This is a genomic window from Exiguobacterium sp. SH1S21, from assembly GCF_004337175.1.
Classification (GTDB): Bacteria; Bacillota; Bacilli; order Exiguobacteriales; family Exiguobacteriaceae; genus Exiguobacterium; species Exiguobacterium aurantiacum_A.
On sequence record NZ_SJUY01000003.1, the window covers coordinates 227728 to 284336 of the forward strand.

Annotated in this window: 61 protein-coding genes (1 of these 61 running past the window's edge); 14 read left to right on the forward strand and 47 right to left on the reverse strand. The window is 50.9% G+C overall.

Features of this window, described 5'->3' with window-relative positions; genetic code table 11:
* Positions 1–13: 13 nt before the first annotated feature.
* From EVJ24_RS06425 to EVJ24_RS06440, 4 genes are all read right to left on the reverse strand, one after another.
* Positions 14–367, reverse strand: a complete 354-nt coding sequence (locus tag EVJ24_RS06425) for a DUF3397 domain-containing protein (protein ID WP_255569975.1) — start codon at positions 365–367, stop codon at positions 14–16.
* Positions 367–1206 carry a ketopantoate reductase family protein gene (locus EVJ24_RS06430; RefSeq protein ID WP_131440354.1) on the reverse strand — a complete coding sequence of 280 codons (840 nt, stop codon included), beginning with the start codon at positions 1204–1206 and terminating at the stop codon, positions 367–369. The genes EVJ24_RS06425 and EVJ24_RS06430 overlap by 1 nt, the downstream gene beginning before the upstream one ends.
* A gap of 108 nt (positions 1207–1314) precedes the next feature.
* On the reverse strand, positions 1315–1488 hold the full coding sequence (gene rpmF / locus EVJ24_RS06435; protein ID WP_081338944.1) for a 50S ribosomal protein L32: 174 nt from the start codon (positions 1486–1488) through the stop codon (positions 1315–1317).
* A 22-nt stretch (positions 1489–1510) separates the two neighbouring features.
* Positions 1511–2038 carry a YceD family protein gene (locus EVJ24_RS06440; RefSeq protein WP_070327567.1) on the reverse strand — a complete coding sequence of 176 codons (528 nt, stop codon included), beginning with the start codon at positions 2036–2038 and terminating at the stop codon, positions 1511–1513.
* Between the two features lie 157 nt (positions 2039–2195).
* On the opposite strand from EVJ24_RS06440, the gene EVJ24_RS06445 reads away from it, so the two are divergent.
* Positions 2196–3326 (forward strand): tRNA(Met) cytidine acetate ligase, encoded by a 1131-nt coding sequence (locus tag EVJ24_RS06445; protein WP_236637577.1) that lies wholly within the window; start codon positions 2196–2198, stop codon positions 3324–3326.
* On the opposite strand, the gene EVJ24_RS06450 is transcribed toward EVJ24_RS06445, so the two are convergent.
* The 5 genes from EVJ24_RS06450 to EVJ24_RS06470 are packed head-to-tail and all read right to left on the reverse strand — an operon-like array spanning position 3305 to position 6112.
* Positions 3305–4297, reverse strand: a complete 993-nt coding sequence (locus EVJ24_RS06450; protein ID WP_071399545.1) for a SepM family pheromone-processing serine protease — start codon at positions 4295–4297, stop codon at positions 3305–3307. The two genes, EVJ24_RS06445 and EVJ24_RS06450, sit on opposite strands and share 22 nt — an antisense overlap.
* Positions 4294–4788 carry a pantetheine-phosphate adenylyltransferase gene (gene coaD, locus EVJ24_RS06455; protein ID WP_016509015.1) on the reverse strand — a complete coding sequence of 165 codons (495 nt, stop codon included), beginning with the start codon at positions 4786–4788 and terminating at the stop codon, positions 4294–4296. The genes EVJ24_RS06450 and coaD overlap by 4 nt, the downstream gene beginning before the upstream one ends.
* Positions 4789–4792: 4 nt before the next feature.
* Positions 4793–5359, reverse strand: a complete 567-nt coding sequence (rsmD, locus tag EVJ24_RS06460; RefSeq protein ID WP_131440358.1) for a 16S rRNA (guanine(966)-N(2))-methyltransferase RsmD — start codon at positions 5357–5359, stop codon at positions 4793–4795.
* A gap of 53 nt (positions 5360–5412) precedes the next feature.
* On the reverse strand, positions 5413–5676 hold the full coding sequence (locus EVJ24_RS06465; protein ID WP_016508973.1) for a YlbG family protein: 264 nt from the start codon (positions 5674–5676) through the stop codon (positions 5413–5415).
* Positions 5660–6112, reverse strand: a complete 453-nt coding sequence (locus EVJ24_RS06470; protein WP_070327571.1) for a YlbF family regulator — start codon at positions 6110–6112, stop codon at positions 5660–5662. Before EVJ24_RS06470 ends, EVJ24_RS06465 begins: the two co-directional genes overlap by 17 nt.
* A 121-nt stretch (positions 6113–6233) precedes the next feature.
* Here EVJ24_RS06470 and EVJ24_RS06475 point away from each other — a divergent pair, with 121 nt between their 5' ends.
* The gene (locus EVJ24_RS06475) at positions 6234–6989 is read left to right on the forward strand and encodes an ATP-grasp domain-containing protein (protein ID WP_199749309.1); all 756 of its coding nucleotides are present in this window, start codon (positions 6234–6236) and stop codon (positions 6987–6989) included.
* A 102-nt stretch (positions 6990–7091) separates the two neighbouring features.
* Positions 7092–7451: a YugN family protein gene (locus EVJ24_RS06480; RefSeq protein ID WP_070327573.1), complete on the forward strand. Its 360-nt coding sequence runs from the start codon at positions 7092–7094 to the stop codon at positions 7449–7451.
* 73 nt (positions 7452–7524) lie between these two features.
* On the opposite strand, the gene EVJ24_RS06485 is transcribed toward EVJ24_RS06480, so the two are convergent.
* The 9 genes from EVJ24_RS06485 to cyoE all read right to left on the reverse strand — a co-directional run bounded on the left by EVJ24_RS06485 (position 7525) and on the right by cyoE (position 14871).
* Positions 7525–7800, reverse strand: a complete 276-nt coding sequence (locus tag EVJ24_RS06485) for a hypothetical protein (RefSeq protein WP_070327574.1) — start codon at positions 7798–7800, stop codon at positions 7525–7527.
* 5 nt (positions 7801–7805) lie between these two features.
* Positions 7806–8420, reverse strand: coding sequence for an SCO family protein (locus EVJ24_RS06490; RefSeq protein ID WP_131440363.1), 615 nt, complete (start codon positions 8418–8420; stop codon positions 7806–7808).
* Positions 8421–8440: 20 nt separating this feature from the next.
* On the reverse strand, positions 8441–8902 hold the full coding sequence (locus tag EVJ24_RS06495; protein ID WP_016509532.1) for a DUF420 domain-containing protein: 462 nt from the start codon (positions 8900–8902) through the stop codon (positions 8441–8443).
* A 23-nt stretch (positions 8903–8925) separates the two neighbouring features.
* Positions 8926–9849 (reverse strand): cytochrome c oxidase assembly protein, encoded by a 924-nt coding sequence (locus EVJ24_RS06500; RefSeq protein ID WP_131440365.1) that lies wholly within the window; start codon positions 9847–9849, stop codon positions 8926–8928.
* Positions 9850–9985: 136 nt separating this feature from the next.
* Positions 9986–10315, reverse strand: coding sequence for a cytochrome C oxidase subunit IV family protein (locus EVJ24_RS06505; RefSeq protein ID WP_083273975.1), 330 nt, complete (start codon positions 10313–10315; stop codon positions 9986–9988).
* A gap of 1 nt (position 10316) precedes the next feature.
* Positions 10317–10943, reverse strand: a complete 627-nt coding sequence (locus tag EVJ24_RS06510) for a cytochrome (ubi)quinol oxidase subunit III (protein ID WP_131440367.1) — start codon at positions 10941–10943, stop codon at positions 10317–10319.
* Complete coding sequence (gene ctaD, locus EVJ24_RS06515) at positions 10944–12812, reverse strand: cytochrome c oxidase subunit I (protein WP_131440446.1); 1869 nt, start codon at positions 12810–12812, stop codon at positions 10944–10946.
* 38 nt (positions 12813–12850) lie between these two features.
* Positions 12851–13828 (reverse strand): cytochrome c oxidase subunit II, encoded by a 978-nt coding sequence (gene coxB / locus EVJ24_RS06520; protein WP_131440448.1) that lies wholly within the window; start codon positions 13826–13828, stop codon positions 12851–12853.
* 110 nt (positions 13829–13938) lie between these two features.
* The gene (gene cyoE, locus EVJ24_RS06525) at positions 13939–14871 is read right to left on the reverse strand and encodes a heme o synthase (RefSeq protein ID WP_070327579.1); all 933 of its coding nucleotides are present in this window, start codon (positions 14869–14871) and stop codon (positions 13939–13941) included.
* A 333-nt stretch (positions 14872–15204) separates the two neighbouring features.
* Here cyoE and EVJ24_RS06530 point away from each other — a divergent pair, with 333 nt between their 5' ends.
* Positions 15205–16107: a COX15/CtaA family protein gene (locus tag EVJ24_RS06530; RefSeq protein ID WP_131440369.1), complete on the forward strand. Its 903-nt coding sequence runs from the start codon at positions 15205–15207 to the stop codon at positions 16105–16107.
* A gap of 66 nt (positions 16108–16173) precedes the next feature.
* Here EVJ24_RS06530 and EVJ24_RS06535 read toward each other — a convergent pair whose 3' ends face one another.
* From EVJ24_RS06535 to EVJ24_RS06550, 4 genes are all read right to left on the reverse strand, one after another.
* Positions 16174–17529, reverse strand: coding sequence for a cryptochrome/photolyase family protein (locus EVJ24_RS06535; RefSeq protein ID WP_131440371.1), 1356 nt, complete (start codon positions 17527–17529; stop codon positions 16174–16176).
* A gap of 53 nt (positions 17530–17582) precedes the next feature.
* A complete protein-coding gene (locus EVJ24_RS06540) occupies positions 17583–21032 on the reverse strand; it encodes a pyruvate carboxylase (RefSeq protein WP_131440373.1) in 3450 nt (1149 codons plus the stop codon).
* 26 nt (positions 21033–21058) lie between these two features.
* Entirely contained in the window at positions 21059–22294 is a 1236-nt protein-coding gene (locus EVJ24_RS06545; RefSeq protein WP_131440375.1) for an FtsW/RodA/SpoVE family cell cycle protein, read from the reverse strand.
* An 86-nt stretch (positions 22295–22380) separates the two neighbouring features.
* Positions 22381–22659 carry a YlaN family protein gene (locus tag EVJ24_RS06550; protein WP_070327584.1) on the reverse strand — a complete coding sequence of 93 codons (279 nt, stop codon included), beginning with the start codon at positions 22657–22659 and terminating at the stop codon, positions 22381–22383.
* A 172-nt stretch (positions 22660–22831) separates the two neighbouring features.
* Here EVJ24_RS06550 and EVJ24_RS06555 point away from each other — a divergent pair, with 172 nt between their 5' ends.
* The gene (locus tag EVJ24_RS06555; protein WP_070327585.1) at positions 22832–23299 is read left to right on the forward strand and encodes a hypothetical protein; all 468 of its coding nucleotides are present in this window, start codon (positions 22832–22834) and stop codon (positions 23297–23299) included.
* A 147-nt stretch (positions 23300–23446) separates the two neighbouring features.
* The gene (locus EVJ24_RS06560; RefSeq protein WP_070327957.1) at positions 23447–24646 is read left to right on the forward strand and encodes a multidrug efflux MFS transporter; all 1200 of its coding nucleotides are present in this window, start codon (positions 23447–23449) and stop codon (positions 24644–24646) included.
* A 361-nt stretch (positions 24647–25007) separates the two neighbouring features.
* On the opposite strand, the gene EVJ24_RS06565 is transcribed toward EVJ24_RS06560, so the two are convergent.
* The gene (locus EVJ24_RS06565; protein ID WP_016509526.1) at positions 25008–26324 is read right to left on the reverse strand and encodes a PhoH family protein; all 1317 of its coding nucleotides are present in this window, start codon (positions 26322–26324) and stop codon (positions 25008–25010) included.
* Between the two features lie 32 nt (positions 26325–26356).
* Positions 26357–26806 (reverse strand): hypothetical protein, encoded by a 450-nt coding sequence (locus tag EVJ24_RS06570; RefSeq protein ID WP_131440377.1) that lies wholly within the window; start codon positions 26804–26806, stop codon positions 26357–26359.
* 113 nt (positions 26807–26919) lie between these two features.
* Here EVJ24_RS06570 and EVJ24_RS06575 point away from each other — a divergent pair, with 113 nt between their 5' ends.
* Positions 26920–27120 (forward strand): YlaI family protein, encoded by a 201-nt coding sequence (locus EVJ24_RS06575; RefSeq protein WP_083273976.1) that lies wholly within the window; start codon positions 26920–26922, stop codon positions 27118–27120.
* A 36-nt stretch (positions 27121–27156) separates the two neighbouring features.
* Here EVJ24_RS06575 and EVJ24_RS06580 read toward each other — a convergent pair whose 3' ends face one another.
* Together EVJ24_RS06580 and typA are read right to left on the reverse strand one after the other, a co-directional pair.
* Positions 27157–27489: a YlaH-like family protein gene (locus EVJ24_RS06580; protein ID WP_070327587.1), complete on the reverse strand. Its 333-nt coding sequence runs from the start codon at positions 27487–27489 to the stop codon at positions 27157–27159.
* A gap of 102 nt (positions 27490–27591) precedes the next feature.
* Positions 27592–29436, reverse strand: coding sequence for a translational GTPase TypA (gene typA / locus EVJ24_RS06585; protein ID WP_070327588.1), 1845 nt, complete (start codon positions 29434–29436; stop codon positions 27592–27594).
* A gap of 164 nt (positions 29437–29600) precedes the next feature.
* On the opposite strand from typA, the gene EVJ24_RS15440 reads away from it, so the two are divergent.
* Positions 29601–29777 (forward strand): DUF5325 family protein, encoded by a 177-nt coding sequence (locus EVJ24_RS15440; RefSeq protein WP_167615659.1) that lies wholly within the window; start codon positions 29601–29603, stop codon positions 29775–29777.
* Between the two features lie 35 nt (positions 29778–29812).
* Here EVJ24_RS15440 and EVJ24_RS06590 read toward each other — a convergent pair whose 3' ends face one another.
* The 3 genes from EVJ24_RS06590 to EVJ24_RS06600 all read right to left on the reverse strand — a co-directional run bounded on the left by EVJ24_RS06590 (position 29813) and on the right by EVJ24_RS06600 (position 31847).
* A complete protein-coding gene (locus tag EVJ24_RS06590; protein ID WP_131440379.1) occupies positions 29813–31066 on the reverse strand; it encodes an inositol monophosphatase family protein in 1254 nt (417 codons plus the stop codon).
* A 78-nt stretch (positions 31067–31144) separates the two neighbouring features.
* On the reverse strand, positions 31145–31333 hold the full coding sequence (locus EVJ24_RS06595; RefSeq protein WP_015881266.1) for a hypothetical protein: 189 nt from the start codon (positions 31331–31333) through the stop codon (positions 31145–31147).
* 247 nt (positions 31334–31580) lie between these two features.
* Positions 31581–31847 carry a UPF0223 family protein gene (locus tag EVJ24_RS06600; RefSeq protein WP_070327590.1) on the reverse strand — a complete coding sequence of 89 codons (267 nt, stop codon included), beginning with the start codon at positions 31845–31847 and terminating at the stop codon, positions 31581–31583.
* 184 nt (positions 31848–32031) lie between these two features.
* Between EVJ24_RS06600 and EVJ24_RS06605 the strand changes: the two genes are divergently transcribed.
* Entirely contained in the window at positions 32032–33513 is a 1482-nt protein-coding gene (locus EVJ24_RS06605) for an aminotransferase class I/II-fold pyridoxal phosphate-dependent enzyme (RefSeq protein ID WP_131440383.1), read from the forward strand.
* Between the two features lie 105 nt (positions 33514–33618).
* Here the strand turns inward: EVJ24_RS06605 and EVJ24_RS06610 are convergent, their stop codons facing one another.
* Positions 33619–33939, reverse strand: a complete 321-nt coding sequence (locus tag EVJ24_RS06610; RefSeq protein ID WP_442899256.1) for a DUF3055 domain-containing protein — start codon at positions 33937–33939, stop codon at positions 33619–33621.
* A gap of 75 nt (positions 33940–34014) precedes the next feature.
* Between EVJ24_RS06610 and aac(6') the strand changes: the two genes are divergently transcribed.
* Positions 34015–34458: an aminoglycoside 6'-N-acetyltransferase gene (gene aac(6') / locus EVJ24_RS06615; protein WP_131440387.1), complete on the forward strand. Its 444-nt coding sequence runs from the start codon at positions 34015–34017 to the stop codon at positions 34456–34458.
* Positions 34459–34474: 16 nt separating this feature from the next.
* Here aac(6') and lpdA read toward each other — a convergent pair whose 3' ends face one another.
* The 4 genes from lpdA to pdhA form a co-directional block, all read right to left on the reverse strand.
* A complete protein-coding gene (gene lpdA, locus EVJ24_RS06620) occupies positions 34475–35887 on the reverse strand; it encodes a dihydrolipoyl dehydrogenase (protein ID WP_071399522.1) in 1413 nt (470 codons plus the stop codon).
* Positions 35888–35891: 4 nt separating this feature from the next.
* Positions 35892–37184 carry a dihydrolipoamide acetyltransferase family protein gene (locus EVJ24_RS06625; RefSeq protein ID WP_070327595.1) on the reverse strand — a complete coding sequence of 431 codons (1293 nt, stop codon included), beginning with the start codon at positions 37182–37184 and terminating at the stop codon, positions 35892–35894.
* A 76-nt stretch (positions 37185–37260) separates the two neighbouring features.
* A complete protein-coding gene (locus tag EVJ24_RS06630) occupies positions 37261–38238 on the reverse strand; it encodes an alpha-ketoacid dehydrogenase subunit beta (RefSeq protein WP_070327596.1) in 978 nt (325 codons plus the stop codon).
* A 3-nt stretch (positions 38239–38241) separates the two neighbouring features.
* Entirely contained in the window at positions 38242–39327 is a 1086-nt protein-coding gene (gene pdhA, locus EVJ24_RS06635) for a pyruvate dehydrogenase (acetyl-transferring) E1 component subunit alpha (RefSeq protein ID WP_070327597.1), read from the reverse strand.
* Positions 39328–39659: 332 nt separating this feature from the next.
* Between pdhA and def the strand changes: the two genes are divergently transcribed.
* Both def and EVJ24_RS06645 read left to right on the forward strand, forming a co-directional pair.
* Positions 39660–40199 carry a peptide deformylase gene (gene def, locus EVJ24_RS06640; protein ID WP_131440389.1) on the forward strand — a complete coding sequence of 180 codons (540 nt, stop codon included), beginning with the start codon at positions 39660–39662 and terminating at the stop codon, positions 40197–40199.
* Between the two features lies 1 nt (position 40200).
* On the forward strand, positions 40201–41826 hold the full coding sequence (locus tag EVJ24_RS06645) for an alpha/beta hydrolase (RefSeq protein ID WP_131440450.1): 1626 nt from the start codon (positions 40201–40203) through the stop codon (positions 41824–41826).
* A 291-nt stretch (positions 41827–42117) separates the two neighbouring features.
* On the opposite strand, the gene EVJ24_RS06650 is transcribed toward EVJ24_RS06645, so the two are convergent.
* Both EVJ24_RS06650 and rnjA read right to left on the reverse strand, forming a co-directional pair.
* On the reverse strand, positions 42118–43575 hold the full coding sequence (locus EVJ24_RS06650) for a phospholipase D family protein (protein WP_131440391.1): 1458 nt from the start codon (positions 43573–43575) through the stop codon (positions 42118–42120).
* Between the two features lie 61 nt (positions 43576–43636).
* Positions 43637–45304 carry a ribonuclease J1 gene (gene rnjA, locus EVJ24_RS06655; RefSeq protein ID WP_131440393.1) on the reverse strand — a complete coding sequence of 556 codons (1668 nt, stop codon included), beginning with the start codon at positions 45302–45304 and terminating at the stop codon, positions 43637–43639.
* Between the two features lie 220 nt (positions 45305–45524).
* Here rnjA and EVJ24_RS06660 point away from each other — a divergent pair, with 220 nt between their 5' ends.
* Complete coding sequence (locus EVJ24_RS06660; protein ID WP_131440452.1) at positions 45525–46301, forward strand: Cof-type HAD-IIB family hydrolase; 777 nt, start codon at positions 45525–45527, stop codon at positions 46299–46301.
* 26 nt (positions 46302–46327) lie between these two features.
* Here the strand turns inward: EVJ24_RS06660 and EVJ24_RS06665 are convergent, their stop codons facing one another.
* The 5 genes from EVJ24_RS06665 to EVJ24_RS06685 all read right to left on the reverse strand — a co-directional run bounded on the left by EVJ24_RS06665 (position 46328) and on the right by EVJ24_RS06685 (position 51796).
* Positions 46328–46990, reverse strand: a complete 663-nt coding sequence (locus EVJ24_RS06665) for a potassium channel family protein (protein WP_071399517.1) — start codon at positions 46988–46990, stop codon at positions 46328–46330.
* A gap of 107 nt (positions 46991–47097) precedes the next feature.
* Positions 47098–48129 (reverse strand): cytochrome d ubiquinol oxidase subunit II, encoded by a 1032-nt coding sequence (locus EVJ24_RS06670; protein ID WP_131440395.1) that lies wholly within the window; start codon positions 48127–48129, stop codon positions 47098–47100.
* A gap of 14 nt (positions 48130–48143) precedes the next feature.
* Positions 48144–49532: a cytochrome ubiquinol oxidase subunit I gene (locus EVJ24_RS06675; RefSeq protein ID WP_131440397.1), complete on the reverse strand. Its 1389-nt coding sequence runs from the start codon at positions 49530–49532 to the stop codon at positions 48144–48146.
* A 267-nt stretch (positions 49533–49799) separates the two neighbouring features.
* Positions 49800–50921 carry an N-acetyldiaminopimelate deacetylase gene (locus EVJ24_RS06680; protein ID WP_131440399.1) on the reverse strand — a complete coding sequence of 374 codons (1122 nt, stop codon included), beginning with the start codon at positions 50919–50921 and terminating at the stop codon, positions 49800–49802.
* On the reverse strand, positions 50918–51796 hold the full coding sequence (locus tag EVJ24_RS06685; RefSeq protein WP_070327606.1) for a LysR family transcriptional regulator: 879 nt from the start codon (positions 51794–51796) through the stop codon (positions 50918–50920). Before EVJ24_RS06685 ends, EVJ24_RS06680 begins: the two co-directional genes overlap by 4 nt.
* 110 nt (positions 51797–51906) lie before the next feature.
* Here EVJ24_RS06685 and EVJ24_RS06690 point away from each other — a divergent pair, with 110 nt between their 5' ends.
* On the forward strand, positions 51907–52296 hold the full coding sequence (locus EVJ24_RS06690; RefSeq protein ID WP_131440401.1) for a disulfide bond formation protein B: 390 nt from the start codon (positions 51907–51909) through the stop codon (positions 52294–52296).
* 52 nt (positions 52297–52348) lie between these two features.
* Here EVJ24_RS06690 and nadE read toward each other — a convergent pair whose 3' ends face one another.
* The 6 genes from nadE to EVJ24_RS06720 form a co-directional block, all read right to left on the reverse strand.
* A complete protein-coding gene (gene nadE / locus EVJ24_RS06695) occupies positions 52349–53164 on the reverse strand; it encodes an ammonia-dependent NAD(+) synthetase (protein ID WP_131440403.1) in 816 nt (271 codons plus the stop codon).
* 115 nt (positions 53165–53279) lie between these two features.
* Positions 53280–54113, reverse strand: a complete 834-nt coding sequence (locus EVJ24_RS06700; protein ID WP_236637582.1) for a BsuPI-related putative proteinase inhibitor — start codon at positions 54111–54113, stop codon at positions 53280–53282.
* Between the two features lie 102 nt (positions 54114–54215).
* On the reverse strand, positions 54216–54410 hold the full coding sequence (locus EVJ24_RS06705) for a hypothetical protein (protein ID WP_035386520.1): 195 nt from the start codon (positions 54408–54410) through the stop codon (positions 54216–54218).
* Positions 54411–54650: 240 nt separating this feature from the next.
* Positions 54651–55742, reverse strand: a complete 1092-nt coding sequence (locus EVJ24_RS06710; RefSeq protein WP_201740354.1) for a virulence factor — start codon at positions 55740–55742, stop codon at positions 54651–54653.
* A gap of 70 nt (positions 55743–55812) precedes the next feature.
* Positions 55813–56052, reverse strand: a complete 240-nt coding sequence (locus EVJ24_RS06715) for a hypothetical protein (protein ID WP_070327611.1) — start codon at positions 56050–56052, stop codon at positions 55813–55815.
* Positions 56053–56119: 67 nt separating this feature from the next.
* A protein-coding gene (locus EVJ24_RS06720) for an alpha/beta fold hydrolase (protein WP_161568735.1) crosses the window boundary here: on the reverse strand, positions 56120–56609 show its 3' end. The gene runs 782 nt beyond the window's last position; 490 of the gene's 1272 nt are visible here — the last part of the coding sequence; the start codon falls outside the window, past its right edge — the gene reads right to left on this strand; the stop codon is at positions 56120–56122.

Below are 56609 nucleotides of genomic sequence, written 5' to 3' on the forward strand. Positions count from 1 at the left end.
TCCTTTCAAACGGTCAATGAATCATTTCATTTGCGACACCGAGCGTAAACAACACGGCGTGTAACGGGACGAGTAGTAAAAATAACAATCGCCAGCCGTGTACGAACATTTTTGTATATAAGACTTCTTCGTGTCGGACTCGCTGCCAAATCGCATTTGCCGGAAAAATAGCGCAGCAGATGGCTAAGAGCAACCAAAAGACGTCGTCCCCGACGAGTGTCTCTAATAGGACCGTACACGCATAAAACCAGAGGAACACTCCGGCATCGCAGACAAGTTTAAACGTATTGACCGATTTCGGCATAATTTTTCTAAATATCATATACACCATAAACCATATGACAAGCGGAAATGAAACGATATACACTAACAAGATGCGCTCGCTCCTATTATCAATTTTTGCATGAGTGGGATGACCGTCAGTTTTCGACCTCTGTCCTCGGCCCGTTTCAAGAGCGGGGTCAAGATGGCATCGACCTCGGTCATACGTCCGGCCTCGATATCTCGAAGCATCGAAGAGCGGTTTTGAGCTGTCTTCTCGATGATCGTCTCAATATATGTATAAGGTACGAACTGATCGAACAGCGGTGTCAGCTCCTCATAGATCGTTTGCGCGACTTCGCGGCAAGGCGGTTCGGCGACGGCTCCATTCGGGACGCGACAAAGTGCGGTGATCGGATTGATGATCGCGTTCGCAAACAACTTTTCAACGACGACTTGTTCGATATCCGCTTCCCACACGACTTGGAGCGGCGAGGCGATGAACGTGAGCGGCTGTAGAGTATGCAAGCTCCCGATCCGAACTCGGCCGAGGCCGCTATGGTTAATTCGATTCCCGTCTTGCGTCACCCCGTGCTCGATGACGCCTAAGTGGAATCCTCGTTCCCGAGCGTACTCGAGATGGGCAATCCCGTTCGAGCAGATGAACACAGGGACGCCCCCGGTAAGCCGTTCTGTCGCCGCGCGCACTTGGTGCGCTTTCGTCGTCACGAAAAAGACGTCCGCTTCCGTCTCGTTGAGTGTATGTACCGGTTTGAGCGGGACAGCGACGGTCCCCTCCGTCATACCGACTCGTTCGATCATGACGTCTTTCGTTTCTTCGCCTCGACCGTATAAGGTGACGCTATAGTCTTTCGCGAGTAACGACGCCATCAACATCCCGACAGCCCCGTTCCCGATAATCCCAATTCGTTTGATCGGCTTCATTCGCTATCCCTCCACAAACAGTGTGCACAAAGAATTTTACCACAATCTGTTTCCAGGACCACACAATAAAAAAAGAAGCGATCTCCAAGGAGACCGCTTCTTTTCGCATTATTTGCTTGTTACTTCTTTACCGTTGTAATGTCCGCAAGATTTGCAAACACGGTGTGAAAGTTTCATGTCGCCACAGTTCGGGCACTCGTTCATACCAGGTACGTTAAGTTTGAAGTGAGTACGACGAAGACGTTTGCGAGTTTTCGACGTTCTACGGAATGGTACTGCCATCGTTGTCCACCTCCTTGAAAAGTTAGCCGTTCTCGTCCTCTTTTTTAGAGAACAAGTCAGCAAGGCCCGCGAGGCGCGGGTCGATTTTTGGTTGGTCGTCCGGCTGTTCGTCAATGAGAGACCAGCCTTCCCCTTCAACCTGAGTTTTGTCTGTTTCGTTCCCGAAAATTTGAATCGGGACTTCTAACATGATGAGCTCTTTTACGATCGGTCGCAGATCAATCGTATTTCCTTCTGGCAAATTGACATCATCGAATTGCTCCGTATAACGCCCATTCTCCAAAAAGAAAGGCTCGAGCGATTCAATATCAAATTCAAAGACGACATCTTCTAACGTACGCGCATCTGGCAACGTCAGGTCCCCTTGAACCTTCAAATTGAATGTAACTTGATTAGATGTGAACGACGCATCCCCGTGCACATGCACCGGGCGAATCGAACGGATATCCGGATGGAGCTGAGTAAGCTCTTCGAGTTCAACCATCTCATCGATGGAAAAACTGTCATCCTGGTTTCGTAGCTTAAGTAGCTGTGCAATAGACCACTTCATCCGAATCACCTCAATTGCAACAATATGAATTATAGATAGGCCAACTTGTTTTGTCAATGTTTTTTCTTTACACTAAAATCAGTTGGCGACGGCGCTTTGCCAAAGCGTACTTACCTATCTTACACCAATCCAATCGACAATGCAAAGGAGTAAATTTATGAAAAAGACGGCCATCATCGCGGAGTACAATCCGTTCCATAACGGACATCTCTATCAGGCAAAAACAGCTCGAATCGAAACGGATGCCGACGCCATGATCGCCATCATGAGTGCTCAATTCACACAGCGCGGTGAACCGGCTGCTTTTGACAAGTGGAGCCGGGCTGCGGCGGCAGTCAAAACAGGGGCGATCGACCTTGTGATCGAACTGCCGACTTGTTACGGCGTCCAACGCGCCGACCGGTTCGCGAGCGCGGCTGTCTCCATCGCGGAACAAATCGGATGCCAGACGCTCTCGTTCGGCAGTGAGAGCGGCGACGCCGATGCGATCCGGCGCGCGGCACACGCTGGCATCGAAGCGACACCCGCCTATCATGACGCGCTCCAACACGCCTTAAAAGCAGGCAAGTCATCCGCCAAAGCATCGAGCGAGGCGTTTGCGGCACTTTATCCAACTTTTGACTTGACGCTCCCAAACAACATTCTCGCCTATCATTATGCGAAAGCCGCTCGCACCATCTCACTCCATACCGTAAAGCGTCTTGGGGCCGGCTACCACGATACAGGCGTCTCGGACGTCATGTCGGCAACGGGCGTCCGGGCCCACTATCTCGAGACCGGGAGTGTCCGGGCTGTCCCAGAAGCGACACGGGCGTTATTCCAGCAGACGTCGATGGCCCACTGGTCGCTCTATTGGCCTGTCTTGCAATTCAAGTTACGGACGATCCCAAAGTCAGAACTCGAACAACTCGTCGGCATTGACGCTTCGTTGTCCCCTCGCTTGATCGAAGCCGGTCTCGCATCGACGTTCGAACAAGCTATGGGCGGCCTGTTGACGCGACGCTATACACGTACCGCCATCCAGCGCGCTCTCGTCTCGGTCCTCATCCATTGGAAACGTGACGAACTTCCGGAACGATTTGACGAAGTCCCATACGTCCGTCCGCTCGCATTCAATGCGATTGGCCGTAGCGTCTTAAAAGACATAAAAAAAACGGTACCGCTCGTCAGCAAGTACCAACCCGATTTAGCGTTCGAAGCCCGTGTGACCGAGGCGTACCGGTTACCTCTCGGCAACCGGTCACTGCTCGAGCATATGCAAACCCCTCAATTCATCGACTCCAAATAATCGATGGCATCCTCGACCGTTTCGACCGGAACGACTGCAATATCGCTCTCGAGCCGGTCGAGTGATTCCAGCGCTTCATCATAATTCGAACCAGCCGGCACGAAGAACACCGAGGCACCGGCTCGGTCAGCCGCGACGATTTTTTGCCACGCCCCACCGATCGGACCGACGTTTCCTTCTTCATCGACCGTGCCAGTACCGGCAATCGTCTCACCGCCCGCCAAGTCACCCGGCGTCAACTGATCATAAATCTCTAGTGTGAACATGAGACCGGCCGAGGGGCCCCCAACGTTCGTCAGTTCAAACGTGACGTCCGGTTCTGTGCGCACATCTTGCACCGGCAGCGGCTCATAAATTCCGAGACCGACACGGTCCCCGCTCCGGTCGAGCGGTTGAACGAGTGTCTTCACGACACGTTCCCGTCCATCCCGTTCGAGCGTGATCGTCACTTCATCCCCCGCCTCGAACGCCGAGACGCGCTTGATGAAATCAAGACGTGACGCGAACGATTGGCCGTCAAGTGCTGTAATGACGTCACCTGGTTTAAGGACGTTCGCCGCGAGCGACCCGGTGATTGGAGCCGAGACGTACATGCCGTCAAACGTGACGGTCACGTCCTCTTCGGCTAGACCGTACGCGTATTGAATGGCCGCTTGCTGCGACGATGACATGAGCAGCTGCTGTCTTCGCTCGTAATCGTCTTCCCCTTCGCCGTCATACAAATAGCGACTAGACGGACTCGCTTCCGTGAACGGCGTGAACCAGCTCCCGACGAGCCAAAGCGGTGTCGCCCGTCGTTGCGAGATCGTGACCATCATCAGTTCCCCCGCATCTTTCGTCCCGTCTTCAACTGTCATAAAGGTTTCGATGGTCGTCGCTTCGCCCGGATACGTGATGTAATAAGGTAACGGGGCAAATAGAAAGATGAGCACGGCGACGAGGATACCGAAGCCGATCTTCAGTGACTTCATTGCTGTTGACTCACTTCATATTTTTTCCGAAGCGCCTGTTCGACTTGTTCGGGAACGAGTTCAGCGACCGAGGCGCCGTATTTGGCGACTTCTTTAACGATCGACGAGCTGAGGAACGAGTATTTGCTGTTCGTCATCATAAACAGCGTCTCGACGTCCTCGTTTAACTTCTTGTTGATCGAAGCGATCTGAAGTTCGTATTCGAAGTCAGAGACGGCCCGAAGACCGCGGACGATCGTCGCTGCTTCTCGTTTAGCGGCATACTCGACGAGCAGCCCGCCAAATGCGTCCGCTGACACGTTCGGTAAATGCGATGTCACTTCCCGAATGAGCGTGAGCCGCTCTTCGACGTTGAATAACGGTGCCTTGCTCGAGTTTTCGAGCACCGCGACGATCACTTCATCAAAGATGGCTGCCGCCCGCTCAATAATATCTAAATGTCCGTTCGTAATCGGGTCAAAGCTCCCCGGGCAAATCGCGATCCGTTTCATATGTTCACTCCTCGGTCGTTGCATACTCGTAAAGGCTGATCGTAATGACAGACGAGTAGCGTTGAACCTTAATTTTTTCGAGCAGACCGACCCGATCCGGCAACGTCGTCTCGCTGCCATGTTCGCAGACGACGACGCCGTTGTCTGTCAACAGTCGGTTCGATTCAATGAGTTGTAAAAACGATTCATGTTCTTCCTCATGGTACGGCGGGTCCATGAAGATGAGTTTAAACGACCGCCCCGTCTCGGCGAGTTGTTCGAGGACGGCCCGCGCGTCTTGCCTTTGAACCGTCGCTTGTGCCTCGTAACGCGTCGCCCGTAGATTGTCCTGTATCGTTTGAATCGCCTTCCCATGACGATCGACGAAGACGGCACGGTCGCACCCCCGTGATAACGCCTCGATCCCGAGACCGCCACTCCCCGCGTAAAGGTCGAGGGCATCCCCCCCGGCGAAGTAAGGGCCGATGATATTAAACAATGATTCTTTTACTTTATCTGCCGTCGGTCGTGTCGTCGACCCTGGGACCGCCTTTAGGCGCGTCCCTTTTCGTTCTCCTGAAATGACTCGCATCGTTGATCCTCCATTAGAAAAGATGAAGGCGTCACCACCTTCATCTCGCCCGTTTATTTCTGCTTTGGCTCGTACGTCTCGGCAATGAAAGGCCGTTCGCTCCGAACGACCGCGTCGACGAATGGCAAGGCACTGATTTTCTCGATGATCGTCTCATGGTCTTCTAAGTCCGTATATAAAAAGGCGTACTTCTCACGCTTCGAGACGTAATATAAGTTTGCGTAGCGACGTAGCGCTTTCACTTGTTTGAGCGACTGCACGTAAACGACGAGTCCGATTCGACCTTTTAACTCGAATGATTCAGCCAGCACATCCACAACTTCCGCCTCCTCCGCCACAGCTTCCGCCTCCAGAACAGCCACCCTCATCGAAGAACGGGTTGCCGGTAGGCACTTTGATTTTTGGAGATACCGAGAACGCCAACAGCTCACTCACTTCTCCGAGTAACTTATCTAAGTTACGTTCCGCCTTTTTGAAGGCGGCCACTTCCGGTTGCACGTCGAGACGACGCTTCACGAGATGCATCTCTTTTTTAATACGATCGTGATCCGGGTGATGTTTCCCGAACCGTTGCACGTACTCATAATCTTCTTTCATTCGTAAAAATTCCCGTTCGACTTCCTGGGCTTCTTTCGAGCGAGCGCGAGCTTGTTTTGTCGCGATATATGTTTGGAACGATTCGCTCGTCTCGATCAAGGCAGTCAATGCTTCTGTTTGATCGAGCAAATCAATCGTCTGTTCAGTAATAATCATGGCTTTCACCCTTTCTGACATGATTTTACCACAATTGATTCCCTCTGTGAGCAATCGGACTTATAATTGAACGTGACGTAAATGCAGAAAGGAAGTGAACCACCGCTTCGTGCGGTGTACAATGAAAAAAGTCTCGTTTAACATGATTCGCTCGGCCGGTATGAAAACCGACTATGCGAAACCAGAATATTATTATGATCAGCTCGATAAAGTCCGGGCGGCCGATCTCGTCCTCTTCCCGGAGTACTGGATGGTCAACTCGATCATTTACGGATTGAACAAACCGATCTTCCCGTCTCCGGCGACGTACCACCTCGGGCACGATAAAATCGAGATGACACGCGCTTTCACAGCGACGTTCCCGCATCGCATCCCGAAGACGTTAATTTACGGGAAGAACCCGTACACGATCGAACGCGTCCTTGAAGAGTTCGAATACCCGTTCGTCGCCAAGACCGCCAAGTCCTCGATGGGTCAAGGCGTCTGGCTCATTAAAAATGAACAAGAATGGCTCGAATACGTCGACAAACACGAGACGTTTTACGTCCAACAGTTCATCCCGAACGACCGTGACCTGCGCATCATCGTCATCGGCGAAGAAGTCGTCGGTTCTTATTGGCGCGTCAGTGAGGCCTTTTTAAACAACGTCGCCCAAGGTGCCCACTTCTCGTATGACGATATCCCAGGTCACGTCGTGGAAGAAGTGCTCTCGATCGCGAAGACGCTTCACATCAATCACGCCGCGTTCGACGTCATCGTCTCAGGGGATAATTTTTACATCTTGGAATTCAACGTCTTCTTCGGTTCAGAAGGATTGATGCCGCTCGGCGTGAGACTTACCGACAAGATTGCGGGGTATCTCGAAACGATGTCTTGACCGTTCATCTTTTTTTCACAATTTGAACACACGTTATTCCAAGAACGTTTTCGAATATGATATGATGACATATGAGGTTTATTAGGGAAAAGGGGGATTATGATGAAATTTGAGCAGTTCCACATCGAGGGAAAAGAGATCCGCTTCGGTTTGCTCGAGACGATCATGGATCATCATCATTTCATCCGTGAAGGCGCTTGGGACTATGAGCGTGCGACGTATGATATGAAGTACGAGAAGCAATCGACGGGCGAGACGTTTTACCTGCGCTTGCCGGTTTATGCGATTGAAGGCCAAATCGAGGACCGTCATGCGGTCGTTAAAATGGTGACACCGATTCTCGGGAAACATTACTACCCGCACGGCGTCGAGTACGACGAAGAGTTCCCAGAAGAGATCGTTCGCGACTGTGAGCGTCGTCTCGCGGCTCTTGCGGAAACACTGGAAGTCAAACCCCTCTAAACGAAGGGTTTTTCTTATGGCCACTCAACAAAAAATGGAGAACCCGCTGTGGGTTCTCCATTTTTACATACACTTAACGACTTGCAATGACGTTTAGCGTCACGTCGACTTGTCCGAGCAATAGATCGAACTGGTCACGGACGTAACGGTACAACCGCTCTGCCTCGCTAAGCGAGACGGGTGCGATCAGTAGATAATCGTACCGCTCTTTCGAGAGCGACACGACTTTCACTTCACGCAATCCGAATTCGATCGCGCTACACGCAATCAAATCCTCGATCGCCCGCTCTGCAATCGTCACATCTCCGTATGAATAATCGTTTCCGATGACAGCCATCGTATCGTTCATCTTCTTCACTCCTTTTCTGCAACGAGCACTTTCACGTCCTCCATAATGGTTTCGATGTCGACTGGTTTTTCTCCTGTCGTCGCCATTTGCGCGACTGCACGAACATCATGGTGACGGTCGATGATATACATCGTCGTCGCGTGGGTGACAAGTCCACTATTCGCTTTCGAATAATAGAACTGAAGCTGACGGGTGATCCGGTCGATGTCGGCTTTGTCACCGGTCAACATCTTCCATCCAGTTGGCTCAGCTTGGAACGCCGCTCCGTAGTTCTCAAGTACCGGGATCGTATCGACTTCCGGGTCGACCGTGATGGCGACGAGTTCGACGTCAGTACCGTACAAGTCGTTCGCCTTCAAGTCTTGCTCGAGTTTCATGAAGTCGCGTAGCGTGAGCGGACAAATATCGGGACAGTTCGTATAAAAGAACGTGACGATTTTGACTTTTCCGTTATCTGAGTCGTACGGTTGGCCATCGAGCGCGTTCGTCAACGTGAACGGGGTCGGCTCTTGGATGACCGGCAAATCATCTTCTTTGAAGAAGAGGAAATACGAGGCCGCTCCGATAGCGATCAAAATGACGACCGTCAACCCGACCGTCAAGTAACTATTCCGTTTCATGCTCATCCCCCTCTCTTCGGTCATCCTCCGATGATGGCCCGGAAGACGTTCGTCGTCTCACCCGGTTCAAACGCCACATAGAGAAGAACATAGACCATCACACCTGTAATGGCTGTGAAAAACCAGACGACTGATGCTTTCGGTCCGATTTTACGATGTTTCTCGATCTTGTTTTTATAGCCAAGATAGAGTGTGATCAATCCGAGGATACCACCTGTCGTCGCCAGGATGATGTGGAAAATCATGAAAGCGAGATAGTACGGCTTCACCGAGTCCGGACCTCCAAATGCGGTATTCCCAACAAAGATCGTCCGCGAGACGTAAAGGATAAAGAACGTCGTCGCCGCGACGGCAGCTGCTGTCATGACTTTCTTATGCTTTTCAATATTGCGGCGGTCGCGCGCGATAATCGTCCAGCCGATGGCGACCAAAATCGCACTGATTACAATGAATGTCACACTAATTAAGGCAAGATAGTTCATCGATGTTTCCCCTTTGACTTAGTTCATTTTTTCTCTTTCGGTTCGTTCGGTGTGAATGACATGCCTTCGTCAAGCGCGAGCGATTTCGTCCGGCGTACCCAACCGAAGAACGTCCAGCCGAAGAAGAAACCGTACACGACTTCCTGTCCAAGCTTCATCAATACCCCGCCGAAGCGCTGGTCTTCGAGGGCGCTGTTCGTCGCACCCATCAAGGCGTTTAAGTCGAGACCGGATACGTCTCCGTTCGGCATACAATATCCGAGCACCGTCGCGAACGTCTCAACGTCCGTATAGGCGTCATAGAGAATTCCTTGACTGAAGATGATGAACGCACAAGCAGGCGTCAATAGCACACCGTTTGCGATGATGTACACCATCCGTTTCAAATCGGACATCCCCTCTTCTTCATCCGAGAGGAACGGGGCGATGACCGGATACCACATCGTCAAACTGAAGACGACGAGAGCCCCGTGAAAGATGCGATGCACCCCGTAGTTCGTTAACACGTAATCAAAGATGAATGGCATGTGGTAAAACGTAAATAACGCGTTGAACAACACGAGCGCAATCAGCGGTTTCGTCATAAACTTAAGCGTCGGCCCGATTACTTTATAACTAAATAATTTTTCAAATACCCAATACGGCAATCCGTAAATGACGAGCGCCGGCGCTAACACGTAGACGAGCACCATCTGCAACATATGCACCGAGAAGATGATGTGCGCGAGCACGTCGACTGGACTACCAAATCCGATGTAATAGAGCACGATCGCAAACAACATGCTGAACTTTTGTAGCAACGTGGTCGACTCGTACCCTCGTTTCGCCATTCTCTCTGTGACGAACGCATAGAGGACGTACAACCCTACCATCAACAATCCGAACAACGGACTCCAAAGCGTTGTCCAGTCGAACTGTTTGAGTAGCTCTGATGTATTCCAGAGCATCCCTTCACCCCTTTTCTTTCTCTCCCAAACCAATGAAACCGTTCACTTCAAGATTACTATTCCTTTATTTTTGAAGTAAAGCAAAAAGGACTGAATCATCTATGTTTCCACAGATGTTCAATCCTTTGTCACATTTTTACCAAATGAGCAAACGAAGTGCCGCGACAGTGATGATGGCGACGAAAATACCAAGCCACATCATTCCGACGATCCACGTGTTGCCACGGTTGTTCATATGCATGAAGATGTACAACTGCAAGAACACTTGGATGATGGCGAGGATGATCAAGAAGCCACCCGCCGCCCATACCGGCATGAGCTCCGCGTAGACCGCGCCGAACGCGACAAACGTGAGCAAAATCATCATCGCGAAACTGATCAACTGAAGTTGATACTCGCGTCTCGACTCTGCCTTCACTTCAAGCTCTAACTGTTTGTGTGTTTCGTTCATTGGATTTTTTTCCATGTCAGCTCACCATCCCTAAGAGATAGACGATCGAGAAAATGAAGACCCAAACAACGTCGATGAAGTGCCAATATAAACTCGACACGTAGAACTTCGGTGCGTTGTAGACATCGATCGGACGGTTCCAGTTGCGGATCAACAGCGTCGTGATCCAAAGGAGACCGAACGTGACGTGAGCGCCGTGGAATCCGACGAGCGTATAGAACGCAGATCCGAACGCACTCGACGTGAACGTGTGACCGATATGGTAGTAGTGGATGAACTCGTAAATCTCTGCTCCTAAGAATCCTGCCCCTAGAAGAAGTGTCACGATCAACCATAACTTCATTCGACCTGGATTGTTCGCTTTCATGTTCATCATCGCGAGCACGCTCGTGAGCGAACTCGTGAGGAGAAGCATCGTCATCAAGAAGACGAGCCCCATCTCAAAGATGTTGTACGAGCGAAGTTCCTCTGGCGCACCAGAATTTAGAAGCCCGACGTACGTTCCAAACAACGAGGCGAAGAGAACGGTCTCTCCTCCAAGGAAGAACCAGAAGGCCACATATTTATTTTTCCCTTCCAGCGTGGCTTTCTCTGGATTGGCCGGAATACCGGTCACTGGGTGTTTTTCAACTGCATGTGCCATTTATTGTTCTCCTTTCTCACGAATCGCTTTTAAATCCGCTTCGACTTGTGATTTTGGAATGTAGAATCCGTGGTCGTCGATCCATGAACGGAGGAACATCGACACGAACGTGATGAGTAAACCGATGACGATGAGTGACCAACCGACAACCGGGTTGTCCATTTGGAAAATCGCGCCAAGTCCAGCGATGAATAACCCGAGTGACATGAAGAACGGGATCAATGAATTATTCGGCATGTGGATGTCTGACACTGGTTCAGCGACAGAAACCCGTTTGTTACCCGCCATCTTCTCGAGCCAGAACGTGTCCAACCCTTTGACGAGCGGTGTTTGTGCGAAGTTGTACTCAGGAGTCGGCACAGGAAGTGTCCACTCGAGCGTACGTCCGTCTTCCCAATGGTCAGGCTTGACGCGCTCTTTCGACAAGAATGCCTTGACGACGGCGATGAGCAAGATGATCGTCGACACACCCATGAAGAAGGCACCGATCGTCGACAGCAAGTTCATCGTCTCAAACCCTTGATTCGGCAAGTATGTGAAGACGCGGCGTGGCATCCCGAACAATCCGAGGAAATGTTGCGGGAAGAACGTCAAGTGGAACCCGATGAAGAACAACCAGAACTGCCAGTAGCCAAGCTTCTCAGAGAGCGCTTTGCCGAACATGAGCGGGAACCAGTAGAACAGTCCTGCGAAAAGACCGAAGACGACCCCACCGACGATAACGTAGTGGAAGTGGGCGACAACGAAGTAACTATCGTGGTACTGATAGTCAGCCGGTGCGACCGAGAGCATAACCCCTGTCATCCCTCCGACGAGGAACGATGGGATGAACGCCACCGAGTAAAGCATCGGGACGTTGAACTTGATCTGCCCACCCCAAAGTGTGAACAGCCAGTTGAAGATTTTGACCCCTGTCGGAACGGCGATGGCCATTGTCGCGACGGCGAAGATCGAGTTCGCGACCGGTCCGAGACCGACCGTGAACATGTGGTGAACCCAAACCATGAAGCCAAGGAACCCGATGAGCATCGTAGCGAATACCATCGTCGTGTAACCGAACAAGCGTTTACGGGCAAACGTCGGAATGATTTCCGAGAAAATACCGAACGCCGGTAAGATCAAGATGTAAACTTCCGGGTGACCGAAGATCCAGAAGAGGTGTTCCCAAATGACGACGTTACCGCCCATTGCCGGATTGAAGTAAACGGCACCGAACAGACGCTCGAACATCAACATGAACAAGCCGACCGTAAGCGGCGGGAACGCGAAGACGATCAACGCCGAAGCGACGAACGTCGTCCACGTGAAGAGCGGCATCCGCATGAGTTTCATGCCTGGTGCCCGCATGTTCAAAATCGTGACGAGGAAGTTAATCCCGGCCATGAGTGAACCGAACCCTGAAATTTGAAGACCGAGGGCGTAGAAGTCGACCCCTGTCGCTTCCGGTTGCGTCGAGAGCGGCGCGTAAGCCGTCCAACCCGCGTTCGGTGCAGCGCCGAAGAACCAGCTAAGGTTCAACATGAGGCCACCGAAGAAGAACAACCAAAAACCGAGCGAGTTAATGAACGGGAACGCGACGTCGCGCGCCCCGATTTGAAGCGGCACGACGGCGTTCATGAAACCGAATAGCATCGGCATCGCCGCAAGGAAGATCATCGTCGTCCCGTGCATCGTGATCAACTGGTTGAACACTTCGCCGCTGACGAAATCGTTCATCGGACGAACGAGTTGCCAACGAATAAGTAACGCTTCAATTCCACCGAGAAGGAGGAAGAAGATTCCTGAGAACAAATACAAAATACCGATTTTTTTGTGGTCAACCGTCGTAACCCAATCCATGATGCCATTGTATTTACGCGGTTGCTGCATAGCAGTGGTCTGTGCCACGTGAAATCCCCCTTTTCCCGTTAGTCAATCTTCTGATCGTACAAGAAGTCAACGAGTGCATCTAACTCTTCATCACTGATTTGGCCTTCACTGAAGCCAGGCATGAGCGCGCCTTGTTTTAATGCTTGTGGATCACGAATCCATTCTTTCAACTTTTCTTCGTTGTTTTCGAGGTAACCCGCCAACCACTCGCGGTCACCGAAGTTCGTCAAGCTAGGCGCGACTTTACCGCCACCGTGGCAGCTCAAGCAGCTTTCGACGTACACTTGCTCACCTGTCGTCAAGTTTTGATTATCGGCGACAAGTTTTTCTGTGTTCTCGTCTTGCTTCGCTTTCATGTCTTCGAGCCACTGATCGTAATCAGCTTGCTCGAGGGCGATGACTTTGAAGTCCATGAGCGCGTGCGATGGTCCGCAAAGCTCGGCACATTTACCGTAGAACGTACCTGCTTCGTTCGCATGCAACCACATCTCGTTATCTAACCCTGGGTTCGTATCCGTCTTACCAGACAAAGCCGGTACCCAGAACGAGTGAATGACGTCTTTTGATGTCAAGTTGATACCGACCCGTTTACCGACCGGGATGACAAGCTCTTGTCCTGTGACAACACCAGCGTTCGGATATTCGAACTCCCACCAGTAAAGGTTGGCTGTAACGTTAATTTCTTCTTCTTTTTTCGCTTCTTTCGCTTTCGCGAGTTCGACAGTCGTTGTGATTGTCGGAACAGCGAGAATGATGAGCAAGATGATTGGAACGACTGTCCAAATCATCTCGAGCGTGCTGCTACCTTCCACTTGCTTCGGAATCGATTCATCTTTCCGACGGAATTTCATGAGCACGTACACGTAAATGACCGTTACGATGACAAGTACAAAGAGCATGATTGCCAAACTGATGAGAATGATCCGGAGCTGAATTTCAGCGCCTTCTCCCATCGGCTTCAATGCAGACAATCCCTCTACGCCGCACCCTGACAATAGCAGCGCGAACATCATCATCGGGACGATGCCAAACAGAAGCTTCTTAAATGATTTCACAACAATCCCCACTTTCTCCCAAAATGATGTGCAATGGTTTCTATATAGTGAGTGCGATTACCAAAGTGCCGTCATGACGAAGGCAGTGCCGTCAGCATGAGTGCGACAATCCACACGACTAAATAAATTAATGAATAAAAGAACATTTTGTTAGCCCACTTGATCTCATCTTCGGCTTTAAACCCTTTCAAACCGAGATATAACCAGTAGCCCCCAAGACCGGCCGCAATGATCACGTAGACCGTACCGTAATGCATAAACAAGAGCGATGCTGGAATGAGCGTCGCAATCCACCAAATGATTTGCCGCTTGGTGATCGCGAAGCCGTTTACAACGGGCAGCATCGGAATGCCTGCCGCCCGATATTCCTCAACGCGTCGCATCGCGAGCGCGAGGAAATGCGGCGGTTGCCACAAGAACATGACGAGGAACATGAGCCAGGCGTCGATATGAAGCGCCGGGTCAATCGCGGCCCATCCGATCAGCGGTGGAACCGCTCCGGAGATACTGCCGACGACCGTGTTCAACGTATGTGTCCGTTTTAGCCACATCGTATAAATAACGACATAAAAAAATGCCCCGATTAAACCGAAGACTGCTGCTACGTACGACACGATCAATAAAAGCAATGTCCCGACCGCAAGTTGCGTAAGTCCGAGAAGTAAAATGCGCTCCCCTGAAATTTTACCGGTGACACTCGGTCGATTGTCTGTACGTCCCATCAAGTAGTCGATATCACGGTCCACGAAGTTGTTTAGGTAACAACTCCCGGAAATGACGAGCGCGCTTCCTAACATCGTTAATAAGAGCTGTGGCCAAACTTCAAACAAATAAAGCACTGGCGTGTCACTCTGGTATGTTGTTGCCACAAAGAAACCGGCGAACACTAACAAAAGGTTAGCGCGTACGATTCCCATTTTTGCCAAAGCAACATAGTCACGGAACGAGGCGGCGGATTCTGTATAGTCTACTTCTGCCACTGTTCCCGGGTTGACTTTTGTCATGCTGACCCCCCCACATAATCACGAAATCCTCGTATTCTTTTCACAGAAAAAACACAATATGAACAAAGTACACCTAACTCATTACAAAGATACCATATTTCCAAAAAGAATACGTCGTTTATGCTTGTAAAATAGCGAGTTTTTTATGGCGAACGTGTGATAATTGTCACAGTAAAATTCCTGTGCTAATACTAGGATAACGATTTTGATAGCGATTGCAAGCTTTTCCGTTTCGTTTTTCCGGACTAAAGCCGTATAATAAGTATGGCGAAAAAAATAAAAACATACAAGGCACAATTCTAGTGATTTTTCTCAAAAAGCAGGTGGAAACGAATGCATAAAAAACTCGCACTATTCTCAAGCCTCGTCACCCTCGGTATGATGCTCGTCTTGATCATGGGCGGTACTGTTACGAAAACCGACTCAGGTGACGGTTGCGGGACGGACTGGCCGCTCTGTCACGGGAAACTGATCCCGACGAACCCGAGCGTCGAGACGATGATCGAATACAGTCACCGCGTCGTGTCAGGGATTGAGGGACTCCTCATCATCGCCTTGACGATTTGGACGTTCACGGTCGTCAAAAACCGATTCGATGTCAAAGTGTTCGCGTTCCTAGCGTTCATTTTCATGTTGATCCAATCGATCATCGGCGCCGGAGCCGTCATCTGGCAACAGTCGGACGCGATTCTCGCGCTCCATTTCGGGATCTCGCTCGTCTCGTTCGCGTCCCTGCTCATCCTGACGATTCTTTTATTCGAAGGTGAACGGGTACACAAAGCGGTATCCGAAAAACTAAAGATTCACTTGTACGGGTTGACGATTTATACGATGGTCGTCGTCTACACAGGAGCTTACGTCAGACACCTCGGTGCGACATACGCCTGTGTCGGTTGGCCGATCTGTGAGCAAAACGTGTGGACGTTCGAATCATACGTTCAAATGGGGCATCGCATCATGGCGGCACTCCTCGTCTTCTACACGCTCTACGTCCTTTATTTGGCCCGACGCGAAACGAACCGTCTCGTCGAACGGGGCATGTGGGCCTCACTATTCTTTATCATGCTTCAAGTCGGCACGGGTGCATGGATCGTCCTTGGCGGCCACGCCACATACGTACCGCTCTTGCACGCTTTCTTGATCACGTGCTACTTCGGGATCATCTCGTACTTGGCGTACCATGCGTACCGAAGCGCCAATCGAGCGGTAGACGCAGCTCGAAAAGAAACGGTCTGACGAATCAAACTAAATCACGAATCACAAAAAGGAGCGGGCGACCGCTCCTTTTTGTATGCCTATCTGTCACTGTGCGTCCTTGAACCGCTCAAGCGCCCTTGCACGCGCCGCCTTATGATCGACGATCGGTTCGATATAACCGTCCCGATCTGACGGGTCCGGAAAGTGGATCGCTTTCCTGTCAACTTCAGCCAACTCGGTCACATATTTACGGATAAACGTCCCGTCCGCGTCGAACTTCTCCGACTGGATGGTCGGATTAAAGATCCGGAAATACGGCACGGCGTCCGTTCCGACCGAAGCGGCCCATTGCCATCCGCCGATGTTCGAGGCGGCCTCGTAGTCGATCAACTTCCGTTCGAAGTAGCGCTCGCCTTTGCGCCAGTCGATCAACAGATGTTTCGTCAAAAACGAAGCGACGATCATCCGGAGCCGGTTGTGCATCCAGCCGGTCTCGTTCAATTGACGCATCGCCGCGTCGACGATCGGATACCCGGTCTCGCCACGGCACCATTTCTCAAACTGGTCGTCATTGTCTTCCCAGTCAAGGTGTTTATATTTGTCGTTGAACGGCCGGTCTTTCAGTCCCGGGAACTGGACCATGATCATATAGTAGAACTCGCGCCACAATAGCTCATCGTAATACGTGTCACGTCCTGTTGACTGCCGCGCCTCGAGGACGGCTGCAGCAACCGTACGAATCGACAACACACCGGTCCGTAAATACGGTGACAGCCGGCTCGTCCCGGCGATCGCCGGGATGTCACGGTCTTCAGCGTAACTCGTCACCCGGTGTTCCACAAAATCGCGTAACCGTTTCATAGCCGCTTCCTCTCCGAGCGCTTTCCACGAACGTTCACACCGGTCAAACTGCTGTTTCAATTCATCAGGTAGTTCATGTTGCTTCGTCGCGAGCTGTTTCAATCGAGCGACGTCGACGTCGTACGGTTGCGGCGGCGTCTCGGCGTACACCGCTTTTTTGAATGGCGTATACACTTTATACGGAGTACCGTCTTTTTTCGTGAACGCGTTCGGGGCGAATAAATGACGGTCGAGTAAACGGATGACTAACACGTCTCCCCCCAGCGCTTCGATGACCGCATCGTCACGTTGTTTGAACGGCTCGACATACTCAGCGTTAAAATAAAGCGCGTCGAGTTGTCCGAGCTGCTCGACAAACGCTTCCGCTGAGTCAGCAACAATGGTGCGCAGCCCGATCTCTTGATCTGCGAGCTCCTGCATGAACTGCTTCATCGTCGCGAAAAAATAATCGTGTCTCGTCTCGAACGGCTCGCAGTATTTCGGATTGAGCCAAAAGACGAACTCGATGTCATCGTCACCTGAGGCATCTTTCAAGACCCGGTGTAACATATGGTTGTCACTTAATCGAAAATCTGACCGGAACCAACATACTCGTCTCATCTTTCCCACTCCCTATCTAAAAAAGAAGCATAGCTTGGCTATGCTTCTTTTTATTATACAAATTCAATCAACAAGTCGTCACTTTGGATTGTGTCGCCTTCTTTAATATGGATCGCTTTAATCTCACCGTCTTGTGCGGCTTGGATCGTCGTCTCCATCTTCATCGCCTCAGTGACGAGAAGTTGCTCCCCACGATGGACCCGGCTTCCTGGTTCGACAAGTACTTTCAAGACCGAACCTGGCATCGAGGCCCCGACTTGTTTCGGATTCGAGCGTTCCACTTTCGGTCGGCTCGTCGTCGCCGACTTCACGTTGACGTCTTTAATCTCGATTTCACGTGGTACGCCGTTCATCTCATACGAGACGAGGCGGATCCCGTCTTCGTTCGCAGCACTCACTTGAACGAGCTTGATGATGAGCGTCTTCCCTGTCTCGATTTCGACTTGAATCGTCTCACCGACGTTCAATCCATAGAAGAACGTCAACGTGTCGAGCACCGATACGTCACCGTATGTGTTCGTATGCGTGATATAATCCTCGTACACTTTTGGATATAGGGCGTTCGCGAGCAGTTCAAAGTCCGTCACCGGACGTTCGAACTTTTCAAACAGTTCTGTCTGAGCAGCTTTGAAGTCGTACGGCTTGATCAGTTTACCTGGACGGACCTCGAGTGGCGCCTCACCTTTGAGAATCGCTTGTTGGACGTCTTTCGGGAACCCTCCCGGAGGCGACCCGAGCTCACCGCGCATCATCTCGACGACCGAGTCTGGGAAATCGAGTTGATTTCCTCGTTCGATGACGTCCTGTTCGCTCAAGTTATGTTGGACCATGAAGAGTGCCATGTCCCCTACGACTTTAGACGACGGGGTCACTTTGACGATATCCCCGAACAACATGTTGACGCGGGCGTACATCGACTTGACTTCACTCCAGCGGTCACCGAGACCGACCGCTTTCGCTTGTTGCTGCAAGTTCGAATACTGTCCGCCCGGCATCTCATGCTCATACACCGATGGATTCGATGCACGCATGTCACTTTCGAACGGTTCATAGTTATGACGCACGTCTTGCCAGTAGTCACTGATGACTTCGTAGTGCTTCGCATCGATTTTCGGCTGGCGTTCGTGATGGTCGAGTGCGTAAATCAAACTTCCACCTGAAGGCTGCGACGTCATACCCGACATCGAGCTCGCTGCGACGTCGACGATATCGACGCCCGCATCAGTCGCCCGTGCGTAAGTGAAGATCCCATTCCCCGAAGCGTCGTGCGTGTGCAAATGAATCGGCAAGTCGACGGCGTCTTTCAGTGCCGACACGAGCGCATACGCCGATTCAGGTTTTAAGAGGCCAGCCATATCTTTGATCGCAAGAATATGAGCTCCGCTCGCTTCGAGCTGCTTGGCGAGATCGACGTAGTACGGCAAGTGATACTTCGGACGGTTTCCGTCATACAAGTCACCGGTGTAACAGATTGCCGCTTCTGCGACTTTCCCTGTCGGCAGCGTCGCGTCGATCGCGAGTTTAATCGATTCAATGTTGTTCAAGCTGTCGAAGATTCGGAAGATGTCGACACCGGCATAAGCCGCCTCGTGGACGAACTTCTCGATGACGTTGTCGGCATAGTTTTTATACCCGACGGCGTTGGCACCGCGAAGGAGCATTTGAATCAAGACGTTCGGCATTTTCTCACGAAGGCGCATGAGACGTACCCACGGGTCTTCCGAGAGGAAGCGGTAGGCGACGTCAAACGTTGCCCCGCCCCACGCCTCGACCGAGAACAGTTCTGGCATGAGTTTACTCGTCGGCTCGGCGATATTCAAGATGTCTTGCGTCCGCATCCGTGTCGCGAGGAGCGACTGGTGGGCGTCTCGCATCGTCGTATCCGTCAAGAGCAGCTCTGGTTGACGTTTGATCCAGTCAGCCAAACCATCTGGACCGAGTTCTGTCAGGATTTGTTTCGTCCCCGGCTTCGCTTCGGCCGGAAGGTTTTGTGGAATCCGGACCGAGCGGCTGATCGGCTTATCTTTCAAGCCGACGCCCGGGAATCCGTTGACGGTGACGTCCCCGATATAGTTGAGGAGTTTCGTCCCCCGGTCTTTCCGTTTCGGGAAGACGAACAGTTCGGGTGTATCATCGATGAACGATGTACTATAGTCCCCGCTAATAAAGTTTTGGTGCTTCATGACGTTGATCAAAAACGGAATGTTCGTCTTGATGCCGCGAATCCGGAACTCGTTCAAGTTACGGACCATCTTCGCTGCCGCTTGTTCGAACGTCATCCCATGCGTCGACAGCTTGACGAGGAGCGAGTCGTAGTACGGCGAGATTTCAGACCCGACGTAGGCGTTCCCGCCGTCGAGACGAACCCCAAAACCGCCTGGCGAACGATACGCCATGATTTTCCCTGTGTCCGGCATGAAGTTGTTAGCCGGGTCTTCCGACGTGACACGGGATTGGATCGCATAGCCGAGCAGTTTGATATCTTCTTGCTTCGGCATGTGAATCACGTCACCGTGAAGCGACTCGCCTTGGGCGATCATGAGCTGTGTTTGGACGATATCGAACCCGGTAACCATCTCCGTGATCGTATGTTCGACTTGGATCCGTGGGTTGACCTCGATGAAGTAGAACGACTCATCCTCAGTGACGAGGAACTCGACCGTCCCGGCGTTCACATAGCCGACGTGACGCATCACTTGAACCGCCGCGTCACAGATTGCTTGACGAGACGCCTCCGACAACGTCACACACGGTGCGACTTCGACGACTTTCTGGTGACGACGTTGAACCGAGCAGTCACGCTCAAACAAATGGATGATGTTCCCGTGATCATCCCCGAGAATTTGCACCTCGATATGCTTCGGACGTTCAACTAGTTTTTCTATGTACACTTCGTCAGAGCCGAACGCTTGCTTCGCCTCTGACTTGGCACGTTCAATCAAATCTTTCATCTCGGCCTCGGTCCGGATGACGCGCATACCGCGTCCGCCGCCGCCCATTGAGGCTTTGACCATGAGCGGGAAACCATGCACGTTCGCAAAGTCGAGCGCGTCTTCGTACGAAGTCAATGGACCGTTCGAGCCTGGAATGACCGGTAGCCCGGCTGCAATCGCGTTTTGACGAGCCCGAACTTTATCTCCGAACGCGTGCAAGTGAGATTCGTCCGGTCCGACGAAGATGATGCCTTCTTCGCGGCAACGACGAGCTAGTTCAATGTTTTCCGATAAGAAACCGTAACCCGGGTGAATCGCGTCACTCCCCGATTGCTTCGCGATTCGAATGACGTCTTCAATGTCGAGATAGGCGTCGATCGGTTTCTTGTTGAGACCGATCAAATACGCTTCATCGGCTTTAAAACGATGTAACGATCCACTATCTTCTTGCGAATAGATGGCGACAGTACGCATTCCTAATTCTGAGGCTGCCCTAAATACACGAATGGCAATCTCTCCACGGTTGGCTACAAGCAATTTGCTAATTGATTTCAACCTAAATCCCCCCATTTTGGAAATCGTTTACATATACATCTTTACCTTACTACATGTAGTGATGCATTTTGAACGTTTTCTTCTGATTTTTCGCGAATTTCCGCGCGGCGTGTCGCCTCTCGGTGACGGTTACGCATCGAGATACTGCTGAGCACACCGAGAATTCCCATCGTCATGATCAGCGACGTGCCGCCGTAACTGACGAGTGGAAGCGTCACACCCGTACCCGGGAACCAGCCCGACATCGCCCCGATATTGATTCCAGTTTGGACCATGATTTGCGCGGCAATCCCGAACGAGACGAACATCGCAAAATGGTTGTCGGTATGGTTGGCGATATTTACTGCCCGGAACGCGATGAAAAAGAGCAACACCAAGACGACGAGGACGCCGATAAAGCCAAGTTCTTCGGCGATGATCGACATGATATAATCCGTCTCCGGCTCCGGCAAATAGCCATACTTTTGATAACTATTCCCAAGTCCGACGCCGGTCAATCCCCCATGCACGATCGAGATGATCGACATGAGAAGTTGGTGCCCGTAGCCTTCTGGGTCCATGAATGGATTGAAGACGACGTTAATCCGACTAACTTGGTTATCTGTGAAAACAAACGTATACATAGCATAAACAAAACCAATTCCAGCAATAATCACCGGGATGATGATGCGAAGCGGGGCCCCGGCAGCTAACCACATCATGAACATAATTACCCCTAAGACGAACAATCCGCCATGGTCAGGCTGTCCATTTATGACGAAGGCATACGGGAAAAAGTAGAACAAACCCGGGATGATGAAGAAAGCCCCGATTTGGGCGCGTAGCTTTTTCCGTTCGATCGCCGCACGGCCGATTCGGCCCGGCCATCCTGTCAGTTCACGATTCCATAATTGATGGTAGTAGTTAGCGAGCAATAAAATTAACACAAACTTGGCGATTTCGATTGGCTGGATCGTAAGACCGCCGATGATGAGCCAAGCCCGGGCACCGTTCAGCGGAGGCATCGCCCAAGTGACAAACAGTAGAATGACCGAGAGCGCATAGAGGCTTCGCAACACGTTCTTTTTGCGGAAGTTTTCATACCGGAACATCGTCGCGATCAAATAGACGACAATCCCAAACCCTGCATAGAACAGTTGCCGATAAAACAAGCTACTGTTCGCGTAATCCCCACGATTCCAAACACTGGCGCTGTAAATCATGATTGAGCTGATCCCAACGAGCAAAAGCACCGCAATGAACAGTGAGAAATCAAAGTACCGAAACCGAGTTTTCATGTTTTCACTTCCTTATGTACAGCAATCCGCAACCCGTTATAAAAAAATACTCAAACAGCGCCGCCTGCACAGTTTGAGTATAAGGTTCATAATTCTGAAGCTTCCGCGAGCGCGGATAACTTTTGTTCCAATGAATCGATCAGTTGCTTGCCTTCGACATCTGAAATAAGTCCAAGCCGGACCGCAAAATCGATTTGGCGCGACAGACCGAACATATGTGTATCAAGTACCTCTTCATAAAGCGGGCACTTCGGCATTTTCAAGTTTTCTAATTGTACCTCAATCAAGCAACGGATTTTTTCAGCATCTGCTTCAAGCAAGTGAAGCGCCTGTTCCCGTTGGACTGCAGCCAAATTTGTCGCCACTACGACCCCTCCTCCGTACAATGACAGACTGTTTGTCATAACTCAACTGTACATTATATTTCATCATAATTCAATGAACAGTCTAGATTCAAAGCGTGTTTCTCGCAGTTTTCCTTTTTGCACGGAAGAGCTGTATAATATACATTGTATCGCTAGTTAAGGGGGAGTATCAATGATTTTTCCGTTAGATGGAGCGGTCCGTCACGCGCTGACGATTGACCCGACCGTATGGATTTTTGACGAGCGTAAACGTAAAGTCGACGAACTCGACCAAGCCGTCGAGAATGACTCAGACGCCTACTATGCCAAAATGGGGAAGGCATGGGACGACGGATTGACACTAGGGACGCGCGTCGACCACAATAAACCGATGTCACGGGCCGATAAAGACGCTGCGCTTCGTGACTCGTTCGCGATGCCGTTCGCACCATTTCTCCAAAACGCCGAGCCGCTCAATACGGCGACGCACGTCAGCTTTTATGGAGAGACGGTATTGACGATCCCACTCGCCGAAGTCGGTTCGATTTATCTTCAGTTTTCACAAGATGGAAAAGTGTTGGCTGACGGACCAGTCTATGCACTCTACAACAACCAAATCATTCGTCAAGTCGACCATATCGTCGTCCGAACGGATGGCTGATGGGAAGGCGCTCGCCGTCTCAGGCTGTTGACGAACGCGGTCGCTATCAGCGATCTCGTTCGTCTTTTTTTTGGACTTTTTACTTCACAAAGTGTAACATGTGTGATATCGAAATATACTCTATGCAGAAAGGTCGTGACGCTTACGATACCTTTATGGAAAAAGAACTTGATCATCGTTTGGATCGGCAGCTTCTTGACGGCCGCCTCGATGAGCCTCGTCTTGCCGTTCCTGCCCTTATTTATCGAAGAGCTCGGCGTGACCAACCCTGACCACGTCGTCACCTGGTCCGCCGTCGCTTTCGGCGCCACTTTCCTCGTGGCCGCCATTGTCTCCCCGCTTTGGGGCCGACTCGCTGACCAGAAAGGGCGCAAGCTCATGTTGATTCGGGCGAGCCTCGGAATGGCCGTCGTCATGTTCTTGATCGGCTTCGTGCAAGACGTTTATCAACTCGTCGGTTTACGACTCATCATGGGTGCTGTCTCCGGATTCATCTCGGCCGGCATCACTCTCGTCATCTCACAGACACCAAAAGAGAAAAGCGGCTGGGCGCTCGGCACGTTGTCGACCGGTGGTATCACCGGCGGACTCCTCGGTCCATTGATCGGTGGACTGCTCGCAGATTGGATTGGGCTTCGACCCGTTTTTCTCTTTACCGGTAGCGCACTCTTCGTCACGTTTTTAATCACACTCCTGTTCGTGAAAGAAGATTTCGTCCCGGTGGCGCGCGAGCGACTTGATTCGACAAAGTCGATCATCGCCTCGCTCCGTCATCCCCAACTCATCTTCAGCTTGTTTTTAACGACGTTTTTAATTCAGTTTTCAACGCAGTCAATCGGGCCACTGTTGACACTGTACGTCCGCGAACTGAACCCGTACACAACTTCCCTCGCATTCATCGCGGGAATCGTCGCTTCAGCGCCGGGGGTGGCCGCCCTACTGTCCGCACAACATCTCGGACGGCTGTCAGACCGCCACGGGCCGGAACGGATTTTGTTTTGGGCGCTCATCATTTATACCGCATTCTTGATTCCTCAGGCGTTCGTGACGTCGACGACACAGCTCGTCATGTTGCGTTTCGGCCTTGGTTTCGCGACCGCGGCACTCATGCCGTCGGTACAGTCACTGCTAAGGAAACATACACCGAGTCACGCGACCGGACGCATTTTTTCTTACAATCAGTCGGCCCAGTTCATGGGCAACCTGCTCGGACCGTTGTTCGGATCCCAAATCGTCGCCCACTTCGGATTCTCTGCGCTCTTCATCGTGACCGGTTTGATCATGTTGACGAACGCGTTTCTTGAGAAAGCGAACGTGCAAGTTTTGCTCCACCCAAACACAAAATAGACGTCGAACTCATGCTCGGCGTCTCAGGCTGTTAACGAACCAGGTCGCTAATAGCGATCTGGTTCGTCTTTTTTATGTCCGAAGACCTCGAAGTGAACTGCCCGACATAAATCGGGCTTTTTCTTTCGACTGTCGGGGCCTCAGAAAAAGACAAATGGTCGCCAGATGGCGACCGTTTGCGTTGCTCGTCCGATGGCGCCCCGACTCTTGCAGGACAGCAATCCGACGGAGACCCAGCAGCGACGCAAGTCGCGATGCGGCTCCGGGATTGCCTGCAGTAAGCGTGGGCGCCGGAAGACGAGCAATATTGTTCATGTTGGTCAACAAGCTGAGACGTCGAGCTTACGCTCGGCGTCTATTTCTATAGCAAATCGGCCGCCAACCGGGCGAGCGACGAGCGTTCGCCTTTGATAAGTTGGACGTGACCGAATACGTTTTGCCCTTTGAACCGCTCGACGGCGTACGAGAGCCCGTTCGAATATTCATCTAAATACGGATGATCGATCTGATACGGATCGCCGACGAGAACAATCTTCGAATTCTCCCCGACCCGGGTCAAAATCGTCTTGATCTCGTGCTTCGTCAAGTTCTGCGCTTCATCGATGATGATGAACTGGTCCGGCATACTTCGCCCCCGAATATATGTGAGCGCCTCGAGCTGAATCGACTTGATGCCGGCGAGGATATTTCCGAGCTCGTCTTTCGAGTTGGCATTAAACAAGAATTCAAGATTGTCATAGATCGGCTGCATCCACGGACGAAGCTTGTCTTCCATCTCACCCGGCAAGTATCCAATGTCGTTGCCCATCGGCACGACCGGACGCGCCACGACGAGCTTGTTGAAGCGACGTTCGTCCTCGACGAGGGCAAGTCCCGCCGCGAGAGCGAGGAGCGTTTTCCCGGTCCCGGCCTTCCCGAGGAGCGTCACGAACGGAATATCGTCGCGAAGCAGCAAATCGAGCGCCATTCGTTGTTGGACGTTCCGCGGATGAATGCCCCAGACGTGCTCGGCGTCGAGCGATAACGGTCGAACGATCGGTTGTAAGGGGTCGACGACCGCGAGTGCGCTCGCTTTCGAAACGTTACTCTTTAAGATGACAAATGAGTTCGGGTACAGTTGGTTTTTTGAAAAAGCCGACGTCGGTAGCTGGCGAACTTGATAGAATTCATCAATTATCGCCTGATCGACCTCAATCTCGCGATAGCCGGCGTACAGATTCGTCGTGTCGACAATATGGTCTGTCAAATAATCTTCGGCTTCGATGCCGATCGCATCCGCTTTGACACGGACCAGTATATCTTTTGAGACGACCACGACTTTCCGGTTATGATCATGCTCATACTGTTTCATCAAACCAAGTGCGACCGTTAAAATCCGGTTGTCATTCGTCATGACGTCGAACGGGAAGTCGACTGTATGTTCATGACCGATCTCAACGAAGAGATGGCCGCCATTCTCGAGCGGCACCCCATCATGAAGTTTGCCGGTCGATCTGAGCTGGTCAAGCACACGCGCCGTTTCTCGGGCGTTACGGCCAAGCTCGTCCATGTTTCGTTTTTTTCCATCGAGTTCTTCTAGGACGATGGCCGGGATGACGACGTCATGCTCATCGAATTGAAAGAGTGAGAGTGGGTCGTGTAGAAGTACGTTCGTATCGAGCACATACGTTTTTTTCATAAGCTTTGCCGCCCCTCGAAAATTGTTGGTGATCAAGAGTTCAAGCTTTCCTTCACTTCTCGGTCCAATTTTTCCGCTGCTTCGATATCGTACGTCTTGACGATGTCCGGTTGCCCGAACGTCGCCCCGTAAAAGGAGATGTTGCGGACTTCTTCGACCGAACCTTTAAAAAAGCGAAGGTGCAGTCCCGGTTTCACAGCCGGTTCAAATTCATGGACGTGCGAGAGCGTCACATTGTATGCGAGACCGTCCTCTAAAAAGATGAGCCCCGCCGTCTTTTCGCTTGTCAACAGCGTGATGAGATGCGAGTTTTTTGTCAGGGCAAATCGGACTGTCTGTTGATCGGTCGCCTGCACCCAACTGATGGCGTGGGTGATCGGCCAGCGCTTCGCTTCATCGAACGCGACGAGAAACGTCAACGGCATCTCGTTTAACGTTTCTTGTTGCGCCCGGGAAAGTTCGAACGTTGCTTTACTCGCCATGCACTCCCCTCCTTCTTAAACGGGTATATGAAATGGATTCGCCCTTAATGACTTCTTTCCCTGCTTTTCTATCTGGAAATCATGCTATAATCAACGGAGAGGAAGGTGAGACCATGCGCGTAAAGTGCTCTCTTTGTGATAAAGTCGATACGATTGATTCGTGGTCGTTCGAAGCGAAACGACTTCGCAATAAACCTGCTAAAACGTATATGTGCCAAGAATGTCATGCACGCATTACGGAACGAACGGCTGAGCGTGCGGCAACAGGCCAATTCCACCTATATCCATCGTTTCGCCAAAAGCGAAGATGGTAACAAAAATGGACGTCCCGTCAACGGGGCGTCCATTTTTTAGGTTGGTTCATTGACTTGGTCTTGACGGCGGTTCCACCAGAGGCGGCCCCGATAAATGGCTAGGACGACCGCCATGACGAGCAATACTTCCGGGATTGGCCACGTAAAGAAGACGAGCGCCATCGTCCCCGCTCCGAGCGCGAGAATGATGTAGACGATGAGCGCCTTCCACCACGCGAGTTGTTTGGCAAAACCTAATTTAAAGACGAGCAACGTCAATAAGATGACCGTGATGATCAAGGCGTTAAAGCCGACCGAAAAGTCGTTCGCGTCACTGCCGACACCTAATAGCGAGGCGATCCACGGAACGTCGATTTGGGTAATGTCCATCGTTTGAGAAGCTTTCAAGGCAAATAATCCCCCTTTGTTTCCTACACGTCTATTCTACACGAATCAAAATAAAAGGGAACGCCTCGGCGCTCCCTTTTCTACTTATTCTTTACCAAGTTTACGACGCTTGTCAGCTTTTTCACGTTCGTTCTTGTTCAAGACCTTTTTACGGAGTCGAATCGAGAGCGGTGTGATTTCGCAGTACTCGTCATCGTTCAAGAACGTAAGCGACTCTTCAAGCGAGAAGACGCGCGGACGTTTCAAGACTTGTGTCGAGTCTTTCGATGATGCACGCATGTTCGTCAACTGTTTCCCTTTGACGGCGTTGATCGCGAGATCGACGTCACGGTTACATTCACCGATGATCATACCTTCGTATACATCTGTACCTGGTTCGATGAAGATCGTCCCACGGTCTTCGAGTGCACCGATTGAGTAAGCAGTTGACTTACCAGCTTCGATACAAACCATGACACCGCTACGGCGACCGCCGATATCAGCAGGAATGAACGGACGATACTCTTCGAACGTATGGTTCAAGATTCCGTATCCGCGTGTCGCCGACAAGAACTCGTTACGATATCCGATGAGACCACGTGAAGGAACGATAAATTCCATACGAGTTTGACCGTTATCGTTCGTGTTCATGTTCGCGAGCTCACCTTTACGGAGACCGATCGATTCCATGACTGAACCTGTGTACTCTTCCGGTACGTCGATGATGACGCGCTCGAAAGGCTCAATTTTCGTACCGTCTTCAGCTGTACGGATGATAACTTGTGGTTTCGAAACTTGGATCTCGTACCCTTCGCGACGCATGTTCTCGATCAAGATACCGAGGTGAAGTTCACCGCGTCCTGATACGACCCATTGGTCAGGCGAGTCTGTGTTTTCGACACGGAGCGAAACGTCCGTCTCAAGTTGTTTCATCAAACGCTCTTCGATTTTACGTGCTGTCACGAAATCGCCTTCGCGTCCTGCAAATGGAGAGTTGTTCGTCATGAAACGCATTTGAAGCGTTGGCTCATCGATGCGAAGAAGCGTAAGCGGCTCTTCTTTACCGACCGGTGTGACCGTTTCACCGACGTTGATGTCTTCCATCCCGGCGATGGCGATCAAGTCACCAGCTTTAGCTTCTTCGATTTCAACACGTTTGAGTCCGAAGTAACCGAATAGCTTCGTGACGCGAAGTTGTTTGATCGATCCATCCGTTTTACAAAGTGAGACTTGGTCTCCGACTTTGATTTTCCCACGGAAGACACGACCGACTCCGATACGACCGAGGTAGTTATCATAGTCGAGCATCGTGACTTGGAACTGAAGCGGCTCATCCGAGTTGTCGATTGGTGCCGGTGTGTTCTCAAGAATCGTATCGAGTACGTGCGTGATTGTATCTTCTTGCTTCTCAGGATCAGGATCGAACGAACTTGAACCGCTGACTGCAGACGTATAGACGACAGGGAATTCAAGTTGATCTTCATCTGCTCCGAGATCGATCAATAAGTCTACGACTTCATCGACGACGTCGAGCGGACGGACCATCGCTTTGTCGATTTTGTTGACGACAACGATCGGGCGAAGTCCTTGGTCAAGTGCTTTCTTCAATACGAAGCGTGTTTGTGGCATACAGCCTTCACGTGCATCGACAACAAGAATAACGCCATCAACCATACGCATGATCCGCTCAACTTCACCACCGAAGTCGGCGTGTCCTGGTGTATCTACGATGTTGATGCGAGTATCTTTATAATCGATTGCCGTGTTTTTAGCGAGGATTGTGATCCCGCGCTCACGTTCGATATCGTTCGAGTCCATGGCGCGCTCTGCTACCATTTCGTTTGTCCGGAAAGTACCAGACTGTTTCAATAGTTCATCGACTAACGTTGTTTTACCATGGTCAACGTGGGCGATGATGGCTACGTTACGGAGGTTAGTTCTTAAATTCATGTAGTTATTCCTCTCTTATTTGAAAAGTTTCAACTTTGTATTCAACTTAAAGAGTATAGCACAGGTGCTACCACCTTTGTCACGTTATATAGTCTGTTACCGTTTCCAATTGCGCTGATTTTGCTTACAATGAGATAGAGCCAAGAAAAAAAGGGGGAATTTCGATGCAACTCATGTTCGTCTTGATCGCAATCGCCGTCGTCGCCGGTTTTGTCGGTATCGGCATCGGCGTCGCCGAAGCGAGTACCGCCATCATCGTTGGCAGTCTCGCGTTGAGCGCGGTCGCTACATTCTTCGGCATCAACTTGCGCCGCCGTGTCCTAGCAGACCGACGTCCATAACGAACAGGCCCGAGGCGAGCGCCTTGGGCCTTGTTTTATAATTCTCGCGTCAAGCAGATGCGGTCTCGCAGCACGAGTCCGTCTTCTTCGATCGCCTCGTAGCCATGGTTCGGAAAATAATCGCGTTCGACCGAAGCAAAACGAAATCCGGCTTGTTGATAGAAGCGCAACTGGACGATGCTTGAGTTGCCCGTGCAGACGAGCAGTTCGCTCGCACTTCCGCTAGCCGCCCGACGGATGGCGTCTTGGAGCATCCGTTGCCCGATCGTCTGGTTTTGACGGTCCGGTTTGACAGCGATGTTGACGAGTTCGACCGATTCCGCACTGCGACGGACAAGCATATACGCCCCGACGAGTTCACCGCCGAGTAAAGCCTCAAATGTCGTGCCCTGTGCGTATTGCTCTTGCACCATCGCCTCGTTCGGATTCGCCAAGACGAGCAAATCACGCACACGGTCGTACGTTTTGTTCGGTTCGATCGCAAGGTCTGGTCTCACTTCAGGCGTCACGTTTTTAGCGATGACGTAATGTTTGATGACGTCCTTGACGAACGTCTCGCTCCCGCCGAGGACCGATGTCTTCCCTTTATAGCTGACGGGTTCACCGTATAAGGAGACGACGCGGCCCCCGACTTCTTCGACGAGTAGTTTTCCGGCCGCGTAATCCCACGGCATATTGCGCATCGTGATATATCCGTCGACCCGTCCGGCCGCAACCCAAGCCAGTTCGAGTGAGGCGGCCCCGTGCGCTCGTGTCCCGACAGAGTCGCGGACGATCGGTGCCAACACTTCTGGTGCAATCTGTTGGTTCGGAGTCACCCACGTCGCATTCATACTCAAAAATGCGTCACGGACGTGATGTTCATGAAGCGGCGGCAACTTCCGTCCGTTGAGCGTCGCCCCATAACCACGTCGTGCCACGAACAGCTCGTCAGCCATCACATCATAGACGAATCCATACTCGACGACCTCATCGACCATAATCGCGATCGAGATGGCGAACATCCGCTTTTGATGAATAAAATTGAGCGTCCCGTCAATCGGATCGACAAACCAAACCGTCCCTGTCAAATTGTCAGGCTGTGTCGAGATGCCTTCTTCTCCGACGATCTGATGCTCCGGATATGCCGCTCGGATGCGGTCGACGATCAGTTGTTCGACCGCTCGATCGATTTCAGTGACCAAGTCCCCTTTGCCCGTCTTCCGCTCGATCCGATAACTTTCATCAATTTGAAGGCGGATATATTCCCCTGCTTGTTTGATTAGATCAATCGCAAACCATTCCAACATATTTATCACCTCTCTATGTATTATAGCAAACAAAAACCAGTATTCGCGTGGAATACTGGTTGAATGAGCGGTTGTGGGTCAGGCTTCGAGACGCAAAAGTTCTTGGCGATACTTCTCTAACCGATGCTTGCTAGCCTGGACAGTGGCATCGTCTTGTGACGCCATTGCATCGAAGAGTGTTGCCAATTCATAATCAATCTCTAGGCGCAGCACCGGAATCCGTTTTTCTGCGTCTTTTCTTTTGAATGCCTCAATCACTTGTTTCATGAGATGCCACACTCCTTTTTTTGGGCTACAAGTTACGGTTTAGTAAGTTGAATTGAGTATATCAGATGAGATTCAAAAAAGAAAGAAAATTGTCTGACTATTTTGAATTTTTTATCTTAGTGGATATATTCCCACTTCAACCGGTCCTAAACCTTAAATAACTGTTAGTGATATGTACCCTATTTCCTAAGGTATTAACTAAAAAAAGCAGCAACCGACAGATTCGTCGGTTCCTGCAATTCATTTGTTACAACCTGATAATCTTAGTATTTGATTTCAAGGCCGCTTGGACCGTACGATAGGTAGAGTATCCGGTCTGCTCATCGTGGACAGCGCTCAGTTGCTTCTCTTCTGATTTTGATGTCACGATTTGTTTGAACGACCGATACGTTGCTAAAAATTCTTCCCGATCGACGCCGCCTTCGTTGGCGAGTGCGACTTGATTATAGAACTCGACGACTTCGATCAGTTCTTCCGTCGTCCAGTCCGGATTGATTGGATAGTTGATTTGCATATTCTTCACCTCGACAACCATTGTATCAACAAAAAAAACTATTGCAAGTTGACTTGGAAATCTCTATAGTTTTTTTGTTGCATTGTTTTTCTGCATAGCAGACCAATCATTCACCGGGTAAAGAAACTTAGTATACGTAAACGACCGATCCCATACAAACGCTGATTTCAAGGAGGGCTTACTATTGAAAATTAAAGGGTCTACACAGCTCGACACGCCGCTATTTGAGACGTTGCTCAAACACGTCAATACAAATCCGATTGCGTTCCATATTCCTGGTCATAAAGGCGGAAAAGGAATGGATCCCGAATTTCGTGACTTCATCGGCGAAAATGCTTTAAAAATCGATTTGATCAACATCGCTCCACTTGATGACTTGCATCATCCGAAAGCTTCGATTGCTGAAGCCGAGCGTCTCGCTGCTGAAGCGTTCCGTGCTGACGAGACATTTTTCTCGGTCCAAGGCACATCGAGCGCCATCATGGCGATGATCATGGGCGTCGTCGGGCCGAACGAAAAAATTATCGTCCCGCGTAACGTGCATAAATCCGTCATGTCAGCGCTCGTCTTGACCGGAGCCCATCCTGTATTCATTCATCCTGAATATGATGAGATGTACGGGATCGCCCACGGTATCACGGCAAGCGCTGTCGAGCGCGCGCTCGAGCTGCATCCTGACACGAAAGCCGTCCTCGTCATCAACCCGACGTACTTCGGTGTCGCTGGTGACCTCGAACGCATCGTCGCCGTTGCTCACGCTCAGGACGTCCCTGTACTCGTTGACGAAGCGCACGGTGTCCACTTGCCATTCCACGACGAGCTCCCACTATCGGCGATGCAAGCGGGCGCAGACGTCGCTGCGACGAGCGTGCATAAGCTCGGTGGCTCGATGACAGGTAGCTCGATTTTGAACGTACGCCGCGGTCTTGTCTCGCCAGAGCGGATCCACGCGATGCTCTCGATGATTACAACGACGTCGACGTCCTACCTGCTTCTCGCCTCGCTCGACGCAGCCCGGCGCCAATTGGCGACAAAAGGTGAGGCCATGAACGAACGCGCCCTCACGCTCGCACGAATGGCACGCGTCGCCATTAACAACATGCCGCATTTATCGGTCTACGGTCACTCTGAGCTCCATTCTGAGTCGACGTACGCCTTAGATGAGACGAAAGTACTCGTATCGGTTCGTGAGCTCGGGATTACCGGATTTGAAATCGAGAAATACTTGCGCGAACATCACCGCATCGAAGTCGAGATGTCCGACTTGTTGAACGTCCTCTTCATCGTGACGAGCGCCGACGATGAGTCGACGATTCAAGCACTTGTCGATGCGATGCGCGACGTCGTTTCCGTCTATGACAAGTCTGGCAATGCCTCATTGTCGATCATGCTCCCGGAGATCCCACCACTCGCACTCAGCCCACGCGACGCTTTCTACGAGGAGACGGAGACGATTCCGCTCGAAAACGCTGTCGGGCGGATTTCGGCTGAGTTCATCATGGTGTATCCACCAGGGATTCCCATCATCATCCCTGGAGAACTGATCACGGCATCGACACTCGAGTACATCACGGCCAATATCGAAGCCGGTTTACCGGTTCAAGGTCTTGAAGACGAGTCGCTTCAAATGATAAAAGTCATCCAACAAACGAAAGCAATCCGCTAAACGAAAGCGAGCCGGTCAAATTGACCGGCTCGCTTTGTGTCATCAGAAGAAAAGATGCTTATGATGATCGAATTGCTTCCCCTACTCTCCATTATAAGAAAACGCTTACATTTTTTCAAGAGGTGATTCAGAAGTTTTTCCGTCTTTCGTCCCCTCCTCGAGACAAAGACGCAAAAATTCAGCAACATGGTCGGTGTCATACAGATTGATTCCAAGCATCGGATAAAGCTGTCTCGGTTCCTCGAGCGCATGCATATCGAGAAGGGCTGACTGTCCGGTCTGCATGCAGACGACGAGTACTTTCCCCATGAACTGGTGCGTATAGACAAATCCGAAATCATAACGAGACGTCTCGGTTTCGATGCCGGTAAATCGAACGCGGCTCGTCTCGGAAACGGTATATAATAGCTCCTCATCAAACGCCATGATCATTCCCTCCTTTCTGACTTCATATACTATTTTCCTTTATACTGAACTTGTGAAACCTAGGGAGGATGACTCATGAACATTCGAAAAGCAAGCGCGCGCGACGAAGCCGCACTATTGACGCTCATGCAAGCGCTCTGGCCCGACGCCCCGTTGATCGAATTGACGGCCGAGCTTCGTCTCGGGTTGCGTTCCGGCAAGATGCATTATTTTTTGGCGACCGACAACACGGCAGTCGGGTTTTGCCAGCTCAGTTTCAGACATGACTATGTTCCCGGCGCCGCCTCTTCTCCGACTGCGTTCTTAGAAGGGATATACGTTGACGAATCTGTACGCGGGCAGGATGTGGCGACCCGGCTCGTCGAAGCTGCCGCATCATATGCTCGGTCGAAAGGCTGTGACGAACTCGCTTCAGATACGGAACTTGACAATGAGGGGGGCCAACGTTTTCATGCTCGAATCGGTTTCGATGAAGTCGAACGGACCGTCCACTACATCAAAAAACTCTCCCGCGAGTAGCGAGAGAGTTTGTGTATTACTTAACGACGTGGATTGGCATACCCATTGCGATTTCTGCCGCTTCCATTGCCATCTCACCGAGTGATGGGTGAGCGTGGATTGTGAGCGCGATATCTTCAGCTGTCATGCCTGCTTCGATGGCGAGACCAAGCTCGGCAATCATATCAGAAGCGCCTGTACCCGCGATTTGAGCACCGATCAAAAGACCGTCCTCTTTACGCGTGATGAGCTTCATGAAGCCGTCTGGCTCGTCGAGGGCGAGGGCACGACCGTTCGCTGCGAATGGGAATTTCGATACTGTGAAATCGAGTCCTTCTTCTTTAGCGAGCGGTTCTGTGTAACCGACTGTCGCAAGTTCAGGGTCAGTGAAGACGACCGCTGGGATTGCTGAGTAGTCGAGGTAAGCCGGCTTACCTGCAGCTGCCTCCGCTGCAACTTTTGCTTCGTAAGAAGCTTTGTGTGCGAGCGGTGGTCCTGGTACGATGTCGCCGATTGCATAAATGTTTTCGTTCGACGTCTTGCACTGGTCGTCGATCTCGATGATGCCGCGGTCGCTGATTTTAACTTCAGCATTCTCGAGGCCGATGTCGCCAGTGTTCGGACGGCGTCCGACTGTGACGAGGACGTAGTCCGCTTCAACAGTCTGTTCTTCGCCGTTCACTTCAAACTTCACGATAACGCCATCTTCCGTTTCCTCGACGCCTTTTGCAAGAGCGTTCGTGTGGATCGTGACGTTGCCTTTTTGTTTGAGTTTCTTTTTGACGATTTGCGTCATTTGTGGCTCGAAGCCAGACAAGATGTCGCTTGCGCCTTCAACGACTACGACTTCAGTATCGAAGTTCGCATACGCTGTTCCAAGTTCCATTCCGATGTAGCCGCCACCGATGACGACGAGCTTTTTCGGAACTTCTGGAAGAGCCAATGCGCCAGTTGAAGAAAGAACGCGTTTTGACCATTTGAACGATGGGATCTCGATTGGTGTCGAACCAGTCGCGATGATCGCTTTCTTGAACTTGTAAGGAGTTGAGCTATCTTCTGTGATGACACGAACTGTGTCTTCAGCTGCGAAGAACGCTTCACCTTGAACGATCTCGATCTTGTTGCCTTTCAAAAGACCTTTGACGCCGCCAGTCAATTTGTTGACGACCGACTGTTTCCAGTCTTGGACTTTCGTGAAGTCAACTGACACGTTGTCAGATGTGATTCCCATTGACGAGTGACCTTTAGCGTGCTGGAAGTTATGTCCAGCCGTAATCAACGCTTTAGATGGGATACAACCGACGTTCAAGCAGACACCGCCAAAGTTTCCTTTTTCAACGATTGTAACTTTGAGTCCAAGTTGTGCGCCGCGGATTGCTGCGACGTATCCACCAGGACCGGCTCCGATGACAAGTAAATCAGTTTCTTGTGCGAATTCTCCTACTACCATGTTATTATCCCTCCATCATTAGAAGTGCTGGATCTTGAAGCAAGCGTTTGACCATGTTGAGCGCGTTTTGAGCAGTCGCACCATCAATGAGACGGTGGTCAAAGCTGAATGAAAGTGCGAGCACTGGTGCTGCGACAATCTCGCCGTCTTTGACGACAGCTTTTTCAGCAATGCGGCCAATACCGAGAATTGCAACTTCCGGATGGTTGATGACAGGTGTGAACCATTGTCCACCAGCTGAACCGATGTTCGTGATTGTGATCGATCCGCCTTTCATGTCGTCCCCAGCAAGTTTGCCTTCACGGGCTTTGCCAGCAAGCTCATTGATGTTGTTTGCAAGTGCGTAGACTGATTTACGGTCCGCATCTTTAACGACAGGAACGACGAGGCCGTTATCCGTGTCAGCTGCGATACCGATGTTGTAGTAGTTTTTGTAGACGATTTCTTCGTTTACATCGTCGATTGACGCGTTGATCGTTGGGTAAGCTTTCGCTGCCGCTGTCAATGCTTTAACGACGAATGGCAAGTACGTGAGTTTCACGCCTTGGTCAGCCGCGACTTGTTTGAACTCTTTACGGAGTGCGACAAGTTTCGTGACATCGACTTCGTCCATGAGTGTTACGTGCGGAGCCGTATGTTTCGAGTTGACCATCGCTTTCGAGATCGCTTTACGGATACCACGGATTTTCTCGCGCGTTTCGAGTTCAGGTGTAGCTGACTCGTAAGGCTTGATTTCCGTCTTCGCAGCCGAGGCCGTCGCTACAGATTCTGTTTTCTCTGTTGTAGCTTCCGCTGTCGGTGCTTCACCGTTTGCGAACGCGTCGATGTCTTCTTTAAGAACGCGACCGTTGTCGCCAGTTCCTTTGACTTCGCGGATGTCGACGCCTTTTTCACGAGCGTACTTGCGAATCGAAGGCATGGCGATGACACGCTCAGACTTGTGAAGTTGAACTTCACGTGGACCGTCTTCTTTCACGTCTTCTTGAATCTCTTCTGTCTTCTCTTCAGCTTTTGGCTGTTCAGGAGCTGCCTCTTCTTCACCGGCTGGTGCGTCACCTTCGATATCGAACGTGATGAGGACGTCGCCGACGATGGCAACTGTTCCTTCAGAGACTTTAACTTCCTTGACTGTTCCGTCGACCGGAGCAGGAATCTCAACGACGGCTTTGTCGTTTTGAACTTCGAGGAGGATGTCATCCTCTTTCACTGTATCCCCTGCTTTGACGAACCACTTGACGATCTCACCTTCGTGAATTCCTTCACCGATGTCTGGTAATTTAAATTCAAATACTGCCACTGGTTTTTCCTCCTATCGAATAATCATGTAAACACGACAAGGGAGACAATTCTCCCTCATCGTTAAATGAACACGATCAGAAGTTGATAACTTCTTTAACTTTTGCAACGACATCTTTATGGTCAGGTAACCATGCATCTTCACCTTGTGCGAAAGCGAAGACCGTGTCTGGTGCAGTTACACGAAGCACTGGTGCCTCGAGGTGAAGAATCGCGCGTTCTTGAATTTCAGTTACGACGTTCGCCGCAATCCCTGCTTGACGCTGTGCCTCTTGAACGACGATCGCGCGGCCAGTCTTTTTAACTGACTCGACGATTGTGTCGATATCAAGCGGGCTGATTGTCATGAGGTCGATTACTTCGACGTTGATGTTTTCTTTTTCGAGCTCTTCAGCTGCTTTGAGTGAAGTATGAACCATCGCACCGTATGTGATGATCGAAACGTCAGTACCTTCGCGTTTCACGTCTGCTTTTCCAAGCTCGATCGTGTAGTCGCCTTCTGGTACTTCGCCACGGAACGAACGGTAAAGTTTCATGTGCTCGAGGAATACGACTGGGTCGTTGTCACGGATTGACGCGATCAAAAGACCTTTTGCATCGTATGGTGTTGACGGGATGACGACTTTAAGACCAGGTGTCTGAGCCATCAATCCTTCAAGGCTGTCCGCATGAAGTTCTGGTGTTTTAACGCCGCCACCGAACGGTGAACGGATTGTAACCGGCTGGCTGTAAGCGCCGCCTGAACGGTAACGCATACGTGCCATTTGGGCAGCAACTGAGTCAAACACTTCGAATACGAATCCGAAGAATTGAACTTCCATGATTGGACGGAAGCCTGTGAGTGCAAGACCGATTGCGAGACCACCGATACCAGACTCAGCGAGTGGCGTATCGAAGACGCGGTCTTCGCCTAGCTCGTCTTGGAGACCTTCCGTTGCACGGAAGACCCCACCGTTTTTACCAACGTCTTCTCCGAAAAGAAGTACTTTCTCGTCGCGCTTCATTTCAACGCGCATCGCATCAGTAATCGCTTGGATCATTGTCATTTGAGCCATAACTTACTTCGACTCCTTTGCTGTATATTCTTCAAGTTGCTCTTTCAAGTTTGAAGGGAGTGTTTCGAACATGTTGTTGATGAAGTCCGAAACTTTTTGTTTTGGTTCTTTGTCCGCGAGGCTGATCGCTTCTTTCACGTCTGCTTTCGCTTGTTCGATCACTTCGTTCTCCATGTCTTCGCTCCAAAGCTTTTTGCCTTCGAGGAAAAGACGGAAACGTACGAGTGGATCTTTTTCTTGGTACTCTGAATCGAGTTCTTTCGTACGGTAACGTGTTGGGTCATCCCCAGCGAGCGTATGTGGTCCGTAACGGTATGTGAGTGCTTCGATGAGCGTCGGTGTCCCATCAAGTGCGTCTTTACGCGCTTGTTGTGTTGCGGCGAAGACTGCAAGTACGTCCATACCGTCAACTTGGATTCCGTTGATGCCCGCTGCTACAGCTTTTTGCGCGATCGTTTTAGCTGCCGTCTGTTTCTCAACAGGTGTCGAGATTGCGAAGCGGTTGTTTTGAACGACGAAGATAGCTGGTGATTTGAATGCACCTGCGAAGTTCATACCTTCGTAGAAGTCACCTTGTGACGATCCGCCGTCACCCGTGTAAGTAATGGCGACGTTCGTGTTGCCGTTGCGTTTGAGACCCATGGCCACACCCGCTGTTTGAATGATTTGTGCACCGATAATGATTTGCGGCATTAAGACGTTAACGTCTTCTGGGATGCGGTTTCCTGCCACGTGACCACGTGAGAACAAGAACGCTTGATAAAGCGGAAGTCCGTGGAATACGAGTTGCGGGATATCGCGGTAACCCGGAAGAATCCAGTCTTGCTTGTCGAGCGCGTATTGCGTCCCGATCATCGTTGCTTCTTGCCCTGCCACTGGCGCGTAGAAACCTAGGCGTCCTTGACGGTTAAGCGAGATGGCACGCTGATCCCAAATTCGAGTATAGACCATGCGGCGCATAAGCTCCTGAAGTTGCTCGTCCGTTACATCTGGCATTGCGTCTTGGTTGACGACCTCGCCCTTCTCGTCGAGAATACGGAACGTTTGGAAGTTTTCTTCCACGTTTTGAAGTACCTGAACGTTGTTCATTCGTTTCACCTCATCCTTTCAACTATGAGACAATTGTCTTTTTTTGTGATCAAACACTACCTCAAATCTTAAGTGTATCTGTCCAAAAAAGCAATCTGTATTAACGTGATTCAGGAAAGTATGACTTCTCCTGCCGTTTCCTTGTCAGTATAAAACGGGTTGTTACAATAACGCAAAAAATATGCTCACTCCATAAAAACGCTTACATGAACACATTTTTCGAATGTTTTACGCTCTGTATCATTTTCATTTCACCTTCTGTACCATCTGAGCGATTCGCTCATTAAATATGATATAATTGGACATATCGCAATTGGAAAGGAAGTTTACCCATGTTAACAATGAAAGACGTGATTCGTGAAGGAGATGAGCGGCTCCGTAACCGTTCAAGTGAAGTCTCGCTTCCACCTACGGCAGAAGACCTCGCCCTGCTCGACGAGATGGAAACGTTCCTCGTCAACAGCCAAGACCCTGAGATCAGTGAGAAATATGAGCTTCGCGGCGGTGTCGGGATTGCCGCACCACAACTCGGTGTCAATCGCCGGTTCTTCACCGTCCTGCTAAAAGAAGAAGAAGAGACGTTCAAGCTGTCGATCTTCAATCCGAAAATCACGAGTCACTCGCTCGAACAGACGTATTTGAACGGCGGTGAAGGCTGCTTATCTGTCGATCGCATCGTCAAAGGCAACGTACCGCGTCACCGTCGCATCACCCTCGAAGGATTTGACCGTGACGGCAATCCGATCAAGTTACGTCTTCGCGGGATGCGAGCCATCGTCTGCCAACACGAACTCGACCACTTGGACGGCGTCCTGTTTTATGACCGCATTAATACGACCAATCCGCTAGAAACATACGGTGAACCGATCTGAGGTGACGAGCGTGAAAAAAAAGACACTGTTGTTCCTATTCCCATTCTTGTTTCTTTTAATCGGTGGATGCGTCCGGATCGAATATGACGCCACCGTCCACTACGATCAGTCTGTCACGCTCGAGACGACGTATGCGTTCCGCGATCACCCGGTCATGAAGCTATTAAACTTACGGCTCGACTGGGAAACGTGGAAACAACAAGCGAACGATAACGGCTATGCGACTCGAGACTATTCGAGCGAAGACGATTACGAAGGTATGGTGTTAAAGAAGACGTTCAAAAACGTCGATGAGCTGCAAAACATTAAACAGGAATGGAAGACCGGACCGGCCGGTATCCTCGTTCCCCCCGACGTGAAATTTGATGTTCAAAAGGAAGACGGCATTTGGTTCGATTCATATGTGTTGAAGACGAACTTGGATCTACGTCTCGATCGCGTCGACTTGCCTGGTGTCAACTTGAGCGGTTCCCCGAAAGAACTCGCCGAACGTTACATCCGCCAAGCCGACATCCGTTTCAATTTGACAGTACCGACCGGTGTGTTCGTCGAGGACGGGACCGGCCTTGATCCTCGTTCGATGAAACAAGTCGAGTGGCAAGTGTACGGCGGACGCCAAAACAATATGACGCTTGTCGCGCACGTACCGAACGTCAAAGCGTGGATTATCACCATCGTCGTTGCTGTCATCGCTAGTGTGACTGCTTTCTTTGTTTGGCGGAGATCTCGGAAAAACGTCGGAAACCCCGACCGGACATCGATTCGTTCGCGCGTACTCGGTACGTTGATCATCCTGTTAGCGTTAGCCATCATTATCGTGACCGTTCGTGAAGAGCTGACGAACGATCGAAAAGTCGAAGCCATCCGTCAAGCCGCTCAAACCGATGAGTTCATCCCGACGTTCGCCGTCCACGGCCTACTCGGGACCGACCGGACGTTCCTCCGCTTCTCCCAATATATGGAGCAGCGCGGACTCGCCAAAGACGGCGCGCTTTGTACGGTGACAGCGAAAGGAGCGGTCGACTGCGTCATCAATGATTACAGTTCGAACCGCCCGATCGTCCGGATTGAATATGAGGATGCTGAAGCGTCCTTGAACAACCAGACGAAATGGTTGAACCTCGCCATCGAAGAGTACAAATCGGAACGAAACCGTTCGTTCGACCGCATGTATGTGATCGGTCACAGTATGGGCGGTGTCGCCGCAGCCAACTACATTTTGAACCAAGACGAGTATATCGTCGATAAGCTCGTTACGTTTGATAGCCCGTTCGCCGGGACGCGCCTCGCCAACTTCGGTTTATCCGCTAGCAACTTCGGTGTGAACACGGGCAGTCCGGCCATCCGCGACTTGTCGCCGAGTTCTGATGGGCTCAAGTCGTTCCAGGCCAAGCTTGAGACGTGGCCCCGCTCCGTCCAAGTGTATTCGTTCTCAGGACGAGGCGGCGAGTTCAACTTGATCGAACCGTCGAGCTCGCTCTTGCTCGAGGAATACACGAACAACATCGGTACCAAGACCGTCCCGTACGATCACTTCTCGCTCCATCGGAAGACGGACGTGCTCCGTGAGACGGGCGAGTTCTTATACGAGTATTCAAATGAGTTCAATCCAGTCGAAACGCAATAAAACAAGCCCGCCCTCTGATGAGGGCGGGCTTAGGCTGTTGACGAACCAATTCGCTTTTTTATGTTCGATGACCTCGAGTCACTCTGCTCGGCACAAGATTGAAAAAATGGTATGTATACGGTCTCTCCAGGCCAATAAACTAGTCAACTTCTTCATGTTTTGTGCAGTGACCGCCACCAGATGGGACCGTGTGCGTTGCTCGTCCGATGGCGCCGCGACTCCTGCAGGATAGCAATCATGTTAGTCAACAAGCTGAAGCCCGCCCTCTGATGAGGACGGGCTTATTTTATGTCAGTAGGTCATCGTCCACGTCAACTTCTGTAACCAGTAGAGCAAGTACTTGCCGATCGGCAAGTCGGTCTGAATCTCATCATAAGCGACGGTGTACGTCCCGTCCTCATTGTTCCAAAGCCGTTTGAAATAGCTATCGACTTCACGCATGAACTCGGTCTCGGTCGCAGTCGTCACTTCGACATCCGCCTCGAGGTTATAGTCGTTCATATTCCGGGTCGTATAGTTGCCTGACCCCAAGACGACGACACGCTGCTCGCCTTCGACGTAGAGCATCTTCGGATGATATTGTTCTTTCCCGACTTCGTACCAGCGGACTTCGATCTGTTCAGGGTTGACTTCGACGAGCTCAGCCGTGACCGGCAAGTTCGGGAGACCCGACTTATCCCGACCGAACGCGTTCGTGTTCGGGTCAAGAATGAGCTTGACGAACACGCCGCGCTCGGCGGCGTCATGGATTGCTTGGATGATGTTCCGATCGGCCAAATAGAACATGCCGATCCAAATCGTCTCACCCGCTTCCGCCTCGTCCATCGCTTTCACGACGGCTTCTTGAATTTCCGACTCGGTCACGTAACGAATCTGCATCGGCCCTTCCGAGTCCTCGTCACGTAAGGCGCTAAGTTTTTCTTCACTCGGGAAACGGCTCGCGTCCCCTTTCGAGAACTCGGCAATCGCCTCTTCCCCTTCAAGAATATCAGCTAGAATCGGACCGTCGAGTCGGACGCCGACGTTTGAATGGTAACCGGACGCGTCATGCGGATTCGCCGAGAGGACGAACCCGTCATTCTCAGTCACCATGACTTTACGGTGGTTCGCCTTCACGTTCAGTAACCGTAGATAAGAACGAATCGTGATGTCCGGTGCCGATTTCGCCATCGGGTTCGGGAGCCAACCGTTCTGGCTGTCCCCGAACCATTGGAATCCGATGCGATACAGCGTCGAGTACAAGATATTCGGGTCACGCAACGCGTCGAGGTTCGTGTAGACGATCTCCGCGCCAGCTTCCTTGAGCACGTCTAAATGGTCAGACGCGTGACCGTTATACGTCGTGTTGATCTCGTCTGTGATCAAGACGACGCTCAAGTCAGGATACAGCTCCATCTGTTCTAAGAGTGCTGACGATAGGCGGGACGTAATATCCGGATACGGTCGATCTTCGTTTGAATAAGGGTTAAATAAGAAAAAGTCCATGACGATATACTCCCGGGCCTCGCGGATCGATTGTTCGACATCTTGGAAAATCTCTTGCTCATTGACTTCGGTGTCTTCTCCTTGGTATGTCAAATCAGACAAAAAATCGATTTGGTCATCCGAGATATTTACCGGTTCGGATGCTCGAGACACCCCTTCTGGCAGCGGTTTTACTTGATGATAAATCATCGTGACTAAAAATAAGATCGCAAATGCAGCGAACCCCCACTTGAGCCAACCTGTCTTACGCTTCTTCCGTTCCATACGCACCGCCCCTTTTTTCATTCTCTAAAAAACGGGCTGTAGTCACCTACAGCCCGTTCGTTTATACTTCCATAATGATCGGAAGAACCATTGGGTGTCTTCGTGTTTTTTGAGCCAAGTATGGCGTGAGTGTATCCGAGACGAGTTGCTTCATCTCTGACCACTTCATCTGCTTGTTCGACAAGCCTTGTTCGACCGTCTTCTTGAGCAAACGCTCACCGTCACGAATCAAGCTGCCCGATTCACGCATGTACACGAAACCACGCGAGATGATGTCCGGTCCGGAGACGAGTTTTCGTGTCTTGCCATCGATGCTGATGACGACGACGACGAGTCCATCTTCTGACAAGATGCGGCGATCGCGTAAGACGATGTTGCCGATGTCTCCGATACCGTTTCCGTCAACATAGACGGCGTTCGCCGAGATTTTGCCTGTGATGGCAGCCGAATCGGCGTCGACGGCTAGCACTTCGCCGTTGTCCATCACGAACGTGTTCTCTTTCGGGATCCCGACCGATTGTGCGAGCCCGGCATGTTTCACTAACATGCGGTACTCTCCGTGAATCGGCATGAAGAATTTCGGGTTGAGCAAGCGGATCATGAGCAGCTGCTCTTGTTGCGATCCGTGACCTGACGTGTGGATGTTCGTGAGTTTACCGTAGACGACGTCAGCGCCCGCTTTGTAAAGCTGGTTGATCGTTTTACCGACCGACACGGCGTTACCAGGAATCGGTGACGATGAGAAGATGACCGTGTCGCCAGGGATGATCGAAACTTGACGGTGTGTCCCGTTCGCAATCCGGCTGAGCGCGGCCATCGGTTCACCTTGTGACCCGGTACAGAGAATCGCCACTTCATGTGGCTCAAAGTTGCGCATCTGGTTCGTCTCGATGATCATTCCTTTTGGTACGTTGATAAAGCCGAGTTCTTGCCCGATCGTCATGACTTTTTCCATCGAGCGACCGAAGATGAGCAAGCGACGGCCCGTCTCAGCACAAGAATCGATGACTTGTTGCAGACGATAGATGTTCGAGGCGAACGTCGCGAAGATGACACGCCCTTCCGCTTTACGGAACGTCTCACTGATCGTCCCGCCGACGACTTTTTCACTCATCGTGAATCCTTCGATTTCTGCGTTCGTCGAGTCCGACAAGAGACAAAGGACGCCTTCTTTTCCAATCTCGGCCATTTTGGCGATATCGGCCGGCTCGCCGACAGGTGTGAAGTCGAACTTGAAGTCGCCGGTATGGACGATGTTACCTTGTGGCGTCTTGACGACGACACCGAGCGAGTCTGGGATCGAGTGGGTCGTCCGGAAGAACGAGATACTCGTCTTTCTGAACTTGACGATCGTATCCTCATCGATTTCATGCAATTCGGCCTCACGAAGCAAGCCGTGCTCCTCAAGTTTCACTTTGATCAACCCGAGGGCGAGCTTTGTCGCATAGATCGGCAGTTTGACTTGTTTCAACAAGAACGGGATTCCACCGATATGGTCTTCGTGACCGTGGGTGATGAACACCCCTTTTACTTTGTCTTTGTTCTTGATCAAGTATGAGTAATCTGGAATGACGTAGTCGATCCCAAGCAAGTCATCCTCTGGGAACATAATCCCGGCGTCGATGACAATGATCTCATCTTGAAATTGAGCGACGTACGTATTCTTCCCGATTTCTCCGAGTCCGCCTAATGCGAACACAGCGGTTTGATGGTTCTTTACAAACTTCATTTAATCTCTCCTTACTTCTAGTTAGTTGATTTTCATCTATGTGATACATAAGTGATTCTCGTGATAAAGTTATGTCTCCGTAAGATTCTTTCTTCATTATAGCTCATATTGTGACAAAATTTCACTAATGACGTCAGATTGAGGGCGGTTTCTTGATTTCGTGGTATGCTTTTCTGTATAGAAATACCCTAAACAAGACAGAGAAAGCATGGTGATTCGAATGGAAGATAAAAAAGTAGTCTTTTTTGATATTGACGGCACGCTTCTCCACGAAGGGACGTATATTCCGCCCTCGACGATTGCGGCGATCGGACAACTTCGTGCGAACGGAGTCGAGACGTTCATCGCGACGGGACGAGGCCCGGCGATGCTCTCAGACATCCCGCAGCAACTTGGGATCGAGAGCATGGTGTGCTACAACGGCCAAATCGTCGTCCACCGTGGAGAAATCGTCTATCGGAACACGCTACCGACTCATGCGCTCAGCCGTTTGACGGACCATGCGGGAACGTTTAACCACACACTCGTCTATCTCGGACAAGACCGTGGCGGCGCGACGAAACCGAACGACCACGTCGTCGAACAGTCACTCGGCGAACTCGATATGCCGATCCCGACGTACGCGCCAAACTTCCACATTGAACAGGACGTCTATCAGACGTTGCTCTACTGCACGCCTGAAGAAGAGCATCATTATCTCGACGCTTATAGCGAATTCGATTTTATCCGGTGGCACCCGCATGCGATGGACGTCATCAATCGCGGGGCGAGCAAGGCGGACGGCATTCGCCACTTCATCGAGACGAACGGCTATCGCCTCGAGAACACATACGCCTTCGGTGACGCGTTGAACGATTTGGCGATGCTCCGATACGTCGGTACAGGCATCGCGATGGGCAACGGACGAGCCGAGGCAAAAGAAGCGGCCGACTTTGTGACGAAATCGATACTTGAAGACGGGATCGAGTATGGACTAAAAACAATGAAACTAATCTAAAAACGAGAGGCTCGCGCCTCTCGTTTTTATCTTGACCGAAGCGAGCGTTCGAGCCGATCGAGATCGGTATCTTTTCCGATGATGATCAAGATATCTTCCGGCAGGATCATCTCGTCGGCTTGAGGGGAAATCAAGACGTCGTCACCACGACGGATGGCGACGATGTTGACTCCGTATTTGGCACGAAGGTCCAAATCGATCAGTGATTTATTCGATAGTTTGTCAGAAGCCTTGATCTCGACGATCGAATGTTCATTTGAAAGTTCGAGGTAGTCCAAGATACTTTGGCTCATCAATCCGTTGGCGATCCGGACGCCCATATCGCGTTCCGGGTGGACGATGTTATCCGCACCGATTCGACGTAGGACTTTTTCGTGGTAGTCGTTCGTCGCTTTCACCGTGATGATCTGGACACCGAGCTCTTTCAAAATCAACGTCGTCAAAATCGAGGCTTGAATGTTTTCCCCGATGGCCACGATGACATGCTCAAAATTTCGAATCCCAAGACTCTTTAAGACGTTCTCATCGGTCGTGTCGGCGATGACCGCGTGCGTGGCTAGGCCCATGAACTCATTGACCCGTTCTTCATCCACGTCGATGGCGAGCACGTCATATCCGTTCGACGACAATTCCCGCACGATCGACCCACCAAACCGACCTAAGCCGATGACTGCAAATTCACCTGTCATATTTAAAACATCCCTTTCCATACAGCGGTTTCTGTTCCCGATTCTTCGTACAGTGTAACCGATTCGCCCTAAAAAAACTATACAAAAAAGACCGGGAAATCCCGGTCTTATGCTTTACCGCTTGAACGTTTTCCACGCACATAGTCATTGTCGAACAAGAACAGGCGAAGCAATAAATACAACGCTGGTACGAGTAAGAGCAATCCTAGAATGAACACGATGACGAGCGCAATCGCCATCGACTCGTTGACGACGCTTCCGTTAATGTCGATATACGGATAGAGAATGTACGGCAAATGCGTATAGCCATATCCGAACCACGCCATGAAGAACTGACCCATGACCATCAAGAAAGCGAGTCCGTAGTTGCGTTTCAAGTAAACGAACGATACGGCAATGACGAAGAAGATGAAACTCGCGGCGAACCACCACCAGTTACCCGCCAAAATGCTTTCATAGTGCCATGCCGCCTGCGATTTCAAGCCGAAGAAAACGAGGCCCGAAGCGAGAATCGTCGGAACACTCCAGAAGAGCGCCCACTTGCGTACCAGGCCGACTGCTTCGACATCACGTGCCTTGTCCGCATAGAACAAGAGGAACATCGCACTAATATAGAGCACCGACACGATCGCGAGGATAACGACTGTCCACGAGTAGAAGTTTGTGAACAACTTCAATCCGTCAAAGAACACACCCGACTCTGTCTCGTTAATGAATCCGCCTTGGCTGACCGTGAGCACGGTCGACATCGCCGCAGGAATCAATAAACCTGTCGCCCCGTACAAGAACACGTAAAACGTACTCTCTTTCGAACCGTAGTTCGCGAACGCATAAAAACTTCCGCGAATCGCGAGCAAGATCAACACGACAGAGGCCGGTACTAACAAGGCCGTTCCATAATAGTAAGCCGTATCCGGGAAGAACCCGACGATTCCGACGAAGAAGAAGACGAAGAAGACGTTCGTCACTTCCCATGTCGGCGACAAATACCGTTGAATCAGGCGATTGATTTTTTGGTCTCGCTTCGTGTACTTACTATAGAAAGCGAAGAAGCCGGCACCGAAATCAATCGATGCAACGATGAGATAGCCGTATAAAAACGTCCATAATACGGCAATCCCTAATTCTTGAATTTGCATGTCATATCCTCCGATCACACTTCATCCGCAAACATCGCTTCACCGCGATGTTCCGATTGTTTTAGTTCTTTCCCGACTGGGTTGTCCTTGAACAGACGTGTCAAGACGAGCACTGTGACCACGCCAAGAACCGCATATAGGATCGCGAAGGCGATAAGCATCCAACCTACGTTAGCCGACGTCGTCGCTGCCTCACTCGTGCGCATCAAATCATAGAGCGCCCATGGCTGACGGCCAAACTCGGCGAAGAACCACCCGAACTCGATTGCCATCATGGCGAGAGGTCCTCCCGCCGCAATCGCGATCAGCATCGGTTTGCTGAATTGAGGCAATCGCTTAATATAACGTCCGAGGACGAACAGGAATGAGATGAGTGCAAGAAGCATCCCGATTCCGACCATCGCATCAAACAGATAGTGGATGAACAGTGGCGGTTGGTCCTCTTTCGCAAATTCATCGAGACCCGTCACTTCATAGTTCGGGACACCGCCCGCTAAGATTGACAACGCATAAGGGATTTTAATGGCCCCTCGTACTTCGTAACCACCTGCACCATCGTCTTCAAGCCATCCGCCCAAAATAAGTTCGGCTTCGGAGGAGGTCTCAAAATGCCACTCTGCCGCCGCCAACTTATCCGGCTGGTACTTCGCCAAGTATTTACCTGAGAAGTCCCCGACGAGCGCAGTCGCAATCGCAAAGATGAGCGCGACGGTCATCGTTAAACGAAGACCCTTTTTGTGATACTCGATAGACAATTTGTCGAGCTGGTTACGGCGTTGGCGCAATAACTGCACGGCCGCAATCGCCGCCAATATGAACGCCGATGTCAAAATGGCAGACGTTAATACGTGCGCCATCTTTGTCGGCATCGCCGGGCTGAACATTGCCTCAAGCGGACTCACGTTCGCAAGTTTTCCATCGACGATATCAAATCCGACAGGTTGGTTCATAAAGCTGTTGACTGTCGTAATGAAGAAGCCTGAGAACAGTGCACCAACGGCGACTGGAATCCCGATCAGCATATGGTGCCACGGGTTTTTAAACCGATCCCACGTGTACAAATAAATGCCGAGGAAAATCGCTTCAAAGAAGAACGCGAACGTTTCCATGAACAACGGCAGCGCGATCGTCTGACCGGCGACGCGCATCAAGTTTGGCCATAGCAATGATAACTGCAGCCCGATGGCTGTACCGGTGACGACACCGACCGCGACGGTCACGACATAGCCCCGCGACCACCGACGAGCCATCAAGGTGTATTTCGGATCTTTCTTTTTAATACCTAAAAACTCTGCCAATAAAATTAATAGTGGAACCCCGACGCCGATTGTGGCAAAAATCACATGAAAGCCTAACGTGAGTGCCGTTAACGCCCGACTCATCAGGACAGGATCTTGAAACATCTATTGATTACCTCCTATCTCTCTCTAGCGCTTCACACCGATGCGTGAAACGAAACATCACAGATGATTTCCTTTGGATACCCCTATCATAATGATTTTATATAGCGCTGTAATGTCTCAATGCTTGAGTTCGCAAAATGTTCACATTTGAACAAGCTTAACAATATTGACGCTTTACAATCATAATAAATTCCCTTTTTTCTCACATCGGAAGCATAATTCAACACATTTCAACAAAAAAAGCGGACAACAACGTGTCCGCTTCGTTCACTTCACAATGACCGTTCTAAAGAAATGGTCGAACAGTTCGACCGCGACATCGATCGCCCGCTCATCCGGATTGAGCGTTGCTTGATGAAGACCTGAACCCATATCGTTCACCCCGAGCCACACCATGAACCCCGGCACTTGTTTCAACATATAGCCGAAATCCTCACCGGTCATGGCCGGGACGCACGTCTTGTACGAATAGCCGACGTCTTCGACCGCTTCCTCGAACTGGAACAAATACCGTTCGTCGTTCACCACTTCATGGTACCGGTTGCCGAACTCGAGGTCGATATGGACGTTATACGTCATCTCGACACCGGCGATGACTTGACGGATCCGGCGCTCAAGGACGACCATTTCTTTGTCCGACAGGGCCCGGATCGTCCCGTCGAGCTTGGCCGTCTCGGCGATGATGTTCTCTTTCGTGCCGGCAGCGACTTTACCGATACTGATCACGGCGCTCCCCATCGGGTCGATGTTGCGAGAGATGATCGTCTGCAGCTGCATGATCAATGCCGCCTGAACGATGACAGCATCAATCCCGGCATGCGGGAAAGCGCCGTGCCCACCCTTGCCGTGAATCGTGAGGTGGAGCTCACGCGCACTCGCGAACAAGACGCCCGGTCGTGAGGCAATCGTGCCGACCGGATATTCCGGCGCCACGTGGAGACCGAACATCGCGTCAGGACGGAAATGATAGAACAACTCCGACATCGCCATCGGTTCCGCACCGCCCGGCCCTTCTTCGGCCGGTTGGAAAAAGACGACGAGATGATGATCGAGCGGCTCTTCGATCGCTCGTTTGATTAAGCCGAGCGCGATCGCCATATGGACGTCATGGCCACAGGCGTGCATCATGCCTTCATGGACCGAGGCGAACGCCAGTCCTGTCTCTTCCGTGATCGGCAATCCGTCCATATCGGCCCGATACCCGATCGTCTTGTCGCCGACAAGACCGTCGACACGTACGAACAGTCCGGTGCGCCAATGCGAGATGTGGACCCGTGACGAGTTACACGAACGAATCAACTCCTCAAGCGTCGCTTGTGTTTTAAACTCTTCGTAACCCGGTTCTGGAATCAAATGTAACTGTCTTCTAGCTTCTATCGCCCAACTCATTCCACACTCTCCTTTGTCACTTCTTCAACGATTTCCCAAAATGCCTTCACTTGCGCGAGCTCGAGCATCGAGTCGGTCGACAACATCCACGTGTCACGTACGAGCGGTGTCCCGTTCGACGACGTGAGCGGGATCTTATTGATCGCCTCGACATCGCGAATCGTCGACTCCGGCAAGATGGCAAAACCAATCCCATGCAGCGCCATCTGTTTGCACGTCTCGATTTGATCGACGACGAGTGTCGTGAGCGGCGGACTCGAGAACCGCTCTTGCCACCACTCAAGGATTTCTTGATAATAGGTCGAGTCACTCTTAAACTGAATGAACGAGCGCTCGTTATTTTTCAACTGCTTTAAATCGGTCATCCGCATATCAACGAGGTGAAGCGAATCTGAGAACAGTTTCATCTTTTCTCCGCGCCAGTCCGGGTTACCACGAATGATCCCGATATGGAAACTCTCTTCGAGCATATAGCGCATCATCTCGCTCGACCATCCCGTCACGAGTTTGACCCGGACGGACGGATACCGTTCCATGAATCGTTTCAAGACGCGGGGCAACCAATACTGTCCCATGATCGAGGCGACCGCGATTTTGAGCGTCCCATACACTTCGCCTTGCTTGGCCGTCAACTCTCCCCGAAGTTCTTGCTCTTCGCTATACATCTTTTTCGCGAAGTCGATGATTTTCTCACCATCCGGGGTGAGGGCTAGGCCTCGCGTCGAGCGAACGAAAATCTTCTTGCCCCACTGATGCTCAATCGTGACGAGACGTTGGCTTAAAGCCGGTTGGGAGACGAACAACCGCTCGGCGGCTTTCCTCATATTCAACTCTTCGGCGAGGACGATCAACACTTCCACTTCTGATACTTGCATGACGTCACCTATTTCTATATCGTTTCTAAGACTGTATACTAAATTTATTGTTGCTAACCTGTATCATATCATGTTCATTCGCACTTTTTGAGTCGTCAGGAGGAAATCGTATGCAACGTCATCATTTTGCCTTTATCGTCGCGACCGTCGCGACGCTCGGAAGTTTGTACTTTTCCGAAGTCATGCTCTATCTGCCCTGCAAGCTGTGCTGGTTTCAGCGCATATTCATGTACCCGCTCGCGATTTATTACTTGACTATCATGTTGACGAACCGTGAGGTCAACCGTCTCTTCATCGGACTGATGGCCGGTTCCGGCTGGCTGATCAGCCTATACCACGTCGTGCTCGAGCGGATTCCGAACGGGGATGCGTTTTGCAGCAACGACTGTCTCATCCGTTGGGTGAACTACTTCGGGTTCGTCACGATCCCGCTCTTAAGCTTCATCGCGTTCACGCTGATTTTAGTCATTCAATTCGTTCCAAAACGTACTGCTCGTTGAATGGAAAGAGGAGACACGGTCGAAATACGACCGTGTCTCCTCTTTATTTAGCTTATTGCCACCACTCGTCATAGAGCGACGCCGGCATATGGTGCTTATGGCGCGACCGTTTAAAAATCGTCTCGATCCGCTCGGCGATAGCCGGGTCGACGGCTTTCCCTTCTAAATAATCGTCGAGTTGGTCATACGTCATCCCCAGTGCGACTTCATCGGGAAGACCCGGTTTGTCGTCCTCGAGGTCAGCCGTCGGCACTTTATAAATCAGACTCTCGTGCGCTTCGAGCTCATGGAGCAACGCTTTTCCTTGGCGCTTGCTAAGTCCCGTGAGTGGCGTCAAATCAGCTGCCCCGTCCCCGTGCTTCGTATAAAACCCAGTCACATACTCTGCCGCATGGTCAGTCCCGACGACAAGCGCCCCGAACGTCGCTGCGATGTCATATTGGACTTTCATCCGTTCACGCGCTTTCGTGTTCCCTTTATGGAAATCGCCGAGTTCGAGCGTCGTCGCTTGTTTGAACGCCTCGACCGAAGCATCGACGGCCGGCTTGATGTTGACGGTGAACGTCTTGTCAGGCCGGATGAAATCGAGCGCCCGCTTGGCGTCGTCTTCGTCATGTTGTTCGCCGTATGGGAGGCGCACCGCATAAAACGTATAGTCACCGCCGGTCTCAGCTCGCAACTCTTCCATCGCATGTTGACATAACTTGCCCGCGAGTGTCGAGTCTTGCCCACCTGAAATACCGAGAACAAGTCCTTTCGACCCCACACGTTTGACGTACGTTTTTAAAAAGTCGATTCGTCGACGGACTTCTTGAACTGGATCGATGTGCGATTTCACATGAGTCGACTCGATGATGTGTTGTTGCATCTTTCGTTTCCTCCTTGTTTGTAAATCGGTTTGCCCTATTGTCTGACAATCTGGTTTTGTCGTCAATACGTTTGGTTATCAAAAAAAGACGGAAACGTGAGTTTCCGTCTAACGGTTATTGAACGCGGAACGATGCGACGTCTCCGCCGATCGGTGTCATCTCTAGGAACAGCGACTGTCCTGATGTCGGTTCCTCATCTAATAACACACCGAATGTGAAGCCGCCGGCCGTCGGTTGCGACGCACCTTGCGCAAACACGTTATGCCCGTCCGAGACGCTCCATTCGAACTCCTCGACGTTCGTGTACCCAGCCACTTCAATCAAATTCCCGTTTCTCTTAATCGAGACATCGCTGAACGCTCCATCCGTCTGGACCGGTTGCTCGCTCGACTCATCCTTCGGTTCTTCTGAAGGTTCTTCTGAAGGTTCTTCTGAAGGCTCTTCTGCCGGTTCTTCCGCAGGCGGTGCCTCTACCGCTTCAACTGATAACGCCTTTTGATCGGTGGCTGCCATCTCTGGTGCGCCTTCGACTTGAGCGAGGCTGACGAAATCAACCGTATACTCTCCGCTCTCGAGTGTGAGCGGGAACACTTCGTCAAACACTTTCGTCTCACCTGGTTCCCACGTCTCTTCGATAATTGATTCAGTGAACATATATTCGCTGCCGTAATCAAAAACGGTCGTTTCTCCGTTCATGACCGTCAACTGAAAACGTTGCGACGAATTGAAGGTCACCTTGACCGGCTCTTCATTCGGGTTCGTCATCGAAACCGTCGCCGATAATTGTTTTGTATCGGCATTGTAGCTCGCGTCCGTCTCAAGCGTCAATAAAGCAGGAGCTGCCGACGAATTCCCGTCCACATCGCTCGGAGTTGCTTCTTCTTTACCACACGCCGCTACCACGAGCATCATCGCAGCGACCACGACTAGCAACCAAGTTTTTTTCACGTATTCCACTCTCCTCAACAAAATAAAAAAAAACGTCTATAGCACTAGTGTATACGTTCGTGCAGACGTTTGTAATGGATTTCCTTATATTATTTACCTTTTTTAAGAAACTTTTAAGTTTTCCACGTATTGCTGCCAACCGGTCACGAACAACGAGTCAGCGACGTCGATGTCAGAACGAACTTGTGCAGAGATTGAGAACGTCTCACTATGAATCGTCTCAAAAATGACGGTGATCATGCCATCGACCACTTCTTTGTAAGCTACGAGTTCAGTTGTTTCTGCAAAAAGAATCATGAGTGTGGCTCCTTTGTCCAAATAAGATACCTTCAGTGTACCAACGTTATTCAAATAAAAACGTCCTATCGTTCGACAGTCCCGCTCCGAGTTCGACATGTCTGTCGAATAACTGGCACCGATTGTTAACCGATTGGTTGAATTATGTAAGGACAAACGAAAAAGAGAGGCAATTCGCCAAGCGAACTCCTCTCACTTCCTATAACTGTAAAATTGAACAAACTTGACTTGTCGAATGGTTTATTTCGAACGGTTCGAGATTTGTTGCCATACCGTTCCGAGTGCCGTTTCTCCGCTCGTAATTCGCTCTTTTGCGAGACGTGCTTGGAGAGAAACCTCGAACTCACGGTCGTCCTCGGCGATTTTCAAAGCCGGTACGGCCTGCTCATCACCACAGTCGAACAAGAAGCGGGCAGCCCGCCAACGGACAAGCTTACTTTTATCTTTGAGCGCCTCGATCATCGATGGCTGAGATTTTGACAACGCCCAATCAGAGACGGTGTCCCCCGCGGTCCGTCTCACGATCGGTGACGGATCGACGAGTGCCTGCTCGATATAGGTGACGTAATCCTCACGATTTTCTTCAAACATACCAATCATGACGACTGCTTGACGACGGATCGCCATCACCTTGTCCTCGAGTGCCCGGCGGAAGTAATTCATGTTCTCCGGTTCGATTTGCAGTTCATCCAAGAATGCCATCCGCGCTTTCCAGTCCTCCGACTGGAGTTGCGACACGTTGGCCTCGTAATCCGCCTCGCGCCCGAAAGCACGGGCGACAATCCGAGCGACGCGATCTTCTGGATAGGCCGCTTCAAGTTCTTCTTGGGCGACACTGCTCACGTCTTCAAGCTCTCCGTAGCGAGGTGCTTGTTCGACCCAGCGGCGATCTTGAATGACGTTTTTCACTTGCTGCTGTACCTGCATCGCTGCGTCGACGAAACGTTTAGACAAACCGACCCGTTTCTCCTCGTCACCTTTGACGAGTTTCAACTGCATCGGGACGTCTAATACGAACTGAACCGATACGTGGACCGGCTCATAGTCTGCCGTCAACTGGCTCGCTTCTCCTTCAGCGACGTCTTCGCCGAACGCACGACGGATGTCGTTCATGACGTCGTGCCAATCGTGTTTCGGATGCCGTTCGACCGCTAAAAAATCAGAGACGGCGTATACCGATTTGACACCTCGTAATGCGATGATGTCTCGGATCGTCTCCGGGACGTCCTGACTCGCCTTGTCATATGTGACCCCGCGGCCAGAAAAAGCCGGTTCGACAATGATCTTTAAATTGTTCGGACTTGGTGTTGGTTCAATTGCTACAAGTTTCATCTTCATCACCTCACACCAATCGTGACGAAAACAACAAAAAAACGCAAGCGAGTCGCTTGCGTCGTGAACATCAAAATAGGGCGATGAACTGTTGGAGGGAATAGCGCTCTCCTTCGACGTCGAACGTGTCATCTCCAGCAATCGGTTCTAGGAAGAAGCGTTTCTCCCCGTCAGCTTTCACGTAACCGAAGATGTGGTTCGTCTGATAAAATAATTCCACAATCGTAACCCGGCCGAACGTCATCCCGTCATTGATGACTGCCTGGTCCCCTAACTCGCCGCCGTTGTACAGTTCGATATACGTTTCCATGTGTTGTCGCTCCCTTTGTGTTTGTTTTCACAATTCATTTCTATCAGACAAAGGTCGTGACTTCAAGTTATTTTTTTGCGTTACGCTTCCAAAAATCAATCCAGTTATAATACTCAGATAACACTCTATCAATTTGTTGGATTGACGGGTCATGTTCAAGTCCTTTAGCACCAATCTTCTCTTTGCAATGCGTGATAAAGATTTCGTTTCCTGGTAAAACGTTTGCCCGATTTGTGGCAAATACTTGTCGGAGGTGGACTTGGCATCTTACCGTCCCGAGCATGCCTGGTGAGGCGCCGGCAATCATGACCGGTTTATCACGAAGTGGCGTTCCCGGTTCGAGCGATAGCCAGTCGATCGCATTCTTTAAGACGCCGGGTATGCTGTGATTGTACTCCGGGGTAACGACGAGCAGACCGTCCGCTTCTCTGACCACTTGCTTGAACGCGACAACGACGTCCGGTTCATCCGGGTCAATCAAGTCGTCATTATAGAGCGGCAATTCGATTGATGCGACCTCCACGTCAAACCGATCACGACCGAGTTCGATGATCGAA

Bases quoted from the DNA above. Each gene is read 5' to 3' on its own strand.
- EVJ24_RS06595 (WP_015881266.1), bottom strand. From the start codon at position 31,333: ATGAAACAAGTGATTGAGGCATTCAAAAGAAAAGACGCAGAAAAACGG.
- EVJ24_RS06470 (WP_070327571.1), bottom strand. From the start codon at position 6,112: ATGATTATTACTGAACAGACGATTGATTTGCTCGATCAAACAGAAGCA.
- EVJ24_RS06485 (WP_070327574.1), bottom strand. From the start codon at position 7,800: ATGAACGATACGATGGCTGTCATCGGAAACGATTATTCATACGGAGAT.
- EVJ24_RS06490 (WP_131440363.1), bottom strand. From the start codon at position 8,420: ATGAAACGGAATAGTTACTTGACGGTCGGGTTGACGGTCGTCATTTTG.
- rsmD (WP_131440358.1), bottom strand. From the start codon at position 5,359: ATGCGAGTCATTTCAGGAGAACGAAAAGGGACGCGCCTAAAGGCGGTC.
- EVJ24_RS06580 (WP_070327587.1), bottom strand. From the start codon at position 27,489: ATGGACATTACCCAAATCGACGTTCCGTGGATCGCCTCGCTATTAGGT.
- EVJ24_RS15440 (WP_167615659.1), top strand. From the start codon at position 29,601: ATGCAACTCATGTTCGTCTTGATCGCAATCGCCGTCGTCGCCGGTTTT.
- EVJ24_RS06555 (WP_070327585.1), top strand. From the start codon at position 22,832: ATGATTTTTCCGTTAGATGGAGCGGTCCGTCACGCGCTGACGATTGAC.
- EVJ24_RS06685 (WP_070327606.1), bottom strand. From the start codon at position 51,796: ATGCAAGTATCAGAAGTGGAAGTGTTGATCGTCCTCGCCGAAGAGTTG.
- EVJ24_RS06680 (WP_131440399.1), bottom strand. From the start codon at position 50,921: ATGAGTTGGGCGATAGAAGCTAGAAGACAGTTACATTTGATTCCAGAA.
- EVJ24_RS06705 (WP_035386520.1), bottom strand. From the start codon at position 54,410: ATGATTCTTTTTGCAGAAACAACTGAACTCGTAGCTTACAAAGAAGTG.
- typA (WP_070327588.1), bottom strand. From the start codon at position 29,436: ATGAATTTAAGAACTAACCTCCGTAACGTAGCCATCATCGCCCACGTT.
- EVJ24_RS06570 (WP_131440377.1), bottom strand. From the start codon at position 26,806: ATGGCGAGTAAAGCAACGTTCGAACTTTCCCGGGCGCAACAAGAAACG.
- EVJ24_RS06610 (WP_442899256.1), bottom strand. From the start codon at position 33,939: ATGGCGTTTGATGAGGAGCTATTATATACCGTTTCCGAGACGAGCCGC.
- EVJ24_RS06500 (WP_131440365.1), bottom strand. From the start codon at position 9,849: ATGCTCTGGAATACATCAGAGCTACTCAAACAGTTCGACTGGACAACG.
- EVJ24_RS06660 (WP_131440452.1), top strand. From the start codon at position 45,525: ATGGAAGATAAAAAAGTAGTCTTTTTTGATATTGACGGCACGCTTCTC.
- coxB (WP_131440448.1), bottom strand. From the start codon at position 13,828: ATGATGATGTTCGCGCTGCTATTGTCAGGGTGCGGCGTAGAGGGATTG.
- def (WP_131440389.1), top strand. From the start codon at position 39,660: ATGTTAACAATGAAAGACGTGATTCGTGAAGGAGATGAGCGGCTCCGT.
- EVJ24_RS06715 (WP_070327611.1), bottom strand. From the start codon at position 56,052: ATGGAAACGTATATCGAACTGTACAACGGCGGCGAGTTAGGGGACCAG.
- EVJ24_RS06670 (WP_131440395.1), bottom strand. From the start codon at position 48,129: ATGCAAATTCAAGAATTAGGGATTGCCGTATTATGGACGTTTTTATAC.
- EVJ24_RS06475 (WP_199749309.1), top strand. From the start codon at position 6,234: ATGAAAAAAGTCTCGTTTAACATGATTCGCTCGGCCGGTATGAAAACC.
- EVJ24_RS06430 (WP_131440354.1), bottom strand. From the start codon at position 1,206: ATGAAGCCGATCAAACGAATTGGGATTATCGGGAACGGGGCTGTCGGG.
- EVJ24_RS06590 (WP_131440379.1), bottom strand. From the start codon at position 31,066: ATGTTGGAATGGTTTGCGATTGATCTAATCAAACAAGCAGGGGAATAT.
- EVJ24_RS06600 (WP_070327590.1), bottom strand. From the start codon at position 31,847: ATGCAAATCAACTATCCAATCAATCCGGACTGGACGACGGAAGAACTG.
- EVJ24_RS06440 (WP_070327567.1), bottom strand. From the start codon at position 2,038: ATGAAGTGGTCTATTGCACAGCTACTTAAGCTACGAAACCAGGATGAC.
- EVJ24_RS06650 (WP_131440391.1), bottom strand. From the start codon at position 43,575: ATGGAACGGAAGAAGCGTAAGACAGGTTGGCTCAAGTGGGGGTTCGCT.
- rpmF (WP_081338944.1), bottom strand. From the start codon at position 1,488: ATGGCAGTACCATTCCGTAGAACGTCGAAAACTCGCAAACGTCTTCGT.
- ctaD (WP_131440446.1), bottom strand. From the start codon at position 12,812: ATGCAGCAACCGCGTAAATACAATGGCATCATGGATTGGGTTACGACG.
- cyoE (WP_070327579.1), bottom strand. From the start codon at position 14,871: ATGACAAAAGTCAACCCGGGAACAGTGGCAGAAGTAGACTATACAGAA.
- EVJ24_RS06450 (WP_071399545.1), bottom strand. From the start codon at position 4,297: ATGAAGTCACTGAAGATCGGCTTCGGTATCCTCGTCGCCGTGCTCATC.
- EVJ24_RS06690 (WP_131440401.1), top strand. From the start codon at position 51,907: ATGCAACGTCATCATTTTGCCTTTATCGTCGCGACCGTCGCGACGCTC.
- EVJ24_RS06710 (WP_201740354.1), bottom strand. From the start codon at position 55,742: ATGAAACTTGTAGCAATTGAACCAACACCAAGTCCGAACAATTTAAAG.
- EVJ24_RS06630 (WP_070327596.1), bottom strand. From the start codon at position 38,238: ATGGCTCAAATGACAATGATCCAAGCGATTACTGATGCGATGCGCGTT.
- rnjA (WP_131440393.1), bottom strand. From the start codon at position 45,304: ATGAAGTTTGTAAAGAACCATCAAACCGCTGTGTTCGCATTAGGCGGA.
- EVJ24_RS06510 (WP_131440367.1), bottom strand. From the start codon at position 10,943: ATGGCACATGCAGTTGAAAAACACCCAGTGACCGGTATTCCGGCCAAT.
- EVJ24_RS06675 (WP_131440397.1), bottom strand. From the start codon at position 49,532: ATGTTTCAAGATCCTGTCCTGATGAGTCGGGCGTTAACGGCACTCACG.
- coaD (WP_016509015.1), bottom strand. From the start codon at position 4,788: ATGAAACGGATCGCGATTTGCCCGGGGAGCTTTGACCCGATTACGAAC.
- EVJ24_RS06545 (WP_131440375.1), bottom strand. From the start codon at position 22,294: ATGAAAACTCGGTTTCGGTACTTTGATTTCTCACTGTTCATTGCGGTG.
- EVJ24_RS06575 (WP_083273976.1), top strand. From the start codon at position 26,920: ATGCGCGTAAAGTGCTCTCTTTGTGATAAAGTCGATACGATTGATTCG.
- EVJ24_RS06530 (WP_131440369.1), top strand. From the start codon at position 15,205: ATGCATAAAAAACTCGCACTATTCTCAAGCCTCGTCACCCTCGGTATG.
- EVJ24_RS06445 (WP_236637577.1), top strand. From the start codon at position 2,196: ATGAAAAAGACGGCCATCATCGCGGAGTACAATCCGTTCCATAACGGA.
- EVJ24_RS06665 (WP_071399517.1), bottom strand. From the start codon at position 46,990: ATGACAGGTGAATTTGCAGTCATCGGCTTAGGTCGGTTTGGTGGGTCG.
- EVJ24_RS06565 (WP_016509526.1), bottom strand. From the start codon at position 26,324: ATGAAAAAAACGTATGTGCTCGATACGAACGTACTTCTACACGACCCA.
- EVJ24_RS06535 (WP_131440371.1), bottom strand. From the start codon at position 17,529: ATGAGACGAGTATGTTGGTTCCGGTCAGATTTTCGATTAAGTGACAAC.
- EVJ24_RS06505 (WP_083273975.1), bottom strand. From the start codon at position 10,315: ATGGAAAAAAATCCAATGAACGAAACACACAAACAGTTAGAGCTTGAA.
- pdhA (WP_070327597.1), bottom strand. From the start codon at position 39,327: ATGAACAACGTTCAGGTACTTCAAAACGTGGAAGAAAACTTCCAAACG.
- EVJ24_RS06495 (WP_016509532.1), bottom strand. From the start codon at position 8,902: ATGAACTATCTTGCCTTAATTAGTGTGACATTCATTGTAATCAGTGCG.
- EVJ24_RS06480 (WP_070327573.1), top strand. From the start codon at position 7,092: ATGAAATTTGAGCAGTTCCACATCGAGGGAAAAGAGATCCGCTTCGGT.
- EVJ24_RS06540 (WP_131440373.1), bottom strand. From the start codon at position 21,032: ATGGGGGGATTTAGGTTGAAATCAATTAGCAAATTGCTTGTAGCCAAC.
- nadE (WP_131440403.1), bottom strand. From the start codon at position 53,164: ATGCAACAACACATCATCGAGTCGACTCATGTGAAATCGCACATCGAT.
- lpdA (WP_071399522.1), bottom strand. From the start codon at position 35,887: ATGGTAGTAGGAGAATTCGCACAAGAAACTGATTTACTTGTCATCGGA.